The 40,887-nt window shown below is 71.0% G+C and carries 34 protein-coding genes (1 of these 34 running past the window's edge); 23 read left to right on the forward strand and 11 right to left on the reverse strand.

Annotated features, from left to right (window positions below; all coding sequences use genetic code 11):
* The 4 genes from ABZ857_RS32725 to ABZ857_RS32740 all read left to right on the forward strand — a co-directional run.
* Positions 1-1,329, forward strand: partial view of a serine/threonine-protein kinase gene (locus ABZ857_RS32725; protein ID WP_357050784.1) — the 3' portion only. The gene continues 603 nt to the left of window position 1, outside the view; only the last 1,329 of its 1,932 coding nucleotides appear in the window; the start codon falls outside the window, past its left edge; its stop codon occupies positions 1,327-1,329.
* Positions 1,330-1,384: 55 nt separating this feature from the next.
* Complete coding sequence (locus ABZ857_RS32730) at positions 1,385-2,620, forward strand: serine/threonine-protein kinase (protein ID WP_357050787.1); 1,236 nt, start codon at positions 1,385-1,387, stop codon at positions 2,618-2,620.
* A gap of 428 nt (positions 2,621-3,048) precedes the next feature.
* Positions 3,049-3,834, forward strand: a complete 786-nt coding sequence (locus ABZ857_RS32735) for an electron transfer flavoprotein subunit beta/FixA family protein (RefSeq protein ID WP_357050789.1) — start codon at positions 3,049-3,051, stop codon at positions 3,832-3,834.
* Positions 3,835-3,844: 10 nt separating this feature from the next.
* On the forward strand, positions 3,845-4,798 hold the full coding sequence (locus ABZ857_RS32740; protein WP_357050792.1) for an electron transfer flavoprotein subunit alpha/FixB family protein: 954 nt from the start codon (positions 3,845-3,847) through the stop codon (positions 4,796-4,798).
* Between the two features lie 80 nt (positions 4,799-4,878).
* Here the strand turns inward: ABZ857_RS32740 and ABZ857_RS32745 are convergent, their stop codons facing one another.
* Together ABZ857_RS32745 and ABZ857_RS32750 are read right to left on the reverse strand one after the other, a co-directional pair.
* Entirely contained in the window at positions 4,879-6,093 is a 1,215-nt protein-coding gene (locus tag ABZ857_RS32745; RefSeq protein WP_357050794.1) for an MFS transporter, read from the reverse strand.
* A 139-nt stretch (positions 6,094-6,232) separates the two neighbouring features.
* Complete coding sequence (locus tag ABZ857_RS32750) at positions 6,233-6,724, reverse strand: TetR/AcrR family transcriptional regulator (RefSeq protein ID WP_357050797.1); 492 nt, start codon at positions 6,722-6,724, stop codon at positions 6,233-6,235.
* Positions 6,725-6,826: 102 nt separating this feature from the next.
* Between ABZ857_RS32750 and ABZ857_RS32755 the strand changes: the two genes are divergently transcribed.
* On the forward strand, positions 6,827-7,981 hold the full coding sequence (locus ABZ857_RS32755) for a cysteine desulfurase family protein (protein WP_357050800.1): 1,155 nt from the start codon (positions 6,827-6,829) through the stop codon (positions 7,979-7,981).
* Between the two features lie 14 nt (positions 7,982-7,995).
* Here the strand turns inward: ABZ857_RS32755 and ABZ857_RS32760 are convergent, their stop codons facing one another.
* The 3 genes from ABZ857_RS32760 to ABZ857_RS32770 form a co-directional block, all read right to left on the reverse strand.
* Entirely contained in the window at positions 7,996-8,550 is a 555-nt protein-coding gene (locus ABZ857_RS32760) for a hemerythrin domain-containing protein (RefSeq protein WP_357050803.1), read from the reverse strand.
* The gene (locus ABZ857_RS32765) at positions 8,547-9,467 is read right to left on the reverse strand and encodes a Rieske 2Fe-2S domain-containing protein (RefSeq protein WP_357050806.1); all 921 of its coding nucleotides are present in this window, start codon (positions 9,465-9,467) and stop codon (positions 8,547-8,549) included. Before ABZ857_RS32765 ends, ABZ857_RS32760 begins: the two co-directional genes overlap by 4 nt.
* A gap of 134 nt (positions 9,468-9,601) precedes the next feature.
* On the reverse strand, positions 9,602-10,642 hold the full coding sequence (locus tag ABZ857_RS32770) for a DUF695 domain-containing protein (RefSeq protein WP_357050809.1): 1,041 nt from the start codon (positions 10,640-10,642) through the stop codon (positions 9,602-9,604).
* Positions 10,643-10,718: 76 nt separating this feature from the next.
* On the opposite strand from ABZ857_RS32770, the gene mnmA reads away from it, so the two are divergent.
* Entirely contained in the window at positions 10,719-11,804 is a 1,086-nt protein-coding gene (mnmA, locus tag ABZ857_RS32775) for a tRNA 2-thiouridine(34) synthase MnmA (RefSeq protein ID WP_357050812.1), read from the forward strand.
* Between the two features lie 2 nt (positions 11,805-11,806).
* Here the strand turns inward: mnmA and ABZ857_RS32780 are convergent, their stop codons facing one another.
* Positions 11,807-12,439, reverse strand: coding sequence for an MBL fold metallo-hydrolase (locus ABZ857_RS32780; RefSeq protein ID WP_357050815.1), 633 nt, complete (start codon positions 12,437-12,439; stop codon positions 11,807-11,809).
* 19 nt (positions 12,440-12,458) lie between these two features.
* On the opposite strand from ABZ857_RS32780, the gene ABZ857_RS32785 reads away from it, so the two are divergent.
* The 3 genes from ABZ857_RS32785 to ligA all read left to right on the forward strand — a co-directional run bounded on the left by ABZ857_RS32785 (position 12,459) and on the right by ligA (position 16,722).
* Positions 12,459-13,463, forward strand: coding sequence for a methionine synthase (locus ABZ857_RS32785; protein WP_357050818.1), 1,005 nt, complete (start codon positions 12,459-12,461; stop codon positions 13,461-13,463).
* Between the two features lie 154 nt (positions 13,464-13,617).
* Positions 13,618-14,091 carry a hypothetical protein gene (locus tag ABZ857_RS32790; RefSeq protein ID WP_357050820.1) on the forward strand — a complete coding sequence of 158 codons (474 nt, stop codon included), beginning with the start codon at positions 13,618-13,620 and terminating at the stop codon, positions 14,089-14,091.
* 459 nt (positions 14,092-14,550) lie between these two features.
* On the forward strand, positions 14,551-16,722 hold the full coding sequence (gene ligA / locus ABZ857_RS32795) for an NAD-dependent DNA ligase LigA (protein WP_357050872.1): 2,172 nt from the start codon (positions 14,551-14,553) through the stop codon (positions 16,720-16,722).
* A 92-nt stretch (positions 16,723-16,814) separates the two neighbouring features.
* Here the strand turns inward: ligA and ABZ857_RS32800 are convergent, their stop codons facing one another.
* A complete protein-coding gene (locus ABZ857_RS32800) occupies positions 16,815-18,149 on the reverse strand; it encodes a DUF234 domain-containing protein (protein ID WP_357050822.1) in 1,335 nt (444 codons plus the stop codon).
* A gap of 280 nt (positions 18,150-18,429) precedes the next feature.
* On the opposite strand from ABZ857_RS32800, the gene ABZ857_RS32805 reads away from it, so the two are divergent.
* Positions 18,430-19,317, forward strand: coding sequence for a PhzF family phenazine biosynthesis isomerase (locus ABZ857_RS32805; RefSeq protein ID WP_357050824.1), 888 nt, complete (start codon positions 18,430-18,432; stop codon positions 19,315-19,317).
* 288 nt (positions 19,318-19,605) lie between these two features.
* Here the strand turns inward: ABZ857_RS32805 and ABZ857_RS32810 are convergent, their stop codons facing one another.
* Both ABZ857_RS32810 and ABZ857_RS32815 read right to left on the reverse strand, forming a co-directional pair.
* Positions 19,606-19,806: a DUF397 domain-containing protein gene (locus tag ABZ857_RS32810; RefSeq protein ID WP_357050827.1), complete on the reverse strand. Its 201-nt coding sequence runs from the start codon at positions 19,804-19,806 to the stop codon at positions 19,606-19,608.
* Positions 19,799-20,656 (reverse strand): helix-turn-helix transcriptional regulator, encoded by an 858-nt coding sequence (locus ABZ857_RS32815; RefSeq protein ID WP_357050829.1) that lies wholly within the window; start codon positions 20,654-20,656, stop codon positions 19,799-19,801. The genes ABZ857_RS32810 and ABZ857_RS32815 overlap by 8 nt, the downstream gene beginning before the upstream one ends.
* 231 nt (positions 20,657-20,887) lie before the next feature.
* Between ABZ857_RS32815 and ABZ857_RS32820 the strand changes: the two genes are divergently transcribed.
* Positions 20,888-21,175 carry a hypothetical protein gene (locus ABZ857_RS32820; RefSeq protein WP_357050832.1) on the forward strand — a complete coding sequence of 96 codons (288 nt, stop codon included), beginning with the start codon at positions 20,888-20,890 and terminating at the stop codon, positions 21,173-21,175.
* Positions 21,176-21,245: 70 nt separating this feature from the next.
* Here ABZ857_RS32820 and ABZ857_RS32825 read toward each other — a convergent pair whose 3' ends face one another.
* Positions 21,246-22,661, reverse strand: a complete 1,416-nt coding sequence (locus ABZ857_RS32825) for a glycoside hydrolase family 6 protein (RefSeq protein WP_357050835.1) — start codon at positions 22,659-22,661, stop codon at positions 21,246-21,248.
* Between the two features lie 307 nt (positions 22,662-22,968).
* On the opposite strand from ABZ857_RS32825, the gene ABZ857_RS32830 reads away from it, so the two are divergent.
* From ABZ857_RS32830 to ABZ857_RS32870, 9 genes are all read left to right on the forward strand, one after another.
* The gene (locus tag ABZ857_RS32830; protein ID WP_357050838.1) at positions 22,969-25,110 is read left to right on the forward strand and encodes an EAL domain-containing protein; all 2,142 of its coding nucleotides are present in this window, start codon (positions 22,969-22,971) and stop codon (positions 25,108-25,110) included.
* A 96-nt stretch (positions 25,111-25,206) separates the two neighbouring features.
* Positions 25,207-25,506 (forward strand): Asp-tRNA(Asn)/Glu-tRNA(Gln) amidotransferase subunit GatC, encoded by a 300-nt coding sequence (gene gatC / locus ABZ857_RS32835; RefSeq protein WP_030506108.1) that lies wholly within the window; start codon positions 25,207-25,209, stop codon positions 25,504-25,506.
* Entirely contained in the window at positions 25,503-26,993 is a 1,491-nt protein-coding gene (gatA, locus tag ABZ857_RS32840) for an Asp-tRNA(Asn)/Glu-tRNA(Gln) amidotransferase subunit GatA (protein ID WP_357050840.1), read from the forward strand. Before gatC ends, gatA begins: the two co-directional genes overlap by 4 nt.
* 25 nt (positions 26,994-27,018) lie before the next feature.
* Positions 27,019-28,365, forward strand: a complete 1,347-nt coding sequence (locus ABZ857_RS32845; RefSeq protein WP_357050842.1) for an AAA family ATPase — start codon at positions 27,019-27,021, stop codon at positions 28,363-28,365.
* A complete protein-coding gene (locus ABZ857_RS32850; RefSeq protein WP_357050844.1) occupies positions 28,362-29,015 on the forward strand; it encodes a DUF4276 family protein in 654 nt (217 codons plus the stop codon). The genes ABZ857_RS32845 and ABZ857_RS32850 overlap by 4 nt, the downstream gene beginning before the upstream one ends.
* A 144-nt stretch (positions 29,016-29,159) precedes the next feature.
* On the forward strand, positions 29,160-30,470 hold the full coding sequence (locus ABZ857_RS32855) for an AAA family ATPase (protein ID WP_357050846.1): 1,311 nt from the start codon (positions 29,160-29,162) through the stop codon (positions 30,468-30,470).
* On the forward strand, positions 30,470-31,108 hold the full coding sequence (locus ABZ857_RS32860; RefSeq protein ID WP_357050848.1) for a DUF4276 family protein: 639 nt from the start codon (positions 30,470-30,472) through the stop codon (positions 31,106-31,108). Before ABZ857_RS32855 ends, ABZ857_RS32860 begins: the two co-directional genes overlap by 1 nt.
* A complete protein-coding gene (gene gatB, locus ABZ857_RS32865; RefSeq protein ID WP_357050851.1) occupies positions 31,101-32,609 on the forward strand; it encodes an Asp-tRNA(Asn)/Glu-tRNA(Gln) amidotransferase subunit GatB in 1,509 nt (502 codons plus the stop codon). Before ABZ857_RS32860 ends, gatB begins: the two co-directional genes overlap by 8 nt.
* A 345-nt stretch (positions 32,610-32,954) precedes the next feature.
* Entirely contained in the window at positions 32,955-34,919 is a 1,965-nt protein-coding gene (locus ABZ857_RS32870; RefSeq protein ID WP_357050853.1) for a VanW family protein, read from the forward strand.
* Between the two features lie 17 nt (positions 34,920-34,936).
* Here ABZ857_RS32870 and ABZ857_RS32875 read toward each other — a convergent pair whose 3' ends face one another.
* Complete coding sequence (locus ABZ857_RS32875; protein WP_357050856.1) at positions 34,937-36,103, reverse strand: PQQ-dependent sugar dehydrogenase; 1,167 nt, start codon at positions 36,101-36,103, stop codon at positions 34,937-34,939.
* 65 nt (positions 36,104-36,168) lie between these two features.
* On the opposite strand from ABZ857_RS32875, the gene ABZ857_RS32880 reads away from it, so the two are divergent.
* From ABZ857_RS32880 to ABZ857_RS32890, 3 genes are all read left to right on the forward strand, one after another.
* Positions 36,169-37,089: a 2-hydroxyacid dehydrogenase gene (locus ABZ857_RS32880; RefSeq protein WP_357050859.1), complete on the forward strand. Its 921-nt coding sequence runs from the start codon at positions 36,169-36,171 to the stop codon at positions 37,087-37,089.
* Between the two features lie 300 nt (positions 37,090-37,389).
* Positions 37,390-40,026 carry a bifunctional diguanylate cyclase/phosphodiesterase gene (locus tag ABZ857_RS32885; RefSeq protein ID WP_357050861.1) on the forward strand — a complete coding sequence of 879 codons (2,637 nt, stop codon included), beginning with the start codon at positions 37,390-37,392 and terminating at the stop codon, positions 40,024-40,026.
* A 403-nt stretch (positions 40,027-40,429) separates the two neighbouring features.
* Positions 40,430-40,887 (forward strand): thiamine pyrophosphate-binding protein (locus tag ABZ857_RS32890; RefSeq protein ID WP_357050864.1); only part of this gene is annotated, 458 nt, incomplete at its 3' end.

Consider the following 40,887-nt stretch of genomic DNA (forward strand, 5'->3'; position numbering starts at 1 on the left):
TTCGCGGCGACCGGCAAGGCGCCGTTCGGCTCGGGCACGTTCGAGTCGGTCTGTTACAACATCCTCGAAGGCAAGGCGCAGGTGGACCTCGCGCCGGCCTGGCTGCGGGGCTGGCTGCGCTCCGCGCTGGCGCCCGAGGCCACGTCGCGTCCCACGGGCGCGTCGTTGCTCAGGATCACTCGTGCGCTCGACCCCTCCGTCACCGTGCTCCAGGAGACCGCCCACGCGTCGCCGCGCGACGGCGGGACGCGCGTCCTGGACGGCACGCGCGTGCTCGACGAGCCGGCGCGGGGGAACACGGGCGGCCCGGTGAGCAGCCCGGTGAACGGGGGCAACGGGAGCCGGACCAGCATGCTGCCGGCGGACGACGACAGCTACTCCGACCTGCTGCCGCCGGTGAACTACGTGGAGCCGGAGCGGCCTCGCCGGGAGCCCCGTGCCCCCAAACAGCGCCGCCCGGTGTCCGCGCCGCCTCCGGCGCATCCGCAGGCTCCGCCGTACGGGCAGGCGGGCCCGCCCCCGCCGTACCAGCCGCCCGGGTACCAGCAACCCGTGTACCAGCCGTACACCGACCAGCGGGTGGCGGGCTACCCAGAGCCCAGGGAGGCGCCGCCGCCGGCCCCCGCCGCGCCGTACGAGCCCGAGCCGAGGCGGGCCCCCTACCGGGCCCCGCATCCGGTGCTCGCGGCTCTGCTGCTGGCCACGCTCGTGGCGCTGGCCTGCCTGCTGCCGGTCGTGGTGAGCCTGTTCGCCGTCGTGGCGGCGCTGTGCCTGCGGGTGGGGCAGTATCTGCTCGGCGACCTCGCCGACCGCCGGGCCGCGCGGGGCAGCAGCGGGGCCGACCCGCTCCTCGCGGTGCTCGGCACGCCGTGGGCCCTGCTCAAGGCCGGGCTGGCGACGGTGGTCCAGGTGCCGCTGGCCGTGATGTTCGCGATGTGCGCCTGGGGCGGGTTCCACTACATCGGCGGGGTCAGGCCCGACCCCGCCGCCGCGTACGCCGCGGCCGCCTTCGTGGCCGGGCTGTTCCTCCTGCCCGGCGGGAAGGCTCCTCGCAAGGCGGTGTCCCGGACGCTGAGCGCGGTGATCCGGAGCCCCGGAGCGGGAATGATCGTGACGATCGCGGTCGGCACGGTCGCGCTGTTCGCGATCATGACGGCGCTGTCCGCGGACGCCTCGTGGATCCCCTGGCGGCCGCCCTCGGTGGCGGTGGACCACATCGTCGCGGATCTCAAACAGAAGGGTCAGGACACGGTCGTCAACCTGATCGGCGGCGTGATCGGGGACATCATGGACAGGATCGGTCTGGGCTTCCTGACCTTCTGGACCTGACCGCCCCGGTCCCGATGGCGAAGCGGGAGGCACCGAGCGAAGCGGGAGGAACCCATTGGGCACGCCGGAACAGCTTGGTCCCTACCGTCTGGTCTCCGGTCTCGGCTCCGGAGGGTTCGGGGAGGTCCACCTCGCGCTCGACCCCGACGGGCGCACGGTCGCCGTGAAGGTCCTGCATCCTCACGTCGCCTCCGACGGCTTCGCGATCGCCCGCCTCGCCCGCGAGGTGGAGACCATGCGCCGGGTCCGCGGCGCGCACGTCGCCGAGGTGCTGGACGTCTCGCTGTCGGGGGAGCGGCCCTACATCGTCACGCGGTACGTCCAGGGCAGGCCGCTCAGCACGGTCGTGGCCAAGGACGGGCCGGTCGCCGGGGCCGACCTGCTGCGGCTCGCCCTGGGGCTGGCGGAGGCGCTGGAGTCCGTCCACGCGGCCGGTGTCGTCCACCGGGACCTCAAGCCGGCCAACGTGATCGTCTCCGAGCGCGAGCCGTACGTGATCGACTTCGGCATCGCCTGCGCGCTTGAGTCGGCCTCGGTCACCGCGTCGGGGGCGGTCGTCGGAACGCCCGGCTACCTGGCGCCCGAGGTGCTGGAAGGCCGGGAGGCCGGGCCCGAGGCCGACGTGTTCGCCTGGGGGGCGACGCTGGCCTTCGCCGCGTCGGGGCGACAGCCGTACGGGACGGGGCCGGCCGCGGCGATCGCCTACCGGGTCGTCCACCGCGAGCCGGACCTGTCGGGCGTGCCGACATGGCTCGTCCCGCTCGTGGAGCGGTGCCTGAGCGCCGACCCGGCGGACCGCCCGGCGACGGCCGAGCTGGCCGGGCTCCTCAAGGAGGCCGCGCCGGTCCTGGACGGGATCGAGCCCGCGAGGCCCGTGCTGCCGGAGGCGCCCACCCAGGAGTGGCGGCCCGGTGAGCGGCGGCAGAGCCGGCCCTCGCGCGGGACCCGGCGGGGAGAGGTGGACGATCCGCGCGCGGCGCACCGGGAGAAGCTGCACCGCCGCTGGGTGATCGGCTCCGCCGTCGTGGTCGGCCTGTTCGCCGCCGCTGCGCGCGCCAACCTGCCCGAGGTGTCGCTTCTCCTGCTGGTGCTCTACGGCATCGCCCTGCTCGTGGACGCGGGGTTCGGGCTGCTGGGGAAGTCCAGGCGGCGGCTCCTGCTGGACCTCGCGGGCGGTGTCGGCGCCGTCGCGGTGTGGGCGCTGCTCAGCACGCTGTTCAGCACGGCGACGCTCCTCATGGCCGTCGGCACCGTCCTGTTCCTGCTCGTCATGCTCGTGTTCGCGAGCTGAGCCCGGCTGGGGAGGCGGGCTAGGAGAACCAGTTGGCGCCGAGCTCCTGGATGGTCCTGCTGCCCTGGGCCACGGCGCCCACCGTGAGGGTGCAGTGTAGCTGTGGGCGACGACGGCCGTTCGAAGTCCCGGCCACGGGGACCTCCGCGACGCCTCTGGAACATAGTTCGGTATGGTGGCAGTGGGCGTGACCGGGTTCTGGGGAATTCCTCAACCGAAGGACGCGGCCGTAAAAACCTGGAGGTTTGCACCTAAGCTACTGATGGGTAACATACGCCTGGGGGGACCAGGGTCAGCTCGACACCCGGGCCACCTGCACAGGCGCGCCCGCGAACACCTGGCAGTCTTGCATCACGTGCGCGTACCCCGCGCCACGTACCGAAAACCGCGGCGTCAGCCGTACGGAAAGGGGAGGTCGGCCACCGGCCATGAACATCGTCGTCTGCGTGAAGCAGGTCCCCGACACGGCGACCGAGCGCAAGCTGAGGTCCGATGACAAGACGCTCGACCGTGACGCCGCCGACGGCGTCGTGAACGAGCTCGACGAGTACGCGGTCGAGGAGGCGCTGCGGCTCAAGGAGGCCCATGGAGGCGAGGTCACCGTCCTCAGCATGGGCCCCGCCAAGGCGACCGAGACCATCCGCAAGGCCCTGGCGATGGGCGCCGACAAGGCGGTGCACCTGCACGACGACGCGCTGCACGGCTCGGACGCCCTGGGCACCTCCTACGCCATCTCCCAGGCCCTGAAGAAGATCGGTTTCGACCTGGTGATCCTGGGTTCGGAGTCGACCGACGCCCGCACCGGCATGCTCGCCGCGATGCTGGCCGAGCGGCTCGGCGCCCCGCAGCTCACGCTCGCCAGAAAGGTCGAGGTCGAGCCCAAGGGCGGCACCATCAGGGTCGAACGGATCACCGACTACGGCTATGACAAGGTCGAGGCGTCGCTGCCCGCCGTCGTGTCGGTGGTCGAGAAGATCAACGAGCCGCGCTACCCGTCGTTCAAGGGCATCATGGCCGCCAAGAAGAAGCCGGTCGAGACGCTCGGCGTCGCCGACGCGGAGATCGCCGCCGACCAGGTGGGCCTGGCGAGCTCCTGGAGCGAGGTCGTCGACTTCGCCGCCGCCCCGCCGCGTGCCGCGGGCACCGTGATCAAGGATGAGGGCGACGGCGGAGCCAAGGCCGCCGAGTTCCTCGCGTCGAAGAAGTTCATCTGAGGGGCTTGGGATGAGTGAGATTCTGGTTCTCGTCGAGCACGTCGACGGTGACGTCAAGAAGGTCACTTTCGAACTGCTGACCCTGGCCCGGTCGCTGGGCACGCCGGCCGCCGTGTGGGCGGGCCCCGGCTACTCCGACGCCGCGAAGGCCAGGCTCGCCGAGTACGGCGCCGAGAAGATCTACGTGGCGGCGGCCGACGAGATCGGCGACTACGTCGTGGCGCCCAAGGCCGAGGTGCTGGCGCACCTGGTGGCCGAGCGGTCCCCGGCAGCGGTCTTCGTCGCCGCCACCGGCGAGGGCAAGGAGATCGCCGGCCGCCTCGCGGTCAAGACGGACTCCGGTGTGATCTCGGACGCCGTGGGCGTCGGCGAGGGCTTCGTCGCCGAGCAGTCCATCTTCGGCGGCGGCGTCAACGTCCGCAGCCGCGTGACCAAGGGCACGCCGATCATCACGGTCCGCCCCAACAGCACCGCCCCCGTCGCCGCCGCCGCGGCCGGCGCCGAGGAGAAGGTGGAGGTCGCGCTCTCGGACGCCGCCCGCGCGGCCAGGATCGTCGAGCGGGTCGTCCAGGAGAAGGGCGCCCGTCCGGAGCTGACCGAGGCCGCGATCGTGGTCTCCGGCGGCCGGGGCGTGGGCTCGGGCGAGAACTTCGCGATCATCGAGAAGCTCGCCGACACGCTCGGCGCGGCCGTGGGCGCCTCGCGTGCCGCGACCGACGCCGGCTGGTATCCGCACCAGTTCCAGGTCGGGCAGACGGGCAAGACCGTGTCCCCGCAGCTCTACATCGCGGCCGGCATCTCCGGCGCCATCCAGCACCGGGCCGGGATGCAGACCTCCAAGACCATCGTCGTGATCAACAAGGACGCCGAGGCGCCCCTGTTCGAGATCGCCGACTTCGGTGTCGTGGGCGACCTGTTCCAGGTCGTCCCGCAGCTCACCGAGGAGATCGAGAAGCGCAAGTAGGACCCGAGCCGGAAGCGGCGCCGCACGAGGAGTGCGGCGCCGTTTCCGTGTGCCGGGGCAGGCCGTGATGGAGGCCGGAGTCACGCGGCCAGGGGAACGGACCGCTCCTCGTCCTCCGCGGACCCCCGCAGCGGGACGATCTCCGTACGGGACGCGGGCAGCAGCCGCGCGGCCACGGCGATGACGACGCCGAGCACGACCGCCACGCCCATCGCGACCCGCAGCGAGGCCGCCGTGGACAGGAAGCCGACGACCACGGGCCCGAGCAGCAGGCCCGCGTAGCCCATGGCGCTCGCCTGCGCGATCGCCGGGCCGGGCTCGCGCGTCGCGGTCCCCGCCAGCGACAGCGCCATCGGCGAGATCGTCGCCACCGACAGCCCGATGAAGAACAGCCCGGCCACGGCGGCCACGGTCACCGGCGCGGCGATGACCACGAGGAACGCGAGCGCGGTGGCGGCGCCGGAGAACATGATCAGCCCGCGGGCGCCGTAGCGGCCGCGCAGCCGGTCGCCGGCCAGCCGGGCGAGCAGCATGCCCGCCTCGAACACCGGGTAGCCGAGCGCGGCGACCGCCTCGGACGCGTGCAGCGTGCCGATCAGGTAGAGGCCGTTCCAGTCGGCGACGACGCCCTCCACCATGAACGCCGCGAAGGTGACCGCGCCGAGCAGGTAGACGACCCCGGGCAGCCTGCGCCGGGAGCCGGGCGCCGCCTGGCCCGCCTCGCCCGCCTCGGGCGCGGGGTCGGGCAGGTGCATGCGGCTGAGGGCCAGCGCCGCCGGCACCGAGACCAGGGCGACGACCAGGATGTGGGCGGTGAGGGACAGGCCCAGGGAGATGGCCGCCGTGCCCAGCAGGCCCGCCGTGATCGCGCCGACGCACCATCCGGCGTGCATGCCGCTCATGATCGGCCGGCCGTACGCGCGTTCGACGGCCGAGCCCTGGGCGTTCATGCCGACGTCGACCGCGCCGAACGCCATGCCGAACAGCGCGGCGGCGACGGCCAGCACCGGGAGGGACGGCGCGAACGCGACGAGGACCAGTGACGCCGCGCAGAGGGGAGCGGCCGCGCGCAGGACGCCGCGGCTGCCGATCCTGGCCAGGACGACGCGCATGAGCTGCATGGTGAGCAGCGCGCCGAGCCCCCAGCTGAGCAGGGTCAGCCCGACCGACGACTCCGGCAGGCGGAGCCGGTCGGCCAGGGCCGGAAGGCGCACGGTGAAGGTTCCACACATCAGGCCGGCCAGGACAAAGGTGAGGACTGCCCCGTGACGGGCCTTCCTCAAAGCGCGGGTCATCACAGCATCCTTTCCAGGTGGATCGAGTGGGTTTCCGGGCCCGGATTAGCGGGCAGACACCAGCAGGTCGCCCTTTCACGGCAGAGCCGGAAGGAAGGGCGACCACCAGGTGTGCGTTCAGGGGTTCACACGCGGTGCGCTACAACAGGGCGAGCAGCCTGGCGCGGATCGCGGCGTAGTCGATGATCGCCGCACAGTGGGTGGCGACCTCCCAGACGCCCTCACAGGCCAGCCGTACTACCTGGGAGGTCAGGGGGTCGGGCTCGTCGTCCAGGCCCTGCCGCATCCAGCGGTCCATCGCCCCGCGCAGCGGCGCGAGCAGTTCGGGATCGCCGGCCGCGCCCGTGACCACGGCCCATCGTCGCAGCCGGCCGGTCTCCACGGCCTCGAAGGTCGCCGCGACGTACGCCCGGGTGTAGGTGCTCTCCGACTGCGCCTCGATCAGCGCGTCGAAGTCGGCGATCAGGCGCTCGATCATGCCTTTGACGAGCGCGTCCTTGCTCGAGAAGTGATAGAGGAGACCGCCCTTGCTGACGCCGGCGCGCTCGGCCACCGCCGCGAGGGTCAGGGCCTGGGCGCCCTGATCCTGCAGCAGGCCCTCGGCCGCGTCCAGCAGTTCGTCCCTCCTCATGGCATCTACTGTACCGTCTGGACGGTTTAGTTGCGACACATGCCGGTGTTCTCCGCCCGCCCGGATACGCTTGGTGGGCTGAATACGTGTCAGGGAGGGGTCGTGGGAGCTGCGTATCTGGACCATGCCTCGACCACACCGATGCTGCCCGAGGCGATCGAGGCGATGACCGCCCAGCTCGGGCAGGTCGGCAACCCCTCGTCCCTGCACGCGGCGGGCCGTCGTGCCCGCCGGGTCGTCGAGGAGTCGCGCGAGACGATCGCCTGCGCGCTCGGCGCCCGCCCGAGCGAGGTCGTGTTCACGGCCGGCGGCACCGAGGCCGACAACCTCGCCATCAAGGGCCTGTTCTGGGCGAGGAAGCGGCCCAGGATCCTGATCAGCTCGGTCGAGCACCACGCCGCCCTCGACCCCGCCCACTGGCTCGGCGACAACCATGGCGCCCGGGTCGAGCTGCTGGAGGTGGACGAGCGGGGCCGGGTGCATCCGGAGACGCTGCGCGAGGCCATCGCCCGTGACCCCGACGACGTCGCGCTGGTGAGCGTCATGTGGGCCAACAACGAGGTGGGCACCGTGCAGCCGGTGCGCGTGCTGGCCGCCATCGCGCACGAGCACGGCATCCCCTTCCACACCGACGCGGTGCAGGCGGTCGGCCAGCTCCCGGTCTCGTTCGCCGAGTCCGGCGTGGACGCCATGACCGTCTCCGGTCACAAGGTCGGCGGTCCCGTGGGCGTCGGGGCGCTGCTGCTGGCCCGAGGCGTCGACCCCGTGCCCGTCCTGCACGGCGGCGGGCAGGAACGCGACATCAGATCCGGCACTCTCGACGCGCCGGCCATCGCCGGGTTCGCGGCGGCGGTCGAGGCGGCCGTCGCGAGGCAGCCCGCCACGGCAGAGCGGCTGTCGTCGCTGCGCGACGACCTGATCGAGCGCGTACGGCTGGCCGTGCCCGACGTCGTGCTGAACGGCGACCCGGTGAACCGGCTGCCGGGCAACGCCCACTTCTCGTTCCCCGGCTGTGAGGGGGACGCCCTGCTCATGCTCCTCGACGCCAAGGGCGTGGAGTGCTCCACCGGCTCGGCCTGCTCGGCCGGGGTCGCCCAGCCGTCCCACGTGCTGCTCGCCATGGGCCAGGACGGCGTACGCGCCCGGGGCTCGCTGCGCTTCTCCCTCGGCCACACTTCCGTGGAGGAGGACGTCGACCGGGTCGCGGAGGTCATCGGGCACGTCGTCGAGCGCGCCCGTCGTGCCGGTTTGTCATAGCCGTCGCCGTACGCCTATCGCGCCGTCCGGCGTAGCAGCGCACGCTGCAGGCGAAGGACCGCGCGTGCGCGCCGTGACGAGCGGAGCGACTCCAGGCGGGCCTGGAGCCGGTCGCCCACCTCGACGAGCCGTTCCTCGTCCGCGAAGCGCTCCACCTCGGGGAACATCTGCCGCTCCTCGTCCAGGTGGGCGTGCGACTCCAGCGCGTCGTGCATCACGCCCAGCTCCCGGTCGAACCGCTCGGTCCGCGGGTCGGCGCGCACCAGCGCCGCGAGCTGGTCGCTGAGCTGGCGGTGCTCGGACCAGGCGGCCGCGATCTCCGGGGTGATGTCGCGCATCGCGGGATAGAAGATCTCCTCTTCGATCATCTCGTGCATCCGCAGCTCGTCGTACAGCTCGTCGGCGAGCGCGCGCCGTCGCCCGGGCTGGGAGCGCGGTGTCTCCAGCAACTGCCGCATGAGCCCCCGCAGCACCTCGTGGTGCTCCACGAGCACCCGCGTCGCCTTCTTGTGCTCCTGCGGGGCCGGCGCCTGCCGCACCTCCGTGAGCACCTGCGGCCTCCTTCTCATGGCTGCACCTCCTGCTGGTGGACCAGGGTGCTGCCGGGAGGCGCGGTGGCCACGGCGGGCATCCTGCGCACCTCGATCCAGCCGTCGCGTACGCGGGTCTGGAAGCACGGCGCGGGTGCGACGGAGGGGCCGTTCAGGCTCTCCCCGCTGTGCAGCTCGAACTGGGAACCATGCCAGGGACAGGTGAGGGAGCCGTCCCTGAGCCAGCCCTGGGAGAGCGGCGCGCCCAGATGCGGGCAGGCGTTGTCCAGGGCGTGGATGCGGCCGTCAGCGCGGACCAGGACGACGTCCACGTCGCCCGCCCGCACCCGGCGCGGGCTGTTCTCGGTCAGGTCGCGCTCGGCCAGCACCCGGGTGAAGCGGCGTGGTTCGAGCTGTCTGTCCGTCTGGTCGACCCCGATCCGATGGCGGAAGGTGAGCGCGCCGCCCAGGAAGCCGCTGACCGCGATCACGGGGTAGCCGAGCAGGGCGGCGAGCTGCCCCCGCAGGTGGTGTCCCCGGCCCCGCTGCACCCACGACCAGCCGTACAGGCCGAGGGCGAGCGCGTTGAGCGTGCCGTGGACCAGCCCGACGCGCCGGGCGTTGTCGTGCGTGTACTGCCAGTCGTGCAGGCCGGTGACCGCCGCGGCCAGCGCTCCGGCGAGGCCGACTCCCACGGCTGCGCGCGCCGCCCGCTTCTGCCCGGTCAGGTCCAGGACCAGCGCCGTCGTCCAGGAGCCGATCGGGACGTCGGTGAGCAGCGGATGAAAGGGGTGACCCAGCCAGACGCCGTGCAGGAAACCGCGGGCGCGGCCCCTGGTGACTCCGAAGAGGTTCTCGGCGAAGGCGAGACCCTGTTCGAGCCGATGACCTGGCCGGTCGAGGCGGCCATCACCTTCGATCGCGTTCAGCAACCGGTCCAGTGTGCGCTGAGCCATGTCCGACCCCAATCCCATCGCCGGATCGGCCCCGCAGCCTGCGGGAACGGGCGGAACGCGGGCGCTCGCCCGCGCGTCGCGTCTATCGCGACGTGCCCGTGCTCAAATGGGATAAAACGCGCTGAATGTCCGGTTCAGGTCAGGAAGGGGGCGACCGCGCTCCACGAGGGGTCCTCGGCCACGTCGACGCGGGCCCGCCCCTCCTTCCACTCGGCGGCGACCTCCTCGACCACTGGCGGAACGGCCGCCGCCGGATCGGCGTAGACGTGCAGCACCCGGCTGCGGTCGGCGCTCATGTGAGCCGCCAGCACGGCCGAGCCGGCCTCGGCCAGCCGCTGGGTCAGCCGGTCCTCGAAGTCGCGCAGCGCCTCGAGCGAGGCCCCGAGCGGCAGGCCGTCGCCGTCGGCCTCCTGGTAGGGCAGCGTGACGGCGATGTGCTGGTCGAACAGCGGGAAGTCCACCGGCCGGAGGGGGTAGCGGGCGGTGGCGATCAGCCGGCCGCCGGTGGCGGTGTGCCCTTCGAGGACCGCCCACTGCTCGTCCGTGAAGCCCTCCGCCACGTCGGCGACGACGGCGGGCAGATGGATCGCGGGGAGGGCGTCGATCGGCTCGAACTCCGCGGCCACGATCTCGCCCACCCACCGGGCCACCTCGTCCTCGCCCAGCAGCCAGTCGAGCGCGAGGAAGGTCGCCTCCATCCGCGTGTCGTCGTCGACGTCGGGGAAGATCGGGTGGAAGGCGGTGACGTCCACACGCGGCGTGCCGGGCGGCACGCGCAGCGCCACCACCAGCCGGTCGAGCCCGAGCTCGCGACCGCCGACGTCGAGCGTCAGATCCGCGGCCTGCGGGTTCGCCTGCCGCGACGGATAGAACTCCCACATCGCGTCCGACGGCGGCGCGGCCAGGGCCCACCGGTGGGCGAACGGCCGCAGCTCCGGCTCGTTCGACGCGCTGACGACCAGGGCGTTCACGGCCATGCGGCCGGGAGCGATCTCCCAGACGAGGGACGGATGAAGGGCGGTGACGGCGGGACCGATCATCTCGAACAGGGCCTCGGGGTCCTCCGCCTCGACGTGCGCGTCGATCTGGGGACGTGCCTGGTCCCACCAGGTCCAGAATGCCGCGATGGCCTCGGCGGGGTCGGCGGACTCGCTCTTGCGCCCGAACAGTCGCATGACCCCGCATCCTCCCAGCCCGCCCGCCCCGATGCCAACGCGGGCGCGGCCCCGTGGGCGGTAACCTCGAACTGTTATGGGTCCCACACGAAAGCTCCGCGTCCTCGCCGCCATGTCCGGCGGGGTCGACTCCGCGGTGGCCGCCGCCCGGATCGCCGAGGCGGGGCACGAGGTGACGGGCGTCCATCTGGCGCTGTCGTCCAACCCGCAGTCCTACCGCACCGGCGCGCGCGGGTGCTGCACGCTGGAGGACGCCCGCGACGCGCGCCGGGCGGCCGACGTCATCGGCATCCCCTTCTATGTCTGGGACATGGCGGAACGGTTCCACCGTGACGTGGTCGAGGACTTCGTCAGCGAGTACGCCGCCGGGCGCACCCCCAACCCCTGCCTGCGCTGCAACGAGAAGATCAAGTTCGAGGCGGTGCTCGACCGGGCGCTCGCGCTCGGCTTCGACGCCGTCGCCACCGGCCACCACGCGCGGCTGGAGGACGGCGTGCTGCGGCGCAGCGTCGACGAGGCCAAGGACCAGTCGTACGTGCTGGGCGTGCTCACCCGCGAGCAGCTCGCGCACGCGATCTTCCCGCTGGGCGGCTCGACCAAGGCGCAGGTGCGCGAGGAGGCGGCGCGGCGCGGGCTGACCGTCGCCGACAAGCCCGACAGCCACGACATCTGCTTCATCGCCGACGGCGACACCCGGGCGTTCCTCGCCGATCGGCTCGGCGCGTCGGAGGGGCCGATCGTCGACGCGCTCACCGGTCAGGTGGTCGGCAGCCACCAGGGGGCGTACGGCTTCACGGTCGGGCAGCGCAAGGGCCTGCACATCGACCGGCCGGCCGCCGACGGCAGGCCGCGCTACGTGCTGTCGATCGAGCCGGTGTCCAACACGGTCACGATCGGCCCCCGCACCTCCTTGGAGGTTCGCAGCATCGTCGGGGAGCGGCCGGTGTGGAACGGGCCGCTGCCGGAGCCGTACGAGCCGATCACCTGCACCGTCCAGTTGCGGGCGCACGGCGAGGTGTACGGCTGCCGCGCTCAGCTCTCCGGCGGTGAGCTGCACATCGAGCTCGACCGCCCGGCGACCGGCGTCGCGGCGGGCCAGGGCGCCGTCCTGTACGACGGGGACGTCGTCATCGGGTCCGCCACGATCGCCTCGGCCGTCTGAGATCAGGAGATCTCGACGGACTCCCCGACCGGGATGCGGCGGAAGTCGGCCTTCTGCTTCTCGGCCTCCATGCCGAGCCAGTTGTCGATCAGCGTCGCGCCGATCTCGTTGACCAGCCCGTCGTGGGTCGAGTAGGCCCGGGCGGGCCGGACGTAGCGCAGGTACATGATCATCTCCGCGCCCTTCAGCCACGGTGCGTTGGTCGGCACGAGCAGCGTGGGCACGTCGCGCCCGGGCGGCGTGAGGGCGTCACCGGGGTAGAACACCTCGTCGTCCACGAAGAAGCCGACGTTCTGCACGGGCGGGACGTCGGGGAGGTTGAGCGCGTGCCACTCGCCGATCGCCCGCACGTGGAAGCCCGCCGTGTCGAAGGCGTCCCCGTGGTGGACGACCTGGACCTTCGCCGGGACCTGGCCGAGCTGGTCGGCGACGGCCCGGCAGGTGAAGATCTCCAGGTCGGGGCTCGCGTTCTTGAGCAGATTCGCATCCACGTGGTCGAAGTGCTCATGGGTGATGAGCACGGCGTCCGCGCCGTCGAGGAGTCCTTTACCGCTGAACGAGCCGGGGTCGATGACGAGCGTCCGCCCGTCCTTCTCCAGCCGCCAGCACGCGTGACCGAGTTTGGTGAGTTGCATAATCCCTAAGCTAGTGACCGTGAGCGAGTATCCGTGGAGCGAGGCCACGGCCACTGGGGTGGGGTCCTACCCGGGCGAGGACCATCTGGAGGCGGTCAGGACGGCCTTCGGCGAACTGCCCATGCCCTACCTGCCCGAGCTGCCCGGCCGGGGCGTGGGCGCCGACATGATCGGCCGTACGGCGTCACTGCTGGTCGAGCTGCCCGTGGAGGTGCAGCCGTCCGGCTGGCGGCTCACCGACCGGCCGGGCAGGGACTTCAAGCGGGCCAGGGACCACCTCACCCGCGACCTCGACGGCCTGGAGGAGGTCTCCCAGGGCTACGAGGGACCGTTCAAGATCCAGGCATGCGGGCCGTGGACGCTCGCCGGGGCGATCGAGCTCAGGCACGGCGACAAGGTGCTCGCCGACGCGGGAGCCGTACGCGACCTGACCGAGTCGCTGGCCGAGGGACTGGCGCAGCACGTGGCGGAGGTGCGGCGACGGGTCCCGGGGGCCGATCTCGTCGTTCAGATCGACGAGCCGGGGCTGCCCGGGGTGCTCGCGGGCACGGTGCCCACCGCGTCCGGCTTCGGGCGGCTGTCCGCCGTCGAGTCCCCGATCGCGGCCGAGCGGCTGAGGACCGTGCTGTCCGCGCTCGCGCCCGCCTTTCCGGTCGTCCACTGCTGCGCGCCCGGCGTGCCGTACGAGGTGATCCGTACGGCGGGCGCGCGGGGCGTGTCGGTGGACGCGGCGCTGCTGCGCCGCCGCGACGAGGACGAGCTGGGCGAGACGATCGAGAAGGGGCTCGCGCTGCTGCTCGGCGTCGTGCCCGGGGTCGACACCCGGCTGCCGGACGTCGGCGTGGTGGCCAAGCCGGCGGTCGAGCTGTGGCGGCGCCTCGGCTTCCCGCCCGCCCGGCTCGCCGAGCAGGTGGTGCTCACCCCCGCCTGCGGCCTGGCCGGAGCCTCGCCCGCGTACGCCAAGGCGGCGCTGGCCCGGTGCCGGGAGGCGGCCCGGGTGCTGCGCGAGGACCCCGGCGAGTGAGGCCGTCGGGAGTGGGGCTGTCGCGAGTGGGGCCGCCGCTAGTGGGGCCGCCGCTGGTGATCCAAGAGGTCTCCCAGCTCATCCCCAAGTGATTCACAAGCCCGGTGACCTATCTCTTGACGTGCTGGAAGTTCAGACGTTCAGGAGAAAGACCATGCGAAGCGCCACGCGCCTTCTGCTCCCTCTCGCCGCTGCCGGGCTGTCCGCCGCTCTGGCCGCCGGTCTCGTCGCGGCTCCCGCGGCGGCCTCGGCATCGGCCTCGGCATCGGCCACGGCCTCGGCCGCGTCGGCGGCGGAGACCTGGGAGTGGGGGCCGACGGCGTCCTCGGACACCAAGGGCTGGGCGAACGGGTACGTCCGGTCGGGCTCGTCGGGCCTGCGCATCGTCGGCGACCTCTACGACGCGGGCGGGGCCAGGACCTGCTCGTGGGTGAAGATCAAGTGGCTGACCGACCGCGGGAAGTATCGCACCGCCACCTACCGCAACTGCTCCCAGTCCACTCCGCGGACGTTCACCGTGAACGCCGGGTACATGCTGCTCGCCAAGGCGATGGTCTGCCGGGGCGGTGCGACCGGGATCACCGGCAAGTGCTCTCGCTGGGAACGCGTCTGGACCCAGGGAGGTTGACCCTCGGGCCGGTCCCTCTCCATCCACGGCGACCGGCCCGAGTACACCCGGACAAAAAGGAATGAAAGTGGGCTGCAAGCGGTCTACCGTAATTCTCGACCGCTCCTGAGACGAGGGGCCGCGCGGTCTGGAGCGGCCCTCTCGCCGAGCGGTCCGGCGGGGGCCGCCCACGTCCTCGGTGCGGCTCCCGCCCCTGTCCTTCGCGAACTGTCGGTCGCCGGAGATACGGTTGCCCTGGGTGTCTGACGAGGGGAGACGGGCGACGTGACCGACAGGGCTGACGAGACTGACCGGCTCGACGGCACCGCGCTCGATGACACAGAGCTTGCGGATGAGGCGAAGGGGCATGCGGAGGCCGCGAGCGAGGTCGAGAGCGTGACGGGTGCCGCCGAGACCACCGGGAGCGCCAGCGGACAAGCACAGAGCGCCAGCGGACGAGCACAGAGCGCCAGCGGACAAGTGCAGAGCGCGCCGGCCGAGGCCCGGGAGCGGCACGCCGAGCTGGCCGAGCTGATCGACGACGCCAACTGGCGTTACTACGTGCTCGACTCGCCCACGGTGAGCGACGCCGAGTACGACGGCTGGATGCGGGAGATTCTCGCGCTGGAGGAGGCGCATCCCGACCTGCGCACGCCGGACTCGCCTACTCAGAGGGTGGGGGCGCCGATCTCCACGGAGTTCGCCCCCGTCACCCACCTCCAGCGCATGGAGAGCCTCGACAACGCTTTCAACGACGCCGACCTCGCCGGCTGGCAGGCCAGGGCCGAGCGGCTGATCGAGGCCGACCCCGGGCCATACCTGTGCGAGCTGAAGATCGACGGCCTGGCCGTGGCACTCGTGTACGAGAAGGGCCGCCTGGTGCGGGGCGCGACCCGGGGCGACGGGCGCACCGGTGACGACATCACCCCCAACATCCGTACCCTCGGAGACGTGCCGCATCGGCTCAACGGGGACGACGTGCCCGACCTGCTGGAGGTGCGCGGCGAGGTCTTCCTGCCGGTCGAGGGCTTCAAGAAGCTCAACGAGCAGCTCATGGACGCGGGCAAGCCGCCGTTCGCGAATCCGCGAAACTCGGCCGCCGGCTCGCTGCGGCAGAAGGACCCGCGCATCACCGCGCAGCGGCCACTGCGGATGATCGTCCACGGCGTCGGCAAGTGGGAGGGCGGCGGCCCGCTGCCCGCCACCCAGTCGGCCGTCTACGAGCGGCTGCGGGACTTCGGGCTCCCGGTCAGCGACCGCTACACCGTGGTCAAGAGCCTCGACGAGATCCGCGAGTTCATCTCCTACTACAACGACCACCGCCACGACCCTGAGTACGAGATCGACGGCGTGGTGGTCAAGGTCGACCGCATCCCGGTGCAGCGGCAGCTTGGCAGCACCAGCCGGGCCCCGCGCTGGGCCATCGCGTTCAAGTACCCGCCCGAGGAGGTCACCACCAAGCTCCTCGACATCCAGGTCGGAGTGGGCAGGACGGGCCGGGTCACGCCGTTCGGCGTGATGAAGCCGGTGGTGGTGGCCGGGTCCACCGTGGAGCGGGCGACGCTGCACAACGCCTCGGAGGTCGCGCGCAAGGGCGTGCTGATCGGCGACACCGTGGTGCTGCGCAAGGCGGGCGACGTCATCCCCGAGATCGTCGGTCCGGTGGTGGACCTGCGACAGGGCGGCGAGCGGGAGTTCGTCATGCCCACGCACTGCCCCGAATGCGGCACCGAACTGGCCTACGAGCGGGAGGGCGACGCGGATCTGCGCTGCCCGAACGCCCGCTCCTGCCCCGCGCAACTGCGTGAGCGGATCTACTTCGCGGCCGGGCGCAACGCGTTCGACATCGACGGGCTGGGCTACGTCGCGGCGACCGCGCTGACCCAGCCGCTGCCGCCGCAGGAGCCGCCGCTTCGCACGGAGGCCGACCTGTTCGACCTCACGATCGAGAAGCTGCTGCCGATCAGGTCGGTGGTGCGCGACCCGGACACCGGCCTGCCGAAGACCGATCCGGAGACCGGCGAGCCGAAGGTCGTCTCCTTCTTCGCCAACATCTCCGGAGAGCCGAGCAAGAACGCCGAACTGATCCTCCAGCAGTTGAAGGAGAAGAAGGACCAGCCGCTGTGGCGGGTGCTCGTGGCGCTGACGATCCGGCACATCGGGCCGCCCACGGCCCGCGCGCTCGCCGCGGAGTTCCGCTCGATCGACGCCATCGCCAAGGCGTCCGAGGAGGAGCTGGCGGCGGTGGAGGGCATCGGCCCGAGGGTCGCCGAGACCATCAAGGAGTGGTTCGCGGTCGACTGGCACCAGGAGATCATCGAGAAGTGGCGAGCCGCCGGCGTCAGGATGGCCGACGAGTCGCCCGCCGACGAGGGGCCGCGTCCGCTGGAGGGGCTCACCTTCGTCGTCACGGGGACGCTGGCCGACTTCAGCCGCGACGAGGCCGGCGAGGCCATCGGCGCCAGAGGCGGCAAGGTCACCTCGTCGGTGTCGAAGAAGACGAGCTTCCTGGTGGTAGGGGAAAACCCCGGTTCGAAGTACGACAAGGCGGTCAAGGCCGGCGTCCCGATCCTCAACGAGGAAGGCTTCCACGTCCTCCTCGACAAGGGCCCCGACGCCGCCCGCGCCGTCGCCGTCACCCCCGAGGAGTGACCCCGCAGCCATAGCCGCCCGGCTCCCCTACGCGCCTGCGGTGATCGCGATTCGGCTCCGGGCTGTCAAAGCCTCGGAATACGCCAACGCCGTCACCGCCAGGCGGCCAGCAGGTCGTCAGGGCCCCAGTGCGCGGCGAGCGGCAGGCCGTCGTCGACACCGGAGCGGGAAACGGCCACCAGCGGGGTCCCGGTGTCCGCGCCAGGAACGGCGAGCATGTCGCGCACCAGGCTGTCGTACTCATGGCGGCCGAAGGACCCGTTCTCCAGCCATTTGATCGAGCCGAGGAAGTGGACGTGCCGCGCGACCGGCTCGCGGTCCGCCCCGACGAGATCGATCTCGGGGTTGTTCTGACGGTTCCACCATCCGCCGATGGTTTCGGTCTCGGGCCACCGGTCGTCGGGCAACAGCCGCAGCAGTGCCTCACGGACGACGGGCTCGACGGCGCGGCCACGCCAGGAGGTCCAGGAGCGTTCGATGGAGGCCAGGACGCGCTCGCCCCGGCCGCGCTCGACCAGCGGAATGCCACGGTCGAGGAAGGCCAGCCAGAATCGCAGATACGGATCGGCGATGCGATAGCGCGTGTTCTTCGTGTCCGGCTTGGCCGACAGCGGGGTGTCGACGGCCAGCACCCGCTTGCCGATGAGGGTGGACAGCAGCGGGGAAAGCGTGCCGGAGGCCAGGGGAGAGGCACCACCCGCCTCGGTGGCGATGGCGGAGAACGTGCGCTCTCCGCTCCCCACCGCCGACAGGACAGCACGGGAGTGGGAGGTCTCGGGAAACTCCCCGAGCAACGACAGCCCGCCGGCCATCAGCAGCGCGGACAGCGGATTGGTCAACGACTCTCGCAGATAGTCGACGCGGTTCATGCCTGGCTGCCAGGCCTGGACCACCTCGGGAAAACCACCGGTGATCAGGAAGGCGTCGATGGCGTCGGCGGCGTCCAGTCCGGTCATGGCGGCCACATCCGCGGGGTGGAGTGGCTGGACGGTCATCGTCGCGGCGCGACCGAAGAAGGGGCGGCCATAGGACTGGAGCGCCTCCATCACCGACAGGTCACTGCCGACCAGGATGAGCAGCACGGGCTTTGCGGACAGGTGCCGATCCCAGACCGTCTGCAACGCCCCTTCGAACTCGCGATCCTGTTCCACCAGCCAGGGCACCTCGTCGATGACCGCGATGCTCGGCGTCTGGTCGGGCACAGCCACAGCCAGGGCACGCAGCGCCTGGTTCCAGTCCCCGGCCTGCACGCCGGCGATCAACTCGGCGCCCGGCAGTGCGGACTGCCCGAGCATGCCGACGAAGTCGGCGCGCTCGGTCACCGGGTTACGGCCCCTGGTGGCCTGGAAGACCACGTACGGCACGCCGGAGCGATCGCAGAACTCCTGCACCAGCCGGGATTTCCCCACCCGACGACGGCCGGTCATGGTGACAGCGCGCCCCCGAGTGCCGCCGCGGCCCTCCACCACCTGCCGCAGCTGCCGATCAAGTAGCTCAAGATCTGCGGCTCTCCCCTTGAACTCCATCGGTCGCCTCGATCATACGTAGAACCCATCTAACGTAGATGTGATCTTACATTGTCGGTAGGTGTCAGCGGGAGGCGACCGGCGGATGGGGCTCGAAAGTGGGGTTCCAGGGCCTGGGCATCGCTGAACGACCGACCTTGCCTCCGGGAACAGCGATATCTCCTGTGCCGTTCCATGGGACATGCCGACTTCTACCAACGCGATAGCCGACGTCCTGCACTACGCGGCCTTCACCACCGATCCCGCCGGCGGCAACATGGCCGGGGTGGTGCTCGACGCCGCCGGGCTGGATGAGGCGGCCATGCTCGCCATCGCCGCCGAGGCGGGCCATTCGGAGACAGCCTTCCTGAGCGCGGCTCCGGCGCGACCTGCCGAGACCGGTCGGGCTTTCACCGTCCGATATTTCAGTCCGAAGATGGAGGTGCCGTTCTGCGGGCACGCCACCGTGGCATCGGCGGTCGCGCTCGCGGAACGGATCGGCCCGGGTGGCTTGGTCTTCGAGACGCAGGCCGGAACCGTACCGGTCACGGTGGTGGCGGATGGCAGCGGCGTGCTGTGGGCGACCCTGACCAGCGTGGAGCCGTACGTCGAGCCGGTCAGCGACCTCGACGTGGCACAGGCGCTCGACGCGCTGAAGTGGCGGCTCGACGAACTCGATCCCGAACTGCCCCCGCGGATCGCCTTCGCGGGATCGCGCCATCTGGTCCTGGCCGCCGCCACGCGCGAGCGCCTCGCCGATCTGGACTACGACTTCTCCCGGCTGGCGCAGTACATGACCGATCGGGATCTCATCACCCTGCAGCTGGTATGGCGGGAGTCGGCGGACACCTTCCAGGTGCGTGATCCGTTCCCCGTGGGTGGAATCGTGGAGGACCCGGCCACTGGGGCCGCCGCAGCGGCTTTCGGGGCGTATCTGCGGGACCTCGGCGAGGCCGGTCCCACTGCGGTGCTGACCCTGCATCAGGGAGTCGACATGGGACGGCCGGGTCTGCTGCGGGTGGAACTGCGGGACGGGGATACCAGGGTCCGGGTTTCCGGCGCGGCGGTGCCTGTCGCGGCCGCCGGCTGATCCGGCTCGCGACGGCCCAACCCGCCCGCGCCATCCCTGAGACTCAGGCAAGCCACGGGGGTGGCATTCCGGGCGGTGAGCGGTACGGCCACCGCTCCGCCCGGCAGCAGCAGGTCCAGTTCGCCTACGAACCCGCCCGCGAAGGCCTTCGGTCTGAGATCACCTGATGGAGACGAGCATGGGCGGGGCTTGGAGCAGGGTTGAGCTCCGGTTCACGACCACGTGAACTCGCCCCTGCCGGGTGGCACATCGGACCTGCCAGCGCGACGGGTCCGATCCGCTCAGTGGTCAGATGTCGAACTCGCCGCTCTTCACACCGGTGATGAAGGCCGTCCAATCGCTCGGTGTGAAGGCCAGCACCGGACCCGAGCGGTCCTTGCTGTCCCGCACGACCACCAGCCCCGGCAGGTTCGTCGCCACCTCGACGCAGTTGTTCCCGCTACCGCTGAAGCTGCTTTTGCGCCAGATCGCCATAGACGGATCAGTCATGAGAAAAATTGTCCCTGGCCTCCGAAATCAGTTTCAAGCTCTCTTCCTCGGACAGGGCAGCATCGCAAATACGCCCGAAGGCGGACCTGTAGCGGTCGACATGATCGGTGCTCTCGACGTAGACATCACCTGCTGTGCCCTCGACGTATGCGACGTCTGGATCTTCCTCCTCCGCGAAGGAGAGCACAGTGAACGCGCCCTCCAGGCCCGCATGTGCTCCGGCGGAGTACGGCAGGATGCGGATTGTCACGTTGGGCCGACGCGCCGCGGTCAGGAGCGCTTCCAGTTGGTAGCGCATCACTGCAGGCCCGCCGATCGGACGCCGAATGATCCCCTCGTCCAGGACCGCAAAGAGTGCCGGGGCGGTAGGGCGGCTCAGCAGTGTGCGACGTGCCATGCGGGCCATGACCCGCCTATGGACGTCGTCAGGGTCCGGCTCTCCCGGCCTTCCCGCCGCGATCACAGCACGCGCGTAGTCCTCGGTTTGGAGCAGGCCCGGAACGAGTTGCACCTCCCATTGGCGAATGAGGGCCGCCTCATCTTCCAGGCCGACGTACGAGCCAGTGAAGACATCGGCATATGCCGTCCACCATCCCCGCTGCCTGCCCTCTTTCGCGAGTTGGATCAGCCCGGCCCGTGCCTCTGAGCCGATCCCGTAGAGGTCGCAGATGCTCGCCACGTCGGCCGGAGTCGCTCTCGTGCGACCCGTCTCGATGCGGCTGACTTTGCTGCGGCTCCAGCCAAGCCGGGTGGCGGCGGCCTCGGGACTCAAGCCGCTGTTCTCTCGCACCCTTCGGAGCTCGCGAGCCAGGCGCCGGAGACGAACCGTGGGGCTGTGAGTCGGTGGCATGAGGTCAGTGTGCCGAGGAGAGCCACGTCATTGCGGGGAAATGCATGAGTCAAAGTGAATCTGCACAGTGCATTGACAGATTGCAATCCGCTGCTCACGATGAGTCATGTGCGGATCGAAGTCACTCCATCACGGAGCGTTCGGCGGCTGATCTGCGTTAGTTAGAAGCGGACCCGCCCGACGCTGCCACGACCGGACGGGCCCTTGATCAGGAAGAGAGGTTCCTGACCCATGCCAAACGATAGAGCCACGTCCGGCACGGAGTTCGCCGGATGGCGGATCATGAGGAGTGACGCGGGACGCTTCTGGGCGAGTCGCGAGCGGCCGTTCCCGCCAGCGGCCGAGCAGGCGGGTGCCTGCCGCACTGTCGACGCGGACGACCTGCGTGAACTGTGCCAGGCCATCGCCGAACAGGAGAGCCTGGCCGAGGTGGTGCCACACGCGCGGAGCGCAGGAACACACCTCCTCGGCCTGGCCGCTCTCGGCGTCATGGAGATCCCGCCGGCCTCGCCCGCCTGACATGCCACACGAAAAGGGCGTGCCGTACGGCTGGGGAGCCGTACGGCACGCCTGGACTATGCGGTGGGGGTCAGGAGGTGGTGCAGACCAGGGGGGACGGGGTGGACGGGGTCCCGCTGGAGCTGCCGAGGAAGCCGAAGGTGGCGTTCGCGCCGGGGGCGAGGCTGCCGTTCCAGCTCAGGTTCGTGGCGGTGATGCTGCCGCTGGTGCCGGTGAGGTTGGCGTTCCACGACTGGCTGATCGACTGCCCGCCGGGCATCGTCCACTTCACGGTCCAGTTGTTGATCGCCGAGGTGCCCGCGCTGGTCACGGTGACCTCACCCTGGAAGCCGCCCTGCCACGAGCTGACGACCTTGTAGACCGCCGTACAGCCCCGGTCGCCGGTGAAGGTCGGGGACGGCGAAGGTGAAGGCGAGGCCGACGGCGAGGGGGAGGGGGACGCCGACGGCGAAGCCGAGGGGGACGGAGACGGGGAAGGCGACGGCGACGGCGATGGGGACGCCGACGGCGAAGGCGACGGCGAGGGGGTGTATGGGGCGGCCATCGCCAGGTCGTAGGCCCGCTGCGGCACGAACTGGCCCGCAGGGCCGATGCAGCCGTCGGACTCGCCCGGAGGCTTCACCCACAGGTACGCCGCGATCGCCGAGTCGCCGGTGTTGGTGGTGCTCCAGGTGCCGGTGGCGCGGCCTGCCGGGTCGCACCACTCGCTGCCCGCCGGGCCGTTGCCGTTGCGGCTGGTGTCGATCACGGCCTTCAGCCCGGACACCCCGGTGGCGGAGATGACGCTCTTGGCGTACGAGACCAGGCCGGAGGAGAACCGGTAGTTGGAGACGTTGAGCGAGATGCCGTCCGCGCTGTTGGCGACGTCGGCCCCGCGCAGCCGGTTGGCCATGTCGGAGGCGCTCACCCAGGCGTCGTGGCCCGCGTCGAAGAAGACCTTGACGTTCGGGGAGGTGGCCTTGAACTTCTTCCCGGCGTACGCCATGGACGCCTGGACCTCGGCCTGCTGGGAGGCGTTCATGCAGTTCGGCATGATCGACAGGGCGTCGGGCTCCAGGATGATGTAGGCCGGGCGCCCGCCGAGACCCGCGGCGACCTGGTCGATCCAGGCGCGGTACGACGCGTGGTCGGGGGCTCCGCCCGCGCTCGCGCCGCCGCAGTCGCGGTTCGGCATCTCGTACACGACCACGATCGGGATCTTGCCGGCGGACGCGGCGGCGCCGACGTACGCGTCGACCTGACCGCGCACGGTCGAGGGGTTGTAGCTGGCGAACCACCGGCCCTGCGGGACGGCGGCGATGCGGTCCCTGATCACCGGGGTCTTGCTGTCACCGGGGTTGGCGGCCACCCACTTGGCCGCGTTGGTCGTCGGATCCACGTAGAAGGCGGAGTCGGCGGCCTGTGCGGCGGAGGAGGCGAGCACGGACGCTCCCACCGCGGCCGTGGCGACCGCTGTGAGCACAGCCGCCGTCAATCTGCGAGACATGGAATACTCCGTCCGGTAATGTGGGAGCGCTCCCACAGGTCCCTCGGATGGTAGGGAGCCGACGGGGGGTCCAAGAAGGGCCGGTCGGGGTTTGTCTGGAGGGCCAACCTAATAGGCGCAGGCGGGCGGGGGATCGGACCTGTGGAGCACTTGAAACTTTCACCGCAAGTCCGGCCAGACCCTGATATCTCCAGAAATCATGGTGACGCAGTGTGCCCAAGCGGTTTCGCGAAGTGGCCCAGAGGCCGTACCCTCCCATAGTGACCTCTTGGGGGGTTTCTTACCGATGACGCTTTCTCGCGGTTTTATGCCGCTCAGCGGGGTGCCACGCGTCCTCCTGCCCGCCGTCGACCTGGGCGAATCGTCCACGCCCGTCGACACCCGGGACACCGGACCGCGCCCCGGCTCGCCCCTGTGGGCCTACCTCGCGGCGGTCACCGCCGTCGGCGTCACCGCGCTGGTGATCGCGCAGGTACGGCTCGGCTTCGGCGAGCTGGGCGAGGTGGCCCGCACGCCGCTGTTCTGGATGCTGACCGTGCTGGTGGTGCTGGGCGAGCTGCGCCCGGTCATGTTCAGCTCATCGACGCTGGTCGGGGGCACGCCGACCTCCACGATGTTCACCTTCGCCGTGCTGATGTACCAGGGCCTGCCGACGGCGGCGCTGATGCAGGCGGTCGCCGTGGTGGTCAGCGGCCTGGTGCACCGCAGGGCCTGGCACCGGGTGCTGTTCAACCTCGCCCAGGTGACCCTGGCCTGCACCGCGGCCGCGGCCGCCTTCGCCGCGTTCGGCGCGCATCCGGCTCCCCGCGCGCCCTGGACGCCCGACGGCGCGGACATCCCCGCCATCGCGGTGGCCGCGGGGGCGTACTTCGCGGTCCGCGCGATCCTGGTCTGCCAGGCGGTGGCGCTGCACGAGCGCCGGCCGCTGGCCCGGGTGATGAAGGCGTCGATCGGCCCGCAGGCCCTCGTCTACGGGGCGCTGCTCGGGCTCGCGCCGCTGGTCGTGGTCGTGATGGCGCACTCCACGGCCCTGGTCCCCCTGTTCGTCGCGCCGCTGACCGCGGTCTACTTCACCGCGACGCTCTCGCTGCGCCGCGACCACCAGGCGACCCACGACGGGCTCACCGGCCTGCCGAACCGCAAGATGCTCATCCTGCGCACCGAGGAGGCCCTGGCCGAGGCGCGCGAGCACGAGCGGGTGGGGCTGCTGCTGCTCGACCTCGACCGCTTCAAGGAGGTCAACGACACGCTCGGCCATCCGGTCGGCGACCGGCTGCTGCAGATCGTGGCCCACCGGCTCACCCACAGCGTGCGGCCCGGCGACGTGGTGGCCCGCCTCGGCGGGGACGAGTTCGCTGTGCTGCTGCCGTCGATCAGGGACGCCCACGCGGCCAAGGAGGTCGCCTCGCGGCTGCGGGTCGCGCTGACCGAGCCGGTGCGCCTCGAGGGCATGACCTTCGACCTCGACGCGTCGATCGGCATCGCGCTCTACCCCGACCACGCGCCGGACTTCGAGCTGCTCATGCAGCGCTCCGACGTGGCGATGTACCTGGCCAAGGAGGGCCGTACCGGCGTCGAGTTCTACCTGCCGGGCAAGGACCGCAACTCGCCGGAACGGCTGAGCCTGCTCGGCGACCTGCGGCGGGCCATCGACGCCGACGAGCTGGAGCTCCACTATCAGCCCAAGGTGAGCCTGGAGGACGGCAGGGTCGAGAGTGTCGAGGCGCTGCTGCGCTGGTGGCACCCGGTGCGCGGGCCGATCTCGCCCGCCGAGTTCATCCCGCTGGCCGAGCAGTCGTACCTGATGCGCGAGCTCACCCAGCACGTCATCGGCCAGGCGCTGCGGCAGGCGGCCCGGTGGTGGCACGCGGGCGTCGACGTGCCGGTCTCGGTCAACGTGTCGGCCCGCGACCTGCTGGATTCGAGCCTGCCCGAGCAACTGGAGTCAGGGCTGGAGAAGCTCGACCTGCCACCCGAGGCCATCCGGCTGGAGGTCACCGAGCGCATCCTCATGACCGACCAGGCCTACAGCGCCGAGGCCATCCGCACCCTGGCCGGCCTCGGCATCCAGCTGGCCCTCGACGACTTCGGCACCGGCTACTCCTCCCTGGTCCGCCTGCAGCGGCTCCCGGTCGCCGAGGTGAAGATCGACGCGTCGTTCGTGCGGCGGCTCGGGGAGTCGGCGGACGACGAGCGGATCGTCCGCTCGATCATCGACCTCGTACGGTCCCTCGGGCTGAGGTCGGTCGCCGAGGGGGTCGAGTCGACGGAGGTCGCGACGCTGCTGCGGGAGATGGGCTGCCACGCGGGCCAGGGGTGGTGGCTGGCCAAGCCCATGCCCGCGAGCGAGGCGACCACCTGGTTGCGCGGCCGGCTCGGCGCCGCCTTCCGGGAGCGGGAGAGCGGCGGCGCCCGTCTCGCGCCGTCCACGACGCAGGCGTCGCATTAAGACCATGTGACGCGGCGTCGTCGGGTCGGCCGCGCTCGGCGACGAGCCCTAGGATGGGTAGGTCCAATCTCCATCATGAAACGGGTTCGACGACTCATGTCCGCCATAACCCGCGATGAGGTCGCTCACCTCGCCCGGCTGTCCCGGCTGGCACTGGCCGACGACGAGCTCGACCACTTCGCCGCCCAGCTCGACCAGATCGTCGGCGCCGTCGCCCGCGTCGCGGAGGTGGCGGCCGACGACATTCCGCCGTCCTCGCACGCGCTTCCGCTGACCAACGTGTTCCGGCCCGACGACGTACGGCCCGGCCTCACGCCCGAGGGCGCCCTGTCCGGCGCGCCCGCCGTGGAGGACGACCGCTTCCGCGTGCCGCGGATCCTCGGGGAGGAAGAATGAGTCTTATTCGCAAGACCGCCGCCGAGCTCGGCGCGCTGGTCGCCTCCCGGGAGGTCAGCGCCGTCGAGGTCGCGCAGGCCCACCTCGACCGGATCGCCGAGGTCGACGGCCGGGTCAACGCCTTCCTGCACGTGGACGCGGAGGCCGCGCTGGCGCAGGCCCGCGCGGTCGACGAGCGCATCGCCGGCGGGGAGACGCTCGGCCCGCTCGCCGGGGTGCCGATCGCGCACAAGGACGTGTTCACCACGACCGACATGCCGACGACCGCCGGCTCGAAGATCCTCGAAGGCTGGCGCCCGCCGTACGACGCGACCGTGACCCGCCGCCTGCGCGAGGCCGGCCTGGTGATCCTCGGCAAGACGAACCTGGACGAGTTCGCCATGGGATCGTCCACGGAGAACTCGGCATACGGCCCGACCCACAACCCCTGGGACCTGAACAGGATCCCGGGCGGCTCCTCGGGCGGCTCGTCGGCCGCGGTGTCCGCCTACGAGGCGCCGCTGTCCACCGGCACCGACACCGGCGGCTCGATCCGCCAGCCCGCCGCGGTGACCGGCATCGTCGGCATGAAGCCGACGTACGGCGGTTCGTCCCGCTACGGGCTGATCGCGTTCGCATCCTCGCTCGACACGCCCGGGCCGTTCGCCCGCAACGTGCTCGACGCGGCGCTGCTGCACGAGGCGTTCTCCGGCCACGACCCGTTCGACTCGACCTCGATCGACGCGCCGGTCCCGGCGGTCGTCGAGGCCGCGCGGCAGGCCGACGTGGCGGGCATGCGGGTCGGCGTGGTCAAGGAGTTCGGCGGGGAGGGCTACCAGCCCGGCGTCCTGGCCCGGTTCCACGAGGCCGTCGACCTGCTGGAGTCGCTCGGGGCCAAGGTCGTCGAGGTCTCCTGCCCGACCTTCACGTACGCGCTGCCCGCGTACTACCTGATCGCGCCGTCAGAGTGCTCGTCCAACCTGGCCCGCTTCGACGCCATGCGGTACGGCCTGCGCGTCGGCGACGACGGCACCCGCAGCGCCGAGGAGGTCATGGCGCTCACCCGGGCGGCCGGCTTCGGGCCCGAGGTCAAGCGGCGCATCATGCTCGGCACGTACGCCCTGTCGTCGGGCTACTACGACGCCTACTACGGACAGGCCCAGAAGGTCCGCACGCTGATCATGCGGGACTTCGAGGCGGCCTTCCAGCAGGTGGACGTGCTGGTCTCGCCGACCACGCCGACCACCGCGTTCCCGATCGGGGAGCGGGCCGACGACCCGATGGCGATGTACCTCGCCGACCTGTGCACGATCCCGACCAACCTGGCCGGCAACGCGGCGATCTCGGTGCCGTGCGGCCTGGCCGACGAGGACGGCCTGCCGGTCGGGCTGCAGGTCATGGCCCCGGTCCTGGCCGACGACCGCTGCTACCGGGTCGGCGCCGCCGTGGAGAAGGCGTTCGAGAGCCGGTGGGGCGGCCCGCTGCTGTCCCGCGCGCCCGCGCTCTAGCCGCCGAGAGGAGGGGAACGGCGGCATGATCACCCGCATCGAGATCGACGGCTTCAAGTCCTTCGCGGACTTCAAGCTCGATCTGCCGCCGTTCCTCGCCGTCATCGGCAGCAACGCCAGCGGCAAGTCGAACCTGTTCGACGCTCTTCGCTTCATCTCCGCGCAGGCGCGTGGTGACCTGTACGACGGGATAGACGCCGTCCGCGGGGACGCCGTGGGGTTGTTCCGGCAGCGGGGGGACGGCTCGCGAGCAAAAGAGATCAAATTCGGCGTCGAGCTGATCGTGGACCCGGACCGGGGATGGGGCCGGTCGGTGCCCGAGGAGTGGCGCAGGAGCCTCGGTTCCCGCTGGCGCTACGAGTTGTGGGTGACCCTCAAGAAGAGGGGTCCCGAATCCACGCAATTCTTCATTCCGCTGGTCGAGGAGGACGACTCCTGGCCGGACGAGGTGAACGCGGATCCGGAGTGGCGCGCGAAGTACGTCACCTATCTCGACGAAGACGACGACGACGCCTGTGCGCTCTTGGGAGAAGACGGTTTCCTCCACCTCTTCACGCTTCCGGACGGCCACCCGATGGCTGACATGGGCGACGGAGACGTTGACACGAGCGTGGAAGGGCAGATGTATGAGGCCGTCGTCACCGCCATCTTGAAAACGCTTGCCCAGATTTCCGCTTTCCAGCTCGAAGATGCCGCCCTCAGGAAACCGAGTGCGCTGCCCGCGCGTCCTGTGCTCCGGCCCAATGGCGAGGGTCTGCCCGGATACCTCGGTCATCTTCGCCGGGTGAGCGCGGACCAGGGCGACGAGGCGGGAGTGCTCGCGGAGATCCGCGCGGATCTCGCACGAATCGTGCGGGAGGTGACGTCGTTCGACGTGGTCGAAGACCATGAGCGCCGGGATTCCCGAGTGGTCTTCGACGGACGCTATGTTCCCCGCTTCGGTGCGGATGTGGCCTCTGACGGCACGCTGCGGATCCTGGCGTTGCTGGCGATGCTCAACGACTCGGACCGCGGAGGCCTGGTGGCTGTCGAGGAGCCGGAGAACGGCGTGTTTCCCGAACGCCTCCGAGACCTCCTCACAACCATGCGTCGTCTGGTCAGTGACCCATCCGCGGACGACCCGAGCTGGCCTCTCAAACAGGTCCTCGTTACGAGTCACTCACCGGTCGTCCTCGACGCGGTGCCACGCCGGAACATCGTCTTCCTGGAGAACCTGACGAGGATCCAGGAGGGGGTCCCCTCGCGGGTCACGGTGGCCCGTCGCCTCGTCGAGCCCGGCCAGCCGAATCGCTTGCCGGGTGAGGACATTCCCCGGGTCACCGAGAGCGAGATCGAGCGGTTCCGCGCGGGCCGGGAACCCGCGATTTCATGAGGTGTCTACAGGCGGTCCTGGTCTGTGAGGGACCCTCCGACGAATGGCTCCTTCCGGTCTTGCTCCAACGCGCCACGCATCTGCTCTGCCTGGAGAGTTTTCCGGGCGACGTGGACGTGAGAGACGTCCGGGTGCTCGGCGCGGACCACCAGCGGCCCGAGGAGATCGCGAAGGCGGCGATTCGTGAACGCGATGCGTTCGACGTGCTCCTCTACCATCACGACGGATCTCCTCACCGGAAGGCCGCTGAGAAAATCGATGAGGTGCGGCAGGCGCTGAATGACGCCGGGAGCAGGGAGCCCCTGGTGCCGGTCGTCCCGGTGGTGGAGACCGAGGCCTGGGTTCTCGCCGACCCCGAGGCGCTCGCCGCGGTCCTCTCCGTACCGATCGCGAAGGTCCGCGAGTTGCTCCCTCAACAACCGAAGCAGGTCGAACAGCAGGCCGACCCGAAAGAACTGCTTCGGCTGGTGATGCGCTCGCTGGTGAGACGCCACAGGAGGTCCAGGCCGGACGGAGACAGCATGGAACGCTATTTCAGCGAACTGGCTGAGCTCATCAATGTGTCCCGACTGCGGGAAGTGCCCGCGTTCGCGGATTGGTGGGCCTCGATGGGGAACGCACTGGAACGGCTGGGCTTCCGTCATGGGTAACAACGTGATGGATCTGCGTCCCTTTCCGCGGCTGCTCCATGTGAATCGACGAAAGGTCGACGGTGCGCGTTCGCCGGGCACCAGGCAGGCGGCCGACGGCCGGGGAACACACACTTCGCGAACGGAAGGGAGGGGAACGGCGGCGTGATCACCCGCATCGAGATCGACGGCTTCAAGTCGTTCGAGAACTTCGCGATCGATCTGCCGCCGTTCCTCGTGCTCATCGGCACCAACGCCAGCGGCAAGTCGAACCTCCTCGACGCCCTGAGCTTCGTCGCCACCGCGGCCACTGAAGGGCTGAACTCCGCGGTCGCGCGGGTGCGAGGCGACGCCCGCGGACTGTTTCGCAGACGCGGGGACGGCACCCGCGTGGACCTGATGAGCTTTGCCCTGGAGTTCTTTTTCAAGGGTTCCGCTTTTCATGCCGGTAATCGGTGGCGTTACGAACTCGATCTCGGCTGGAAGGTTCCGGAGAACGCGATCGAGGGCCTCGTCGTCCGGGCGCAGCGCCTGGTTTCGATACCGTTCAGCACCGAGCGCTGGGATCCACTCTTGAGCGCGGCTCCTGAGTGGTATGAGGTAGTCGAGTGGGAGGGGAGCGAAGTCATCGAACTCCCCGCCGCCGAAGAGCTGCCCGACCTCCAAGGCGTGCTCGGTCTCCTGACCGCCGCCGTGGGTGGGATGGTGAGGCGTGACCGAGGCGAAAGCCTTCTTCTGATGCAACTGCAAGAGGAACTCGCGAGCACACGTCTTCTGCATCTTGAAGCGGGTTCGCTTCGCCGGCCCAGTGAGATGGGGGGCCCTCAGAGGATGGACTCCACCGGGCGAGACCTGCCCAACTACCTCCGCTTCCTGGCGAAGGAGGGGGCTTCGGACAACCGGCCGCTCGGCCACATCGGCGAGATAAAGATGCATCTCGTGGGGCTGGTTCGGGAAATCAGTGACTTCACGATCGTCGAGGACGAGCATCGCAGGGACGTCCGGCTGGAGTTCTCCTCGCCGTATGAGCACGGGCTTGGGGCGGAGTTCGCCTCGGACGGCACCTTGCGAATGCTCGCGATCCTGGCCGCGCTTCACGATTACGGGACCACGGCTGTGGAGGAGCCCGAAAACGGCGTGTTCCCGGAGCGGTTGCGGCAACTGCTCGGCCTGGCCAGAGCCCTCGTCACGGATTTTCGCGAGCCGCCGGAACGGAATCCGTCGGGTGCCCGGCTGCCGCACCGGCAGGCGGTCTTCACCAGCCATTCGCCGGTCGTGCTGGACGCGGTGCCGTACGAGAACATCGCGTTCCTAGACATGACGACGGTCATCGAGGACGGCGTTCCCAGCCGGGTGACGAGGGTCCGGCGGCTTAGAGAGAGCGGCGGTCCCGTACGGGTCGAGGGCGAGCGGTGGCCGCGGGTCACCGACTCCGAGCTCGACAGGTTCCGGGCCGGGGTGGAGGAACCGGTCTGATGCGGAGCCTGAGCTGCGTTCTCATCAGGGAGGGGCCGTCGGACGACTGGTTCCTGCCGATCCTGCTGCGCCGGGCCCTGGAGGACCTCGTGATCGAGTCCTTCCCGGCCTGCCGGGAGGTGCAGGAGGTGCGCAGCCTGCCGAAGGCGGGAAACCAGAGTCCCGAGCCCGTGCTCGCGGCGCTGGAGCAGGAGCGGGGCACCTTCGATGTGGTCCTGTACCACCATGACGGCGCTCCACCGGCGAAGTCGGGTCCCGTGCTGGAGCGGATGCGGCAGACTTGGAGGACCAGCGACTTCGAGGAACCTCTGGTGGCCGTCGTCCCGATGAGGGAGACGGAGGCCTGGTTGCTCGCGGACCAGGCGGCTCTCGTCAGGGCGCTCAACGTGCGAAAGCTCGGGCGGGCGCCCGTGTCGGGACCGGAGGTCGAGTCCTGCCCCGATCCCAAGGCGGTGGTCGAGACCCTGCTGCGGGACGAGGCCGGGATGAATCCCAAGAAGAACGGCGTGGTCCGGAACTTCTACGTGTCGGTGGCGGAGACCGCCGGCATCGCTGAACTGCGGAAGGTGCCCGCCTTCCAGCAATGGTGGAATGACATGATCGAAGCATTGGAAGGACTGGGTTACCAGCATGGCTGATACCGCGACGCTCATGCCGTACGACGAGGCGCTGGAGCGCTTCGAGCCGGTGCTGGGGCTGGAGACGCACGTCGAGCTGGGCACCGCCTCGAAGATGTTCTGCGGCTGCCCGACGACCTTCGGCGCGCCGCCGAACACGCAGGTCTGCCCGGTGTGCCTGGCGCTGCCCGGCTCGCTGCCGGTGGCCAACGAGAAGGCGATCGAGTCGACGATCCGGATCGGCCTCGCGCTGAACTGCACCATCGCGACGTGGTGCAGGATGGCCCGGAAGAACTACTTCTATCCGGACATGCCGAAGAACTACCAGATCAGCCAGTACGACGAGCCGCTGTGCACGGACGGCTACCTGGACGTCGAGGTGGACGGGAAGATCGTCCGCGTGGAGATCGAGCGGGTGCACCTGGAGGAGGACACCGGCAAGTCCACCCACGTCGGCGGCGCGACCGGGCGGATCCACGGCGCGGACTACTCGATCGTCGACTACAACCGGGCCGGCATCCCGCTCGTCGAGATCGTGACCAAGCCGATCGCGGGCACCGACCGGCTCGCCCCGGAGGTCGCCCGCGCGTACGTCACCGAACTCCGCGAGGTGATGCGCTCGCTCGGCGTGTCCGACGTGCGGATGGAGCAGGGCTCGCTGCGCTGCGACGTGAACGTCTCGCTGATGCCGCGCGGCTCGGCCGAGTGGGGCACCCGTACGGAGACCAAGAACGTCAACTCGCTGCGCAGTGTCGAGCGGGCGGTCCGCGGGGAGATCGAGCGCCAGGCGGCCATCCTCGCCGAGGGCGGCCGGATCGTGCAGGAGACCCGCCACTTCCACGAGGACACCGGGCAGACGACCTCCGGGCGGTCGAAGGAGGAGGCGCAGGACTACCGCTACTTCCCCGAGCCCGACCTGCTGCCGATCGCGCCCGACGCGGCGTGGGTCGAGTCGCTGAAGGCGGCGCTGCCCGAGCTCCCGTCGGCGCGGCGCAAGCGGCTCCAGCAGGAGTGGGGCGTGTCCGACCTGGACATGGCCGCCATGCACAACGCCGACGCGATCGACCTGGTCGAGGCGACGGTGGCCGCGGGCGCCCCCGCGGCCGACGCGCGCAAGTGGTGGATGGGCGAGCTGGCCCGGCGGGCCAACGAGTCGGCCACGGCGCTCGCCGACCTGCCGATCACCCCGGCCCAGGTCGCCCGGGTGACCGAGCTGGTCGCCTCCGGCGCGCTGAACGACAAGCTGGCCCGTCAGGTGCTGGAGGGCGTGCTCGCCGGCGAGGGCGGCCCGGACGAGGTCGTGGAGAAGCGCGGTCTGCAGGTCGTCAGCGACGAGGGCGAGCTGTCGGCGATCATCGACCAGGTGCTGGCGGACAACGCCGACGCCGCGGAGAAGGTGCGCGGCGGGAAGATCGCGGCCGTGGGCGCGCTGGTCGGCGGCGTGATGAAGGCCAGCCGGGGCAAGGCGGACGCCGGCCGGGCCCGTGAGCTGATCCTGGAGAAGCTCGGCGTCCAGGGCTGAGAAGCGCCACGCCTCGCGGACCCGCGGGCCGGGGGCCGAGGCGACCCAGGCGGCGGCCACGGCCTGCCTGACTGCGGCCTTGCCGCAAGGATCCGGTGAGGCGCCGTCAGGGCCCACCCGCAGCGGGGCGTCAGAACGGCCGGCCATGGTTCCCCGTGGCCGGCCGTCGGCCTGTTCGGGTGTGTTCGGGGCCGTGGGCTGTCGTGGCGGATGGCCTGTTATGCGCGGAAAGACCGGAAAGCTCCCCTGGGAAAGCGCGGAAGGTGTTGCTTTAGGACATATCCAGCGGAGGGTGTTTTAGGGTTAACTGATCGGAGTTGACCTTGAGCCGGAGGAGACCGAGGCGTGCGCAACGCCGGAGCGTCCGTCGACCCGCCCACGGATCCGTCCGGGGCGGCGTCCGCTCCTCCGCACAAACACCCGGTGCGCCGCGTCACCTCGCTGCCCCGGGGGGTCTCGGCCCTCCCCCGAGGGGTGTCGGCCGACATCTTCGCCGAGCCTCCCGCTCCCGCCGTTCCGGCCGCCAAGCCGTCAGGTAACGGGAACCTCCCGCCGCCGGCTCCGCCGGTCGAGCCGTGGCGGGTCCCGGAGCGCCCGGCGCGCGAGGAACCTGCCGTCGTCCCGCCGCCGGACCTCGAACTGCTTGACCTCGATCCCCGGAGCCGTACGCTCCGCCGCGCGCTGATCGGCCTGGCGGCGCTGCTCCTGGTGCTCTATCTCGTGCCGGCCGTCTCCATGGCGGGGAAGGTGCTGCCCGGCACCACGGTGCTCGGTGTGGACATCGGCGGGCAGAGCAGGACCGAGGCCGTCGCCACGCTGAACGAACGGCTGTACGCCCAGATCAGGATGCCGATCATCGTACGGCAGGGCACGCGGCGGCTGACCCTCGACCCGGTGGAGGCCGGTCTGGCGCTCGACGCCGAGGCCACGGTCCGCGCCGCGCCGGCGGGCTTCCCCAGCCCTCTGGAGGTGTGGAGCGCGCTGACCGGCAGCCGCGAGGTGGAGCCCGTCGTATCGGTGGACCGTCGCAAACTCGACGAGGCGGTGGCCAGGAACATCGCCGCGCCGCTGGAGAGGCCGGGGCGCGAGGGCGACGTCTCGTTCGACGGGGTCACCCCGGTCCCGACGTATCCGCGGGCGGGCCGCGTCATCGACAGGCAGGCGACGGCCGACCAGATCGTCAGGGGGTATCTCGACCCCGAGGCCGTCGTCGTGGTGCCCACGATGCGGGATCTGCCGCACATCACCCGTGCCGAGGTGCGGCGCGTCCTCCGCTGGGCGAGCCGGGCGGTGGCCGCGCCGCTCACGCTGACCAGCGGGACCGCCTCCGTCAGCCTGTCGCCGGCGACATTGGCACGGCACCTGACGTTCGTGCCCGACGGCGCGGTCCTGCGGCCGCGCTTCGACGCGGAGGCGGCGATCGCCGACGTCGGACCCGCGCTGGTCGCCCCCGCGCGGGCGGCCCGCGACGCCACCTTCACGATCAAGGACGGCCGGCCGGTCCTGGTGCCCGGCAGGCCGGGCGACCGGGTGGACACCGAGCGCCTCGCCGCGGACGTCCCGGCCGCCCTCGACAGCGGCAGCCGTACGGTGGCCGTGTCGGTCGTGAACGGGCCGCCGCGGATCACCGACGACGCCGCGCAGCGGATGGGGGTCCGGGAGGAGGTCGGCCGTTTCACCACCTCCTACGCCTGCTGCCCCCACAGTATGGGTAACATCCGCGCGGCCGCCGCGCTCCTCGACGGCCGCCTGGTGGAGCCGGGGGAGACGTTCTCGTTCAACCAGGTCGTCGGCCCGCGCACCGCGGCGGCAGGCTTCGACGGCATCGGCCCCACCGTGATCCACGGCCGGGCCGGCACGGACGCGGCGGGGATGACCCAGGTCGCGACCACCCTGATGAACGCCGTGATCCGCGCCGGGCTCCGGGTCTCCGAGCACACCCCGCCCGAGGTCCACGCCTCTCACCTGCCGGTCGCCGCCGAGGCCGCGGTGTCGTACCCCGATCCGGACCTGCGCTGGAAGAACGACTCGCCGTACGGCGTGCTCGTCCAGGCGTCCGCCACCGGAACCTCGCTGACCGTGACGCTGTGGAGCACCAAGCGGTACGACGTGGACCTGCAGGGGCCGGTCGTCGGGCAGCGGGTCGCGCTGCCCGCGATGACCGGTCACGGGCCCGGCTGCGTGCCGGCGCAGGGGCAGCCCGGCTTCACCGCCACGCTGACGCGGGTGCTGCGCCAGGACGGCGAGGTGGTCTCCCGGCAGACCTTCCGCACCTCCTACCGCGCCGGGGCCGAGGTCGTCTGCAGCTGATCAGGAGGAGGCGCTGATCAGGAGGAGGGCCGCACCACGAGGATGCGGTCGTCGCCGTTCCTGGGGGAGCCGCGCCCGTCCCGGTTGCTGGTGCTCACCCACAGCGTGCCGTCGGGCGCGGCGGCCACCGCGCGCAGCCTGCCGTACTCGCCGGTGTACAGGGCGGTGGGACGGCCGACGCGGCCCGAGGCGTCCACCGGCACGCGCCACAGGCGCTCGCCGCGCAGCGCCGCGGCCCACAGCGCCCCCCGGGCGTACGCGAGACCGGACGGCGACGCCTCCGCGGGCGACCAGGTGAGCAGCGGGTCGGTGTATCCGGGCCGGTGGCCCACCCCCTCGACCTCCGGCCAGCCGTAGTTGCGGCCCTTCTCGATGAGGTTGATCTCGTCGTAGGTGTCCTGGCCGAACTCGGTGGCGTACATGTGCCCCCGGTCGTCCCAGGCGAGGCCCTGCACGTTGCGGTGCCCGTAGGTCCACACCAGGGTGCCGAAGGGGTTGCCCGGGGCGGGCCGGCCGTCCGCCGTCATCCGCAGGATCTTGCCGCCCAGCGAGTTCCTGTCCTGGGCCATGCCGCGTTCGCCGGTCTCCCCGGTCGAGGCGTACAGGTGGCCGTCGGGGCCGAAGGCGAGGCGGCCCCCGTTGTGGATGGCCCCCTTCGGGATGCCGCTGACGATCACCTTCCGGTCGGACAGCCGCCCGTCGTAGCGGTAGCGGACGATCCGGTTGTCGTCCTGCGACGTGAAGTAGACGAAGACGAAGTGGTCGGTGGCGTAGTGGGGTGAGACGGCCACGCCCAGCAGGCCGCCCTCGCCGCTCGCGGACACCCCTTCGATCACGCCGATCTCCCGGACCTCGCCGCGCGGCGTGACCCGCAGCAGCCGCGCCGACTCGCGCTCGGTCACCAGCGCGTCGCCGCCGGGCAGGAACGCGATCGCCCAGGGCACCGCCAGGCCGGTCACCAGAGTGCGCGGCCGGGCCGGGGTGACGTCCGTCTCACCGCCGCCCGTGGTGGCGCCCGTGGTGGCGCCCGTGGTCGCGCCCGTGGTGGCGACCGGAGTGGCGCTCGCGGCGGGCAGCGGCGGGGGAGTCCTGCTCCCGCCCTCTCCGCCCGGCGCGCATGCCACGGTCGCCGACAGAAGGGCCGCCGCCAGGAGCGCGGTGCCCGTGCCATGCCTGTCCGCCATCCCCGATGACCTCCTCGTGTATCCATACTCGCGGGCAAGCGTGATGGTTCCCTAGGTTGGTCCTCGTGAAGATCTGGGTCGCCTCACAGGACATCGCCGACGCCCTTGCCGAACTGCCCGAAGGACTCCCTGCCCTCGACTGCGCCGTGTACGACGGGAGGACGCCGCCGCCCGGCCCGCCCGAGGAGGTCGAGATCTGGGTGCCTCCGCTGGTCCCGGTGCCGGACATCCCCGGCCTTCTGGGGCGCATGACCAACCTCCGCCTGCTGCAGACGGTGACGGCGGGGGTCGAGCCGTACCTGCCGCACGTGCCGCCGAAGGCGGTCCTGTGCAACGCCCGCGGCGTCCACGACGCGGGCACGGCCGAGTGGGCGGTGGGCGCGATGATCGCGATGCTGCGGGAGTTCCCCGGCTTCGCGGCCGCCCAGGCCAGACGCGAGTGGACCTACCACCACACCGGCGTTCTCGCCGACTCCACCGTGCTGATCGTGGGGTACGGCTCGATCGGCGAGGCGCTCGAACGGCGTCTGGCCGGGTTCGAGGTGGAGATCGTCCGGGTGGCGCGCACGGCCCGGGACAACGTCCACGGCCAGGACGAGCTGCCGGCGCTGCTGCCCGCCGCCGACGTGGTCGTGCTGCTGGTGCCCGCCACGTCCGGGACGGCCGGTCTGGTGGACGCCGGGTTCCTCGCCCGGATGAAGGACGGTGCGCTGCTGGTGAACGCCGCTCGCGGGTCGGTCGTGGACGCCGACGCGCTGCTGGCCGAGTTGCGGGCGGGCAGGCTGCGGGCGGCGCTCGACGTGACCCCCGTCGAACCGCTGCCGCCCGGCCACCCCCTCTGGACCGCTCCGGGTGTCTTCATCACGCCGCACATCGCCGGCAGCACGCCCGCGTCCGTACGGCGTACACGGAGGCTGGTGCGGGAACAGGTCATCCGTCATCTGACGGGCCGTCCACTCGATAACATGATCACCGGGCATTACTGACCGCTCCATTAAGGATTCCGGAACGTGGCTGCCTCGTGACCTGGGGTGCGTACGGTGAAGCTCAGCGTGCGCGGCTGGTTATCAGATCGGTGACGACTCGCTCGTTGTCCCCCTCTCGATCAGCGGCAGTGCGCACACTGGCCATGTGACAGGGAGAGTAAAGCCGAGTCGAGAACGGGAGGGGCAGTGACGACACACCCCACCGGACCCGGCGACGCTTATGCGACTCCGGCCTCCGCCGAAACCCCGGAGGACACGACGGCCGGCGGTGAAGCGGCGACAGGTGCAGAGGCGACGCGCGTGAAAGTCAGGCGTGACCCCCGGGTCCCACTCACCACCGCGGCCGGGCTCGGCGCGGTGGCGGTCGTCGTGGCCCTGGTCACCGGAGGCTCGGCGCCGGTCGTGACCGCGATCGCGGGGGTCGTCACCGGCCTGCTCGCGGCCGTCTCGCTGATCATGGCCGCCTCCCGTGTGGTCCCGGCTCACCGGCGCCAGCCCGGCGCGTGGCGGTGGATGGCCGCCGGGTCGCTGACCTGGCTCCTCGGCGTCGGCCTGCGTCCCGTGGCCGACGGCACGCCGTTCGTGCTCACGTTCGCCGACCTGCTCATGCTCGTCGGATCGGTGCTGCTCGCGATCGGCTGCGGCCTGTCGGTGAAACCACCCGCGTTCACGCGTGGGGTGATACGCCAGGCGGCCGACGCCTACCTGGGCGCGGCGTCGGTCTTCACCGTGGCCTGGGTCGCGGTGCTCGGCCCGGCGTTCAGGAAGGCGGAGGACACCGGAGCGTTCTTCGTCGCGCTCGCGCTACCCGTGGTCTGCCTGCTCGCGACGTGCGCGGTGACACCGGCCGTGGCGGCGTCCCGGTCGGGCAACCGGGTGGTCGGGCTCACCGGCGTAGGGGTCCTCACCGCGATAACGGTGGCGGAGATGGCCACGGCCCTCGCCCGTCTCGACGGCGACAACCCGCCGCTCGCGGCAGGGCTCGTCGTCCCGGCCATGCTGCTGGTCCTCGCCGTCACCCCGTGGGTGCAGGAGGACCGGCCGGCCAGGCCGCTGCCCGCCGCGCTGACGGCCGCCACTCCGCTGGTGCTGGTCGCCGCCGCCACGTTTGTCGCCACCCTGCACGCGATCGGGGGCAGCCGCGACGCCGTCCTGGTGGTCGTGGCCGCCTCGGTCGTCCTCGTCCTGCTCGGCCGGCTGTTCGTGCTCCTGGTCGAGACCGCGGGCATGCGCCGCCTCGTCGACGTCGGCGAGCAGCAACTGCGCAGGCTCGCCGAGAACACCGGCGACGTCGTGCTCGTGTGCGACCCCGGCGGCGTCATCCAGGAGGTGGGCCCCGGCCTCGAGACGACGTACGGCTACCGCCCGGAGGACCTCGCCTTCCGGCCGATCTTCGACTACATCCACCCCGAGGACCTGCCTGCCGTACAGGCCCTGCTCGACCGCATGACGGACGAGGACGACGGGCCCGAGCAGGCGGGCGGCACCCGCATCTCCTGCCGGTTCCGCGCCGCCGACGGCACCTGGCGGCCCACGGAGTCGGTCGCCGCCCGGCACGTACGCGACGACGACCTCGTCCTGGTCACGATCCGCGACCTCAGCGACCAGGTGGCCCTGCGCAACCAGGTCACCCACCTGACCTTCCACGACGGGGTCACCGGCCTGCCCAACCGGGCCTACTTCGAGGAACGCGCCCGCGACGTGCTCACCCGCCGCGGCGCCGGCGGCACCGCGGTGATCTTCCTGGACCTCGACGGCTTCACCTCCGTCAACGACTCCGTCGGCCACGCCAGCGGCGACCACCTGCTCGGCCAGGCCGCCCGCCGCCTGCGCTCGGCCGTACGGGCCGACGACACGCTCGCCCGGTGGGGCGGGGACGAGTTCTCGGTGCTGCTGGAGGGCGGCGCGTCCGGCGGCGCCGACGCGCAGACCGCCATCGACCTGGCCGAGCGGCTCGTCCGCGCGGTCTCGAACGAGCCCTTCCGGGTCGCGGACCGGGACGTCGCGCTGACGGCCAGCGTCGGCGTGGCGTTCGCCGAGGACGACCTGCCTCCCGGAGACCTGCTGCGCAACGCCGACGTGGCGATGTCGCGGGCCAAGGAGCTCGGCGGGCGCCGGGTGGAGGTCTTCGCCACCCACATGCACGCCGACGTCCTGCGCCGCCTGGAGATCGCCTCAGACCTGCAGCGGGCGCTGCTGGAGAACCAGTTCGCGATCGAATATCAGCCCGTGGTCGACCTGGCCACATCGCGGGTGACCGCCGTGGAGGCGCTGGTGCGCTGGTGGCGGGGCAGCACGTTCGTGCCGCCCGAGCAGTTCCTCGGCCCCGCCGAGGACACCGGGATCATCGTGCCCCTCAGCGAGTGGATCCTGCGCGAGGCGTGCCGCGAGGTGGCGGCCTGGCGCGCGTCGTCGTGGGACATCGGGCTGGCGCTGAACCTGTCCGCGCGGCAGATCATGGCCCCGCGCTTCGTGGAGACCGTGGCCGAGGCGCTGAGCGAGAGCGGGCTGCCCGCCAGCGAGCTGACCCTCGAAGTCATCGAGGAGATGCTGGTCGAGGACGCCGGGGAGATGATCAGCAGGCTGTCGGAGCTGAGAGCCCTCGGCGTACGGCTGGCCATCGACGACTTCGGCACCGGCTACGCGTCGCTCGCGTTCCTGCGCCAGCTGCCGGTCGACATGATCAAGATCGACCCGTCGTTCGTCTCCGGGCTCGGCCGCGACGACACGCTGACCCTGCTGACGAAGACGATCGTGCAACTCGGCAACGACCTCGGCCTGATCGTCGTCGCCGAGGGCATCGAGCGCCCCGAGCAACTCGACCTGCTACGCAAGATGGGCTGCACCCGCGGCCAGGGCTACCTGGTGGCCCGTCCCATGGCCGCACGCGGCGTCGACTCCCTGATGCCCAGCACCACCCTCCAGAACACCGCGTAGTAGTTTCGCTCATCGGGGCGCTCTTATCCGATGTCTTCCCTCGTCGCGCTTGGTCGCTTCGCTCCCGCGCACTCCTCAGTCCAGACACCGGCGCGCCCCTCCGGCTCGCTCGGTGTCCCCGGGGCGCTGGATGGGCGCAGGTGGCGTAACCTGAGAGTCCGTTGTGGGTGTCTTGGATGGCGAGACGGGCGTCCCAGATGATTTGACGTGGAGGCGCTCCATCGGACATCGTGTAGCCATGCATAGCGGTGGGATTCTCGTAGTACTTCGCAGGCGCGCAGCCTGACGAAGCACTCGGTCCTGCGCGCGCCCCAGCTCCGCCCAGCGGATGGGGCATTTTTTATGCCAGGAGTCACGCCAAGCAGCCCAGCCACAAGCAAGCTCAGCCACAAGGAACGAGCCGATGACCGAGAAAATGACAGGTGCCCAGGCCCTCGTGCGGGCGCTGGAGCAGGTCGGGGTCGACACGGTGTTCGGGATCCCCGGCGGGGCCATTCTCCCCGCCTACGATCCCCTCTACGACTCGACCAAGGTCCGGCACGTGCTTGTACGGCACGAGCAGGGCGCCGGCCACGCGGCCGAGGGGTACGCGCAGGCGACCGGCAGGGTCGGTGTCTGCATGGCCACCAGCGGGCCGGGGGCGACCAACCTGGTCACCCCGATCGCCGACGCGTACATGGACTCGGTGCCGATCGTGGCGATCACCGGTCAGGTGGCGTCACCGCTGATCGGGACCGATGCCTTCCAGGAGGCCGACATCTCCGGCATCACGATGCCGATCACCAAGCACAACTTCCTGGTCACCAGGGCCGAGGACATCGCGCGGACCATCGCCGAGGCGTTCCACATCGCCGCGACCGG

This window comes from Microbispora sp. NPDC046933 (assembly GCF_040644635.1).
Lineage (GTDB): Bacteria > Actinomycetota > Actinomycetes > Streptosporangiales > Streptosporangiaceae > Microbispora.

What these genes read in the sequence shown, in the direction of transcription:
- ABZ857_RS32735 (WP_357050789.1), top strand. Translation starts at nt 3,049, where the DNA reads ATGAACATCGTCGTCTGCGTGAAGCAGGTCCCCGACACGGCGACCGAG.
- ABZ857_RS32740 (WP_357050792.1), top strand. Translation starts at nt 3,845, where the DNA reads ATGAGTGAGATTCTGGTTCTCGTCGAGCACGTCGACGGTGACGTCAAG.
- ABZ857_RS32745 (WP_357050794.1), bottom strand. Translation starts at nt 6,093, where the DNA reads ATGACCCGCGCTTTGAGGAAGGCCCGTCACGGGGCAGTCCTCACCTTT.
- ABZ857_RS32750 (WP_357050797.1), bottom strand. Translation starts at nt 6,724, where the DNA reads ATGAGGAGGGACGAACTGCTGGACGCGGCCGAGGGCCTGCTGCAGGAT.
- ABZ857_RS32760 (WP_357050803.1), bottom strand. Translation starts at nt 8,550, where the DNA reads ATGAGAAGGAGGCCGCAGGTGCTCACGGAGGTGCGGCAGGCGCCGGCC.
- ABZ857_RS32765 (WP_357050806.1), bottom strand. Translation starts at nt 9,467, where the DNA reads ATGGCTCAGCGCACACTGGACCGGTTGCTGAACGCGATCGAAGGTGAT.
- ABZ857_RS32770 (WP_357050809.1), bottom strand. Translation starts at nt 10,642, where the DNA reads ATGCGACTGTTCGGGCGCAAGAGCGAGTCCGCCGACCCCGCCGAGGCC.
- mnmA (WP_357050812.1), top strand. Translation starts at nt 10,719, where the DNA reads ATGGGTCCCACACGAAAGCTCCGCGTCCTCGCCGCCATGTCCGGCGGG.
- ABZ857_RS32780 (WP_357050815.1), bottom strand. Translation starts at nt 12,439, where the DNA reads ATGCAACTCACCAAACTCGGTCACGCGTGCTGGCGGCTGGAGAAGGAC.
- ABZ857_RS32790 (WP_357050820.1), top strand. Translation starts at nt 13,618, where the DNA reads ATGCGAAGCGCCACGCGCCTTCTGCTCCCTCTCGCCGCTGCCGGGCTG.
- ABZ857_RS32800 (WP_357050822.1), bottom strand. Translation starts at nt 18,149, where the DNA reads ATGACCGGCCGTCGTCGGGTGGGGAAATCCCGGCTGGTGCAGGAGTTC.
- ABZ857_RS32805 (WP_357050824.1), top strand. Translation starts at nt 18,430, where the DNA reads ATGCCGACTTCTACCAACGCGATAGCCGACGTCCTGCACTACGCGGCC.
- ABZ857_RS32810 (WP_357050827.1), bottom strand. Translation starts at nt 19,806, where the DNA reads ATGACTGATCCGTCTATGGCGATCTGGCGCAAAAGCAGCTTCAGCGGT.
- ABZ857_RS32815 (WP_357050829.1), bottom strand. Translation starts at nt 20,656, where the DNA reads ATGCCACCGACTCACAGCCCCACGGTTCGTCTCCGGCGCCTGGCTCGC.
- ABZ857_RS32820 (WP_357050832.1), top strand. Translation starts at nt 20,888, where the DNA reads ATGCCAAACGATAGAGCCACGTCCGGCACGGAGTTCGCCGGATGGCGG.
- ABZ857_RS32825 (WP_357050835.1), bottom strand. Translation starts at nt 22,661, where the DNA reads ATGTCTCGCAGATTGACGGCGGCTGTGCTCACAGCGGTCGCCACGGCC.
- ABZ857_RS32830 (WP_357050838.1), top strand. Translation starts at nt 22,969, where the DNA reads ATGCCGCTCAGCGGGGTGCCACGCGTCCTCCTGCCCGCCGTCGACCTG.
- gatC (WP_030506108.1), top strand. Translation starts at nt 25,207, where the DNA reads ATGTCCGCCATAACCCGCGATGAGGTCGCTCACCTCGCCCGGCTGTCC.
- gatA (WP_357050840.1), top strand. Translation starts at nt 25,503, where the DNA reads ATGAGTCTTATTCGCAAGACCGCCGCCGAGCTCGGCGCGCTGGTCGCC.
- ABZ857_RS32845 (WP_357050842.1), top strand. Translation starts at nt 27,019, where the DNA reads ATGATCACCCGCATCGAGATCGACGGCTTCAAGTCCTTCGCGGACTTC.
- ABZ857_RS32850 (WP_357050844.1), top strand. Translation starts at nt 28,362, where the DNA reads ATGAGGTGTCTACAGGCGGTCCTGGTCTGTGAGGGACCCTCCGACGAA.
- ABZ857_RS32860 (WP_357050848.1), top strand. Translation starts at nt 30,470, where the DNA reads ATGCGGAGCCTGAGCTGCGTTCTCATCAGGGAGGGGCCGTCGGACGAC.
- gatB (WP_357050851.1), top strand. Translation starts at nt 31,101, where the DNA reads ATGGCTGATACCGCGACGCTCATGCCGTACGACGAGGCGCTGGAGCGC.
- ABZ857_RS32875 (WP_357050856.1), bottom strand. Translation starts at nt 36,103, where the DNA reads ATGGCGGACAGGCATGGCACGGGCACCGCGCTCCTGGCGGCGGCCCTT.